Below are 53,136 nucleotides of genomic sequence, written 5' to 3'. Positions count from 1 at the left end.
GACGGATCTGCTTGGTCACTGTGCCACCTTCGTTCGCGACTGCGGGGCTTGCCCGGCCACGGAACCTCCTCGACGCAACGCTTCACCGCACCGCCCCAGGCTGGTCCGGCCGCTGTCGTTCCTCTTCTGAGAGCCTACGTCTAAGGGAGCCCTAACCATCCCCGGAGGTCCGCCGACTGGGAACGGATCTGGATGCAAAATGCCCGCCTTTGCGGGGTTACGCACCGCCCGCCGTAATTCAGATCACCACCCGGTCGCGCCGACGACCCCGGTCGCGCGGGCCGGGGTCGTCCGTCGATCAGTCGGCGGGGTTGGGCGCGGGCTCGGGCGGTGGGCCGCCGAGCCGGCGCCGCAGCGAGGTCGTGGCCAGCGTGAGGGCCAGCACCACCAGCAGCGTGGAGACCGCGATCAGGATGACAGCGGTCCGCTCAACCGAGGTCAACCCGCCGTCTCCGGTCGTGGCACCGGCGGGCAGTACGCCCTGCGAGCCGGTCGGCGCGGGTGGGGAGACCACCGGCGTGGCCAGTGCGGCTGCCGCGGTGATCCGGAAGCTCATCTGCACCCGCCGGGTCGGGCCGCTGCGTGGATCGAGTTGCCCGATCACGGCACCGGACAGTGGCGCTTCCCGCTGAGCCTGCGGCGTCGCCTCCACCGGCAGCTGCACCTCGGCGGTCGTGCCCGCCAGCACCAGGCCGGCGTCGCAGCGGGTACGCGTGGGGTCGACCGCCACGCAGCCGAGCGGTGGGGTCGGCACTGTCACCCCGGCCGGCAGGACGACGTCGACCCGGCCGGCGGCGTCCACCGCGCCGGTGTTGCCCAGCCGGAGTGTGAGGGTGCTGGGGCCGCCGCTGATGTCGAAGGCCACCTCGTCGGCGGCGAGCGCGATCCCGGGCACCGGCGGGCCCGCTGGGAAGAGCACCGCGAAGCCCTGGTCGTCGGTCGCCTCCCCTTCCGTTCCCGGCGCGTCCGCGATGACCTGGACCGAGCCGCTGAGCGGCATCTGCTTCCACGCCGTGCCAGCGACCCGCAGCCGCAGCACGGTGCTGAACCGGGCGCCCGCTTCGGCGGTCCAGGCACCGCACCGGTACGTCCCACCACCGGCGGCGGCGCAGCCCTTCGTGCCGGCGTCGGTCAGCCCGGCGGGCAGCGTGTACGAGAGTCGGATCTGTTCCGTGGTGGTGCCGGTGTTGTGCACGGTGACCTGGAGGGTGGCGGCCGTGCTCGGCGTGTTCCAGTACGCCTCGGTGAGGATGACGTCGCCGGTGGTGACCTGCACGCCCAGCGGGCTCTGCGGCGGCGGCGCCGAACCCGGGGCGGGCGGGCGGACCGTCGGCCCCGGCGGTGTCGGCGGGGCGGGGGGCGCCGTCGGTGGCACCGGGGGAGCCGGGCTGGGCGGTCGGGTGGTGGCGCCCGGCGCGGGCGCGACGGTGGTCGGTGCCGGCGGGACCTCCGGGGCGGTGGTCACCGGCGCCGGTGGTGTCGTCTCCGGTGGTGGCGCGGAGGTTTCCGGCGCCGGTCCGGTCGGCTCCGGTTCACCGCCCGGGTCCTCGGTCGGGGTGGGCTCCTCCGCCGGTGTGGTCGGGGGCTCCTCGCCTCCCGGCTCGTTGACCGGCTCGGCCGAGGTCGCGACCGGCTCCGCGTCCGGTGCGGCCGCGCTGGCCCAGGCCGGCCCCACGGCGAGCGCCGTGAGCAGGCCGAGCGCGAGCGCGGTCGCCAGCAGGGGCGTGGAACGTCGCCCCTCCGCCCGGTTACCGGGCGATGCCTTCACGCGGGACATCAATCCTCCGGTGACATGGGTGGGTGTCCAGTATTCGGTAACAGTTGCCCCGGGGCACTAGTCTCATGCGAAACAAATTCGTAACGTGTTTGGGACGACCCGTCCGGGCGGACGGTAGGCTGCCGACTGTGAACGGATACCTGGGCTCGTACGCGACGCTCGGGCTCCTGCTGCTCGCCAGCGTTCTCTTCTTCGTTACGGCGTTCTCGGCCAACCGGGTGTTACGCCCGGCGCGTCCGGCCGACCCGCCGGGCAAGCGGGCCAGCTACGAGTGCGGGCTCGACCCGGTCGGCGCCGACTGGGCGCAGATGCAGATCCGCTACTACGTGTACGCCTACCTCTACGTGCTGTTCGCGGTCGAGGCGGTGTTCCTCTTCCCCTGGGCGGTGGTCTTCGACCGGCCCGGCTTCGGTCTGGTGACGGTGGTGGAGATGGCGGTGTTCGTGGCCGTGCTCGCGCTCGGCATCCTCTACGCCTGGCGTAGGAACATCCTCCGCTGGACCTGAGCGCCACTGCTTCCGGCGATCGTGTCGGTCCCTCGGACCGTTCGCTGTCGGTTACGGCGACGACCGGTCAGGCGAGGCCCCGGCGGGTGGCGGTGGGCGGGCGGTCGCCTCGGATCGAGGCCACCATGTCCAGCACCCGGCGGGTCGGGCCGACCTGGTGGGCCCGGAAGACCCGGGCACCCAACCAGGCCGAGACGGCCGTCGCGGAGAGCGTCCCCTCCAGCCGTTCGGCTACCGGCAGTCCCAGCGTCTCCCCGATGAAGTCCTTGTTGGAGAGCGCCACCAGCACCGGCCAGCCGGTAGCGGTCAGCTCGTCCAGCCGGCGGGTGATCTCCAGCGATTGCCGGGTGTTCTTACCGAAGTCATGCGCCGGATCGATGAGGATGCCGTCCGGGCGTACCCCCGCCGCCACCGCGCGCTCGGCGAGCCCGGTGACCGTCGCGACCACGTCGGCGACCACGTCGGTGAAGGCGGCGCGGTGCGGCCTGGTCCGCGGCGTCAGCCCGCCGGCGTGCGAACAGACCAGGCCGGCACCGGTCTGTGCGGCGACCCGGACCAACGCCGGGTCGGCGCCCGACCAGGTGTCGTTGAGGAGGTCGGCGCCGGCCGCCACGGCCTCCGTCGCCACCTCGGCCCGCCAGGTGTCGATGGAGATCACCACGTCCGGAAACGCGGCTCGGACAGCGGCGATGGTGTCCACCGTGCGCCGGATCTCCTCGGCGACGTCCACGTCCGCGCCGGGGCCGGCCTTGACGCCGCCGATGTCGATGATGGCCGCGCCCTCGTCCACCGCCCGCTCCACCGCGCGCAGAGCGCTGTCGGCGGCGTAGGTGGCCCCGCGGTCGAAGAACGAGTCCGGCGTGCGGTTGATGATCGCCATCACCACCAGCTCGCCGGGGGCGAACGTGTGCCCACCCAGCCGAAGCGCCCCGGCCATGCCCGCCTCCTGCAAGTTCACGCCGCCGCCGCCGCGTCGGCCGGTCCCGACGCTAGCCGGTCGCCCGTCCACCATCCCGGGCGGGCGTCGGCACCGATCGCGATCGAGGCGGGTGGCGGGGTCGCTCCCGGCCGGCTGCCATGCCACGATCAGTACATGGGTCAGCTTCTGCTCCTCCTGGTCGTGGCGTTGACAGTCGCAGCGGTGATATTCGGTGTGACGGTGCTGGTCAGCGGGCGTGATCCCGGCCTGGTGCCGGCCGAGCCGGATTCGCAGGCCGTGGCGTTGCCGGGCACCCGCCCGTTGCGTGAATCCGACGTGGGGGCGGTCCGTTTCGACACCGGGTTGCGCGGGTACCGGATGGACCAGGTCGATAAGGCGTTGCGCCGTGCCGCCTACGACATCGGTTACAAGTCCGAGCTGATCGGCGTACTGGAGTCGGAGGTCATCGCCTTGCGTGAGGGGCGCACCGACGACGCGGACGTGCTGCGGCAGGCCCGCGAGCAGTCCGCCAGCAAGGTGACTCCCGCGGACGCGACCGAGCCGGGCGAGGCAGTCGAGCCGGGCGGAGACGCGCCGCTGACCGGCGAGGCGGGCTCGGCCCCGGTCGGTTCGACGACTCCCGGCCCGTTGCCCGCCGCCAGCTCGTCCCCGACGGATTCCGACGGGGTGGCGCCTGCCGCCGCGCCCGCCGACGACGAGTCGGCCGATCGTGAGCAGACCGCCGGCACCGACCAGCATGACGCGGTGGTTCGGTCGGAGTCGGCGTGACCGAGCCGGAGGGCGCTGACGATCTTCGCGAGGCGGCCCGACCCGGTGCCGGTGAGGTGACCGCCACGGTGATCGTCGAAGCCCCGGCGGAGCGGGTGTTCGCCGCGCTGCTCGCCTGGGAACGTCAGTCCGACTGGATCCCGTTCACCCGCGTCCGGGTGGTCGAGGGCGACGGCCGCGAGGGCAGCCGGATCGAGGCGGTGACAGCGCTCGGCCGGGCGACGCTGCGCGACGAGATGCTGGTGGTCCGGGTCGACGAGCCGTACGAGATCGGCGTCGTGCACCACGGCCAGCTGCTGCGCGGCCCGGGGGTGCTGCGCTGCACCCAGCTGGACCGGGACCGCACCCAGGTCGTCTGGCACGAGTGGTTCCACCTGCCGGGCGGTCGGGCCGGTCGACTGGCGTGGCCGGTGCTCTGGCCCGGCTCCAAGCTCGGCCTCACCCAGGCGCTGAAGAGGTTTGCCCGTCTGGTCGAGCAGGGCCGGCTGCCCTGACCGGGGAGCCCGGTGCCGGCTGCCAGCCCGGTGCGCGGAAGAGATGCCCGACCCGGTGCCGCCAGGTCACCGCGGCCCGCAGGTCCCGGGCGATCGAGGCGTACTCGTGGAAGGCCACCCGGACCGGGTTGTAGCTGCCGACGTTCTTGGTCAGGCCGTACACGCAACGTTCCCCTTCCGGCGCGAACGACCCGAAGAGCCGGTCCCAGACGATCAGGATGCCGCCGAAGTTGCGGTCCAGGTAGCTGCCCTGCGACGCGTGGTGCACCCGGTGGTGCGACGGGGTGTTGAACACCGCCTCGTACCAGCGCGGCATCTTCTCGATCCGCTCGGTGTGGATCCAGAACTGGTAGAGCAGGTTGACCGAGCCGCAGAACGCGACAACGGCCGGATGGACGCCGGCCAGGATCAGCGGGATGTAGAACACCCAACTGGTCAGGCCGGTCCACGGTTGGCGCAGCGCGGTGGAGAGGTTGAACCGCTGCGACGAGTGGTGCACCACGTGCGAGGCCCAGAGGATGCGGATCACGTGGTGGCCGCGGTGCGACCAGTAGTAGCAGAAGTCCTGCGCGAGCAGGATCAGCGGCCAGGTCCACCAGAGCTCGGCGACCCGCAGCGGGGTGAGCGCGTAGAGCAGCGCGTACGCGGCGGCGATCGGCACCTTCCAGAGCAGGTCGGCGAAGATGCTGCCCAGCCCCATCGTCAGGCTGGTCGCGGTGTCGGCGCCGCCGTAGCCGACCTCGTCGTCGTCGCGGTGCAGCAGGTAGGAGATTCGCTCCAACACGATGAGAAGCACGAAGGCCGGGATCGACCAGGCGATGACGTCCGGGAACTCCTTCACCGCGCGGCCTCCGCTCGCCGTCACCGGTCGGGGCGCACCATCGGGTGACCTCGACCTACCGGTCGGTAACAAGCACCATAGGCAGCCGGGCGGCCGGTGGCAATGGGGTGTCGGACGGATGCCCTAGCGTGTACCAGGTGACTGACCTGGTGATCGGCGCCGACGGGCTGGCTCGCTGCGCCTGGGGGTCGAGCACCCCCGACTACGCCGTCTACCACGACACCGAGTGGGGGCGACCGCTGCGCGGAGACGACGCGCTCTACGAGCGGATGACGCTGGAGGCGTTCCAGTCCGGGTTGTCCTGGCTGACCATCCTGCGCAAGCGTCCGGCGTTCCGACTGGCCTTCGACGAGTTCCACATCCCGACCGTCGTCCGCTACGACGACGCCGACGTCACCCGGCTGCTGGCCGACGCCGGCATCGTCCGCAACCGGGCCAAGATCGAGGCGGCGATCGCCAACGCCCGCGCCGCACTGGAGCTGCCGGAGGGCCTGTCCGCGCTGCTCTGGTCCTTCGCGCCGGAGCCCCGGCCGACTCGCCCCGCCTCGTTCGCCGAGCTGGCGCCGATCACCCCGGAGTCGACGGCGATGGCCAAGGCACTCAAGAAGCGCGGCTTCCGGTTCGTCGGCCCGACCACCGCGTACGCGCTGATGCAAGCAACCGGGATGGTCGACGATCACATCGTCGGCTGTCACGTCACCGTCCCACCGGGGGCGTGATGAGATGGCAGGCATGACGACCGAGACCGCGCACCGGGCCGGTGCGGCCGGCAACGCCGACGGGATGGGCACCTGGGCCGTGCTGCTGCCCGCCGAACGGTACGAGGCCGAGCGGCTCGTGCACCACGACACGCTGGAGCTGACCGGGCTGACCGACGTCGCCCGGCCAGGGCCGGGCGACCAGGTGGCAGTGCTGGTCGACGCGCCGCCCCGGCTGGTGGCCCTCGGCCGGGTCACCGAGCCGGGACGACGACACCGCGAGGACCCGGACGACCCGCAGTCCCCGGTCGAGCCGGGCACGCTCGTCGTCGCGTACACCCGGCGGGCCTTCGACGAGCCGGTGCCGGCCGACCTGTTGACGCTCGACGGGCCGGTGACCGCCGTGGAGCCGGCGGCCTTCCGGGCGCTGGCCGACCAGCTCGGCCCGCCCCCGGCGCGCCGAACCTGGCTGGTCAGCCTCGACCTGCCGATCGAGGCCGACACGCCGGCCGAGGCGGTGCGGCTCTTCTGGTCCTACGTGCAGGAGCTGGGCCCGCGTGAGCTGCCCGCCTTCGTCTCGCCGGCCGGCGACGAGCTGGCCATGCAGGCGTTCGTGCTGGGCGAGCAGGCCAACCAGGACCCGGAAGAGGACGATTAGAACAGCTTGTCCACCCGTCCCCGCCAGTCGGCGAGGACCGGGCCCGGGTCGGTGTCCAGCACCCGTTCCAGCAGCGTGGCGTAGACGTCCCGGAAGTCCGTGGTGTATTTCAGGTCGCCGTCGTCGAGGTCGGTGAGGCTCGGCGGTGCGCCGTGCCAGCCGCCCCGGACGCCCGCGCCGAGCAGCAGCACATCCGAGGCGGTGCCGTGGTCGGTGCCGTCGGAGGCGTTGGCGCGTACCCGACGGCCGAACTCGGAGTAGACCGCCACCACCACCTTCCGGCCCGCCTCGGTGCGACTCATCCGGTCGGCGAACCCGGTCAACGCCCGGTCCAGCTGACCCAGCAGCACCGTCTGCAACTGCTTCTCGTCGGCGTGCGTGTCGAAGCCGCCCAGCGACACCGAGAAGACCCGGGTGGACACTCCCGCCTCGACGCACTGCGCGACCAGGTCCAGTTGGGCGTCCAGCGGAGTCTTCGCCCCGCCGGTGGCGGTCGCCGGAGCCTGCTCGCCGTCCGGGTCTGCCATGTCCGGGTTGTCGGAGTCGCGTACCTGGCGGATCATCTCGTCCACCGATCGCAGGTCGGCGAAGCAGGCGGCGGCCCGGGCTCGCGCGGCGGACTCACCCGGCTCGGCGGCTTCGAACGCGGTCAGCGTCTGCGCCGACAGCCCCTTGGCGGCCTTCCGGTCGGTCACCGGTACGGCCGCCCCGGCGCTCTGCGCCCCGGCCAGCAGCGGCGGCAGCGCCGGCTCGAAGGAGACCGCCAGCCGGGGATCGCCACCGGCGCCGTCCAGCCACCGCCCGAGCCAGCCGGTGTTGCCGGGCCGGTCCGGTTGCGCCGTGTGCCAGATGTCCATCGAACGGAAGTGGCTGCGGTCCGGCTTCGGGTAGCCGACCCCACGCACGATCGCCAGCCCACCGCCGGACCAGCGCTGGTGCAGACCGGCCAGCGCCGGGTTGAGGCCGAAGTCGTCGTCCAACCGCCGCACCTCCCCGTCCGGGTACGCCAGCTCCGGGCGAGCCGCCCGGTAGGCCGGGTCGCCGTACGGAATGACCGTGTTGAGGCCGTCATTGCCGCCGTAGAGGGTCACCAGCACCAGCGTGCGGGACTGCGGGTCCCGGTCTCCGCTGGTGTCCAGCAGGTCCCGCAGGCTGTACGCGCCGGCCCCGGCGGCCAACGCGCCAGCGCCGACCACCCCACTGGTCAGCAGGAACCTGCGTCGGGTCACTGTGTCCATGTCGACTCCTCCGCTCAGCTGACTGTGTATTCGGGGCTGACCAGGCCGGCGGCCAGCAACCTGCGGGGCTCACCGGCCAGCGGGGTGAGGGCGGCGCGGGTGCGCGCGCCCCAGCCGTCGACCACGAGCAGTCGGGCCAGCGCGTCCGGTCGCCCGGCGGTGGGCGCGGCGGTCAGCCGGGCCAGCACCGCTGGAGCCGTGGCGGCGGCGAGCACCCCCGCCGTCCGCAGCCGGGCCTGTAACGACGAGGTGGTCAGCCAGGCGGACCCGGCCGGCCAACCGCCCACGCTGGGTGGACGCAACGGCACCTGGTCGAGCGCGTTCAGACCGGCCAGCAGTTGTCTGCGTTGCTGCTCGGGCAGCGCGGACGGTCGGATACCGAGTTGCCGCAGCGCACCGACCAACCACTCCACCGGCTGCTTCGCCAGCGTGCCCCGGGTCTGCGCGAAGGCCGGTGCGGAGAAGAGCGCGCGGAGGGTCGCGATGGTGTCCGCGCCGGCCAGGCCGTCCGGGGCCGGGGTCTCGGTGCCGGCATAGCGGAACCAGAGCCGACCGGCCACGAAGGTCGCCGCCGCCGGTTGGGCGGCCAGCAGGCCGGCGTACGTCTCGGCGTCGAACCGGCCGCTCTGCCCGAGGATGCTCTTCTCGCCACTGTCGTGCCGGCGGGCCTCGAAGCGGGCCGCACCGGTACGCCTGTCGACCACCCAGCCGGTCAGGGCCCGCGCGCCGGCCTTCACGTCGGCCTCGCTGTAGGCGCCGATGCCGAGGGTGAACAGCTCCATCAGCTCGCGGGCCAGGTTCTCGTTCGGCGCTTTGCGGGTGTTCTTCTGCCCGTCCAGCCAGACGATCAGGGCGGGGTCGCGCACCATCGCGGCGACCAGCGGGCCCAGCGGCCCACGACCGTGCCGGCGCAGCGTCTCCAACTGGCCCACCATCAGGCGCGCCGACTTGACCTTCTGGGCGCTGGTCGCCCAGTGCCCGTGCCAGAAGAAGACCAACTTCTCGGTCAGCCCGTCCTCGGCGGTCACCATCCGGTCCAGCCACCACTCGGTGACCTGCTGGAGTTGCCTGCGGCGCTCCGCGTTGGCCTGCTGCCGTTGCTCGCGGGTGGAGTCCTTGGTCAGCCCGGCGTACGGGTCGGGGGGCAGCGTCGGAACCGGCGTGGCCGCCGCACCCCGGTCCGTCGCGGGCGGGGTGAGCAGCCGGTCCAGGGTCGCCGCCGTCCCGGCCCGCTCGGCCGCGTCCACCTCGTCGGCGGTCGGCCCGAAGGTGGCCCGGCGCAGCAGGTGCGCCACCGCTTCACGATCGCTCATACCGGCCGACGCTAGGCGGCCCGTGTTCGAGGACGGTAAGGGCGGCGTCCGGATCGCGTTCAGCGTCCCTCGAAGACCGGTTTCTGCTTGCCGACGAAGGCGAGGGTGGCCGCCCGGTGGTCGGCGGTGGCGCCGCAGATCGCCTGGGCCTGCGCCTCGGCGGCGAGGGCGTCGGCGAGGGTGCCGGCGTCGGCGATGGAGAGCTGTCGCTTGATCGCCCCGTACGCGACGGTCGGGCCGGCGGCGAGGCGGGCGGCCAGCTCCTGGGCGACGGGCAGGACCTGCTCGTCGTCGTCCGTCAACCGGTTGAGCAGGCCCAATCGGCAGGCCTCCTCGGCGCGGACCGGCTCGGCCAGCATCAGCAGCTCCACCGCCTTGGCGTGCCCGACCAGTCGCGGCAACGTCCAGGAGGCGCCGGTGTCGGCGGCGAGACCGACCTTGGCGAAGGCCATCAGGAAACTGGTGGTCGGACCGCCGATGCGGATGTCGGCCAGGAACGCCAACGACGCGCCCGCCCCGGCGGCCATCCCGCGGACCGCGGCGATCACCGGCTTGGGCAGGTTGGCGAGCCGGGCGGCGATCGGGTTGTAGTGCGCCCGCACGGTGCCCAGCGGATCATTGCCGGAGTGTTCCAGGGTGGCCACGTGCTCGCGCAGGTCCTGCCCGGCGCTGAACGACCCGCCGGCCCCGGCCAGGACCACCGCGCGGCAGGACCGGTCGGTCTCCAGCTCCGCGAGGGCGTCGCGCAGCGCCTCCTTGAGCGCCACGTCGAGCGCGTTCATCGCCTTCGGCCGGTTCAGCGTGAGGGTGACGACGGCGTCGGTCCGGTCGACCAGCAGCGGCTCGGTCACGTGTCTAACGACCCTTCTGTCGGACGATGCGGTTGCCGGCGTCGAGGCACTGTTCGACGTACCGGTCGGCGGCCGGACGCAGGCGGGCCGCGTGCCGGTCGAAGAAACTGGCCGCGGCGGTGCCGGGCCACCGCTCGGGCAGCAGCGCCGGGGGCAACTGCGGATCCTGGAAGAGGAACGTACGCCAGGCGTGCACGAGGCGGAACCGCGTCGCGTACGCCTCCTCGTCGCTGCTGCGCACGGTGACCGCGGCGAGCAGCGGGCGCTGGTCCGCGACGAACCGCTCGTAGGCGCGGCCGATCTCGGCCAGGTTCCAGGCGCGTCGGACCACGCCCATCGCGCCGGGGGTGCCGGAGAAGTGCGAGGCGGTGAACCGCTCGAACCGGATGCCGGTCTCGGCGAGGAGCAGGTCGACATCCTCGGCGGGGCGGGTGGCGACCCAGGTCTGCTCGTCGAGCGTCCCGTAGCCGAGGAAGCTCAGGTTGGCGGCGAGCCGCTGGCGGTCCCGCCGGGAGCCCGGGGCCTCCAACACCAGCAGATCGAACCGGCCGTCCCAGGTGACCCGGCCGGTCCGGTAGATCCGGGCAGCTGCCTCGTCGAGTCGGCGGGCAGCTTTCGGTGTGATCGAATATCCGGGTCCGGAGACCAACCGGAGAGGCTCGAGCCAGCCTTGGCGCACCATCCGGGAGACGGCGGTGCGAACTGCTGGCGGTGCGATACCCAGCGGCGCCAGTAGCTTGACCAGGGCAGCAACCGGTGCCCGGCCACCCCTCGGACGGAGGTGGTCGCCGTACAGGTCGAAGAGTGCCGACCGTGCCTGCATGACCGCACATTGTGACAGGCCTTCTCAAGATAAGCTAGATGCTGTTACATCAATGCTGCTCCGGTTTGGGTCCGGCGGTGTTCATCAGGGAAAATCGTTGTTGACACCCCCGCGACCGTTGCGGGTGGTCGTGACGAAGTGGCTGTGGGGCAACCCACCGACCCTGGTGTAGGTCTGAGGGGAGACAACATGGCGGCGATGAAGCCGCGGACGGGCGACGGTCCGCTGGAAGTCACCAAGGAGGGGCGGGGCATCGTCATGCGGGTCCCGCTGGAGGGCGGTGGCCGGCTCGTCGTCGAGATGACTCCCGACGAGGCCAACGCGCTCGGTGACGCACTGAAGGCAGCGGCCGGCTGAGTAAGGAGTGCTCCGGGCGGCTCAGGCCGCCCGGAACGTTCTTCAGGCCCTGAGCCACCGGAACCACCGGTGGCTCAGGGCCTTCAACGCTGCGGGCAGGCGGGTTGGCCGCCGACCCGCGACACTTTCCTGGAGGTGCGGTTCCGCGTGCTCGCCATTCGTCTGATCGCCGAGCCCGACCGGCTCGACGTCCTCGTTCTGCCCGTCCGCTCCGCCGATTCGACGGCGGAAGGTGACACCTCGGCCGAGCCGGTACCGACCGCCGTGGCGGGCCCGGACGGCACGGCTGACGAGGCGACAGCGCTGGTGTCAGCGGCCCGGCTGACCGGCCGAGCCGGCGAGATCCACACCCAGCTGCGCCCCGGGCGTACCCCCGGCCGGCTGCTACTGCTCGGCATCGGCGACGGCGACGAGGCGGCCTGGCGGGCGGCCGGCGCGGCCCTGGCCCGCTCAGCCTCAGCTGAGACGCATATCACCATCGCGCTGCCGGCCGAGGTGACAGCGGCCGCGGTTCGCGGGTTGACCGAGGGGCTGCTGCTCGCCCCGTACCGCTTCCGGCTCACCGAGGCCGGCGACCGACCGGCGCTCACCGGCGTCGACCTGCTGCTCGACGACCCCACCGGGTACGAGGACACCGTCGCCACGGCCCGAACCACGGCCGCGATGACGCATCTCGCCCGGGACCTGACCAACACCCCCTCCTCGGTGAAGACCCCGCAGTGGTTCGCCGACCAGGTGGCCACCGCCGCAGCCGACCTTCCGGACCTGCGGCTGCGGGTCCGTGGCCCGGCCGAGCTGACCACCGAGGGCTTCGGCGGGATCCTCGCCGTGGGCGGTGGCTCCGCCAGCGGACCTCGGCTGGTCGAGCTGGACTGGCACCCCGCCAACGCGCGCACCCACGTGGTGCTGATCGGCAAGGGCATCACCTTCGACACCGGCGGCATCTCGATCAAGCCGGTGGCGTCGATGAAGCTGATGCGCAAGGACATGGCCGGAGCGGCTGCGGTCGTCGCCGCCACCGTGGGCGCCGCCGCGCTGCGGCTGCCGGTCCGCATCACCACGTTGACCCCGCTGGCCGAGAACATGGTCAGCGGCTCGGCGTTCCGCCCCGGCGACGTGATCCGGCACTACGGCGGTACGACCAGCGAGACGACCAACTCCGACGCCGAGGGTCGTCTGGTCCTCGCCGACGCGCTGGCGTACGCGGTGCAGCAGCTCAAGCCGGACCTGCTGCTCGACCTGGCCACGCTCACCGGCGCGAACTCGGTGGCGCTGGGCAAGCGCACCGCCGCCCTGTACAGCGAGAACGACGAACTGGCCGCCAGCGTGCTGGCGGCGGCCGAGGCGGCCGGCGAGTCGGCGTGGCGGATGCCGCTGCACACCGACTACGTCGAGTACCTCGGCAGCGAGATCGCCGACCTCTACAGCGCGCCCACGCAGGGTGCCGGCTCGGTGCTGGCCGCGCTCTACCTGCGCGAGTTCACCGGTGACCTACGAGACCGCTGGCTGCACCTGGACATGTCCGCCCCGTCCTGGGCCGACGGAGACCAGGCCGAGGTCAGCCGCGGCGCCACCGGTTGGGGCGTCCGCTCGCTGCTGCGCTGGCTCGCCGACGTCAACTAGGGAGTGGGTCAGAGCCTCGGCTTGATCGGGGCTCTGACCCGTCCTGGGCTCGAATCAGCACTTCACCGCGGCGAGCAGCCCGTGCCCGACCGGAAGCAGCGCGGGGATCCAGTGCTCCGACTCCCGGACCGCTTTGATCGTTTCGCGAACCGTCACCGTCTCCGCGTCCCGGGCGGACGGGTCTCCGATCCGGCCGCTGGCCAGCACACCGTTGAGCGCCAGCACGCCCCCCGGGCGCAACAGCCGCAGCGCCGCCTCCACGCAGGCGTGGAAGCCGGTCGCCTCCGCGTCCACGAAGACCAGGTCGTACGCACCGTCGGCGAGCCTGGGCAGCACGTCGAGCGCCCGACCGGTGATGATCCGGGTACGCCCGGCCGCGAAACCCGCCTCGGCGAAGATCCGCCGGGCGATCCGCTGGTGCTCCACCTCCACGTCGATGGTGGTGAGCACGCCGTCGACGCGCATGCCGCGCAGCAACCAGACACCGCTGACCCCGGTGCCGGTGCCGATCTCCACCACCGCACGGGCGTTGCCGGCGGCGGCCAGCAGCCGCAGCGCCGCCCCCGCGCCGGGCGTGACCGCGTCGAGGCCGACCTCCCGGGCCAGGCTGCGGGCGGTACGCAGAACGAGATCCTCGGTGACGTACGACTCGGCGAAATGCTGGGCCTGTGTCGTCGAACTGCCGGAACCGGCGACCGTGGCGATGGGGCACCTCCGGGGGCGGTGCGTGGTGCGGGGGCGGGTTGGCACTGTGAGCGTAGAGGCGACAGTCGTGGGGCGCGCAGCCGCGCCTCCGCCGGGAGCGATCACCGGGGGCAACCGCTGACTGCGCCGCGTCCATCCGTGCAATCCTGGAGGCGGTATCCCGTCAGCCGCGACCAGACTGGCCCGTGGCCGGGCGACGCGGCACGGGATCCGGGGACGGACTGGGAGGCACCGACGTGACCGACGGCTGGGACTGGCGCCGGGGCGGTGAGACTCCGGCTCCGGCGCGACCGCCCGGGGCAGGAGCCCCGTCGGTGGGGCCGCCGACCATGCCGGGGGCTGACCGCCCGCCCCTCGCCCCGCCAGGCAGCGGGCCGGCACCGGGCTGGCCGGCGTCTTCCGGCGGCCCGACACCGGCCTGGCCGGCGTCTTCCGGCGGACCGACACCGGCCTGGCCGGCGTCGGCTTCGGGCGGGCCAGGCTCTGCCGATGCGTCGGCCTGGTGGTCGGACGCGCTTGCCGACCCCTGGCGCGACCCGGCGGCCCCGACCGCTGTGGTGGTGCCCGGGGTGGTGGCTCTCGGCGCCGAGCCGGAGCCGGTCACCGACCCTGATGCGCCGGGCCGGCCGACACTGCGCCACCTGTTGCTCATTCCCGTGATCACCGCGCTGCTGGCCGGCACCCTCGGCGGTGCGTTGGGCTACGCGTTCGCGGTGCGCGGCGGCGCTGGTGCGGCGGTCCTCGGCGGTGCGCCCGCAGAGGTGCCAGCGTTGGCGCAGCGCAAACCGGAGTCGCTGGCCGGGGTCGCCGAACGGGTCCTGCCCAGCGTGGTCACCGTACGGGTGAGCAGCCTCGGCGGGACCAGTGAGGGCTCGGGTTTCATCGCCACCACCGACGGCCATGTGATCACCAACGACCATGTGGTGGCCGGCGGCACCGGCAAGGCCTCGGTGGTCTTCAACGACGGCAGCACCGCACCGGCGACCATCGTCGGCCAGGACGCGGAGTCGGACATCGCAGTGATCAAGGTGAGTCGTCCCGGGTTGCGACCCGTGGAGTTCGGCGACTCCGACGCGCTGGCGGTCGGCGACCCCGTGCTCGCCATCGGCTCGCCGTTGTCGCTGGCCAACACGGTCACCGCAGGCATCGTGAGTGCGCTGGACCGGACGATGCAGGCCGGCGAGCCGGGCGGCCCGGTGCGTTACTACGCGGCCATCCAGACCGACGCCGCCGTCAACCACGGCAACTCGGGCGGCCCACTCGTCGACGGCGCGGGCCGGGTGGTCGGAGTGAACTCCACAATCAAGTCACTGGTCGCCGAGGGGCAGGAGGCCGGCAACATCGGGCTCGCCTTCGCCATTCCGATCAACCAGGCCAAGCGGGTGACCCAGGACATCATCGGCACCGGCAAGGCCCGGCGTACGGTGATCGGCGCGCGGGCGGACGGCCCGACCGGGGTCGTCGGGGGCGGCCTGCGGCTGGCCGAGGTGGAGCCGTCCGGCCCTGCGGACGGCGCCGGACTGAAGGTCGGTGACGTGATCCTCAAGATCAACGGGCGGCCGATGACCGAGCCGACGGATCTGACCGCGCTGGTCCGCAAGTTCGCGCCGGGTTCGATCGTGACCGTCGAGTATCGGCGGGGCTCCGCCCGGCAGAACACCTCGGTAACTCTCGCCGCGGACGCGAAGTGACTCGGCGCGGAAGCGAAGTGAACAGCGGCGCACCCCTTGCCCGAAAGCCGTCCGTCGTGCGTAGTCTTGCTGCTGACGCCGAGAGGAGGCCCGCGGGATGCTCGACAACCTGAACTGGTGGGAGATCGGTGCGCTGCTGCTCCTGGCGCTGTTGATCTTCGGTGACCGGCTTCCCGCCGTGATCACCGACGGCCTGCGGTTGGTGCGAAACCTGCGCAACATGGCCCGCAACGCCACCGGTGACCTGAGCCGTGAGCTGGGCACCGACATTCAGTTGGAAGACCTGCACCCGAAGGCGTTCATCCGTAAGCACCTCCTCAGCGAGGAGGACGAGGCGGCGATCCGCAAGCCGTTGCAGGGCGTCTACGACAACCTGCGCGCGGACGTCAGCGGCGTGCACAACGACCTGAAGGACGTGGCCAACGCCGCCGACCTGCGGTCGAACGGCAATTCGCCCGCCAGCACGGCCACCAGCACTTCCTCGGCCCCGGCCCCTCGGGCCAGCTACGACGACGCCACCTGACCGACCCGCCCCCCCCGGGGCCCGCGCTTTGCCTTGATCAACTCGATTTTCAGGAAGTCGGCCCGTCAAACGGCGCGGGATGCCCCGACTTCCAGAAACCCGAGTGGACCATGGCGGCCAGCGCTCGGCCAGCACCTGGCTGGATCACCCACCGACGCGAATCAGCCCGCCGGCCGACAGTGGCCGACGGGCTGACGGTGTTCCGGGTGGTCAGCGACCGGCGGGCTTGAGACCGAGCGGCTTGCCGAGCAGTGATTCGCGGCGCAGGGCGAGCCGGTCGGCGACCGTGCCGAGCGCCTGAGCGGCCGGGGACTCCGGCTCGGCCAGCACGATCGGGTTGCCGGCGTCGCCGGCCTCGCGGACCCGGGTGTCCAGTGGGATCTGACCGAGCAGCGGCACCTGCGCGCCGATGGTCCGGCTCAGCGACTGGGCCACCGCCTCACCACCGCCGGCGCCGAAGATCTCCATCCGGGAGCCGTCCGGCAGCTCCAGCCAGGACATGTTCTCGATGACGCCGACCACCCGCTGGTGGGTCTGCAGGGCGATCGCCCCGGCCCGCTCCGCGACCTCGGCGGCGGCGGTCTGCGGGGTGGTGACGATCAGGATCTCCGAGTTGGGCAGCAACTGGGCCAGCGAGATGGCCACGTCACCGGTGCCCGGCGGCAGGTCGAGCAGGAGCACGTCCAGGTCGCCCCAGTAGACGTCGGCCAGGAACTGCTGCAACGCCCGGTGCAGCATCGGGCCGCGCCACACGACTGCGGCGTTGCCGGACGTGAACATGCCGATCGAGATCACCTTCACGCCGTGCGACTGCGGCGGCATGATCATGTCTTCGACCCGGGTGGGCCGCGCCTCGGTGCCGAGCATCCGAGGCACCGAGTGGCCGTAGATGTCGGCGTCGACGACCCCGACGGAGAGCCCACGGGCGGCGAGCGCCGCCGCCAGGTTGACGGTGACGCTGGACTTGCCGACGCCACCCTTGCCGCTGGCCACCGCGTACACGCGGGTGCGCGAGCCGGGCTGGGCGAACGGGATGACGGGCTCCTCGGTGGCGCCGCCGCCGCGCAGCTGCGACTGCAACGACTGCCGCTGCTCGGGGGTCATCACCCCGAAGTCGATCTCAACACCGGTGACTCCGGGCACCGAGGCGACGGCGGCGGTGATGTCCGTACGCAGCTTGTCCTTCAGCGGGCAGCCGGCGACGGTGAGCAGCAGCTCGACGCGGACCACACCGCTGGCACCGATCGTGGCGGAGCGGACCATGCCCAGCTCGGTGATGGGCCGGCGGATCTCCGGGTCGTTGACGGTGGCCAGGGCGGCCTGGATCGCGTCCTCGACGGTGCTCACGGGTGCTGACATGCCCGCAATGCTACGTCGCGGGGCATCCGTTGCCGCCGCTGCCCAGGGCGGTGTGAGCCAATCGATGACCCGTCGGTCAGCCCTCGGACCGGCGCGGGCCGGTGCCGTCCGGCCGGGCGTTGCGGGTGAAGTCGCCGTCCAGGTCGTCGCGGGGTTCTTCCAGGCCGACGCCGTCGGTCGGCCGCTGGCCACGTCGCTCCTGCCGGTTGTCCTTCTCCTGCTGGCGGCGCTCCAGCCGCTGCCGGCGTTGCCCCACCTCGTCCAGTTCCTCGGCCAGCCGGGTCAGCTCGGAGCGGAGGAAGTCGCGGGTGGCGACCTCGCCGAGCGCGATCCGCAGGGCCGCGATCTCCCGGGCCAGGTACTCGGTGTCCGCCTTCTGCGCGGTGGCTCGCCGCCGGTCCTCCTCCAAGGCCACCCGGTCCCGGTCGGCCTGCCGGTTCTGGGCCAGCAGGATCAGCGGGGCCGCGTAGCTGGCCTGCAACGACAGCACCAGGGTCAGGAACGTGAAGGTGTACGGGTCGAAGCGCAGGTTCGCCGGGGCAAGGGTGTTCCAGACGAACCAGATCGCGATCACCACAGTCATGACGACGATGAAGTTCGCGGTGCCCATGCCGCGGGCGATGCCCTCGGACCACCTGCCGAACGCCTCCGCGTCGAACCGGGGCAGCTTGATGCCCCGGGGCTCGCGCGGCTGGTCGAGGCGCTCCGTCCGACGCTGGTCAGCCATCCGTGCCGTCCAGCGCGGGGTCGGTGGTGCCCGGGGCGACGAGGGCGTCGCGGTCCCGCCAGTCCCGGGGCAGCGAGTGGTCCAGCACGTCGTCCACCGTCACGGCACCGACCAGCCGGTTGTTGCGGTCGATCACCGGCATGGCGACCAGGTCGTAGGTGGCCATCCGGCGGGTGATCTCCGGCAGCGGCGTGGTGGGGCGCAGCGGGTCGATGTCGTTGACCACCACCTTGCCCAGCAGGTCGGCCGGGGGTTCGCGCAGCAGCGCCTGGAAGTGCACCATGCCCAGGTACCGGCCGGTCGGCGTGTTCTGCGGTGCCCGGGTCACGAAGACCTGCGCGGCCACGGCGGGGGAGAGCTGTGGCTCCCGGATCCGGGCCAGCGCCTCGGCGACTGTGGCGTCCGGCGGCAGGATGACCGGCTCGGAGGTCATCACACTGCCCGCCGTGCCGGGGGTGTACTTGAGCAGTTGGCGTACCGGGTCGGCCTCGTCCGGCTCCATCAGGTCCAGCAGCACGTCCTGCTCGGGTGGGGGCAGTTCGTTGAGCAGGTCCGCGGCGTCGTCCGGGTCCATCTCCTCCAGGACGTCGGCGGCCCGCTCCCGGTCGAGGGCGGCGAGGATCTCCACCTGGTCGTGCTCCGGCAGCTCGCTGAGCACGTCGGCCAGTCGTTCGTCGTCCAGCGCGGCGGCGACCTCGTTGCGTCGCGCGTCGGGCAGATCCTGCAACGCGTTCGCCAGGTCGGCGGGGCGCATGTCCTCCAGGACGGCGAGCAGGTTCGCCGTACCCCGGTTGTCGGCGATGCCGCTGAGCCCGCGCACCCGGTCCCACTCGACCTGGTGCAGGTGGCCGCGGCGGCTGAGCCGGCCGGTCTGCTCGCGGACGGCGACACGGGTCAGCGACCACTCGCCACCCCGGGTGCACTCCATCGCGACGTCCACGACGGCGCCGGGCTGGCCGCCGGGGTCGAGTTGCACCCGCCGGTCGAGCAGTTCCTGGAGCACCAGCAGCTCGTTCGGACGCTTCTCGAACCGGCGCAGGTTGAGGGTGCCGGAGCCGAGCACGACGGCGTCCGCGTCGATGGAGGTGATCCGGTTGATGGACAGGAAGATCCGACGACGCATCGGCATCTCGGCGACGAGGCCCACCACCTCCGGCGGACGCTTCGTCGCCCGCAGCCGTGCCACGGCGTCACGAACCCGGCCCACCTGATCGCCGTTCGGGTCGAAGACGGCGACTCCGGCGAGACGGGCGATGTAGACCCGGGTCGGCGTACTCACGGGCACCAGCCTAAGCGCCTAGTGTTTATCAACATGTCGACCTTGGCCTACGAGATCGTGGACGTCTTCACCGATCGCCCCTTCGCCGGTAACCCGCTGGCTGTGGTGTTCGGTGCGGAGGCGCTGGCCACCGAGCAGATGCAGGCGCTCGCGTTGGAGTTCAACCTGTCCGAGACGGTGTTCGTGCTGCCGCCGACCCAGGTCGGCGTCACCTACCGGGCCAGGATCTTCACCCCGGTGGAGGAGTTGCCGTTCGCCGGGCACCCCAGTGTCGGCGCGGCGGTCACCGCCTGCCGGCGGGGCATGTTCGGTGTGGGGCAGGTCACCCAGGAGTGCCGGGCCGGTGTGCTGCCGATCGAGGTGACCGCGTCCGGGGCGACGCTGACCGGTGGCGCCCCGACGCTCGGGCCGGAGCTGGACCCGGAGCCGTTGCTGGAGATCGCCGGCCTGGTCGCCGAGGACCACATTGGGCCCGCCCCACGGGTCGCCGGCTGCGGGCTGGAGTTCCCGTTTCTGCCGGTACGGCCGGAGTCGGTGGCCCGCGCGCAGGTGAATGCCGCGGCGGCGCAGCGGTACGGGGTTTCGCACGTCAGCGTCTTCTCCTGGGACGCGGCCGCGCAAACCGCGCACGCCCGGGTCTTCGTGCCGGGAATCGGCGTTCCGGAGGACCCGGCGACCGGTTCGGCGGCCCTCGGCCTCGGTGTCTGGCTGGTCGCGAGCGGTCTGCTGCCCGGTGAGGGTCGGTCCGAGTACGCCGTCAGTCAGGGCGTGGAGATGAACCGTCCGTCCGCGTTGGCCTGCACGGTCACCGCGGCGAACGGGGCGGCGGTCGGCGCGACCGTCGCCGGCCAGGTGGTGCCGGTGGCCCGCGGCGAGATCGCCGTGCCGCCGTTCGTGGGCTGAGCGGAGGCGCCGATGCGGGAGGATGCGGGTGTGACGGACGAGACCGCCCCCGGGGGCACCCCACTGGTCGACGAGGCGATGAAGAAGGCCGCCGTGGCCTGGGTCAGCGTTGCGGGTGGGCCGGCGCTTGCGCTCTGGTGCGCCCCGCTGGAGGGCGCGCTGCTGGTGGTCAGTGGGCCGGGCGAGCAGGCCGCACCGGGTCTGGCCGACGCGACGGAGGCCCAGGTCACCCTGCGCGGCGACCACGGCGGCCGGATCGTCACCTGGCCGGCCCGAGTGAGCCGGTTGCAGCCGGGCACCGAGGCGTGGGACGTCACCGCGCCGCTGGTGGCGGCGAAGCGCCTCAACGCGCCCGGTCCGACCGCTGACCTGGTGGCCCGGTGGGCCGCCGACGGATGCGCGGTGAACCGCCTCGCCCCGGCCGGTACGCCGCTGGCCGGAGCGGAGTTGCCGGCCGACGCGCAGGCCGAGCCGCCCCGGGCGAGTCCGGCGGTCCGGGCCACCCGCAAGCCGTTCCGCCTGCACCGGGTCCGCCGCCGCTGATTGGTCGATCAGCCCGTCCGACCGCCGACGCCCGCGACCGCGGCGTCGGCGTCGACGAGGGCGAGCACCTCGCCCAGGGTGCCGAGGGCGGGGCCGCACCAGTCCCGGTCGGCGTTGAAGACCATGTGCGTGGCCAGATCCGGTGCGGCGAGCCGGACGGCGGTCATCCCGGCCCGCTCGGCGCCGGTCAACTCCTGGCTGCCGCCGTCACCGACGTAGAGGCAGTCGCTTGGCGCGAGCCCGAGCCGCTGGCAGGCCGTCAGGTAGAGCGTCGGATCCGGCTTGCACCGCCCGACCTGCACCGAGAAGACCCGTACGTCGAGCAGGGGGGCGACCGCGAGCTGCGGCAGGAAGGCCGGCAGTTCGTGCGTACAGTCGCTGATCACGCCGGTGCGCAGGCCGCGCTGACGCAGAGCGGCCAGCACCGGCACCGCGTCGGACCGCAGCCAGGTGTCGGCGCGGACCGCCCGGTGCCGGGACGCCACCGCTGCCCGTACCGCATGGTCGCTGGGGTGTACGCCGGCCTGGGCGCACACCCAGCGCAGTGTCGCCTCCGCGTCGCCGAGCCGGCCGCTGGCCCGCTCGTAGTAGGTGCGGTTCAGCACCTCGGTCAGGACCTCGGTGGGACATCCGAGCAGCTCGGCGGTGCCGACGTGCGCGACACCGCGTTGTACCGAACGGGTCAGGGTGCCGAAGAAGTCGAACAGCACCGCCTGGTAGCTGGGCATGGGAGAGCGCCTCCGGGCGGTCGAGGGTCGCCGGCGCGGAACCGCGTGATCGTAACGGAGTGATGACCCTCCGTGCTGACCGTCATACGTGTGAGGATTACGTCCCGTGCCCCCACCTTCACCCCGACCGTCCCTGGATCCGCTGACCACCGGCGCGGTCGGGCTGGCAGTGGTCGCCGTGTCGTCGTCCGCGCCGCTGATCGCGTACGCCGCCGCTCCGGCGCTGGCCATCGCGTTCTGGCGCAACCTGCTCGCGGTGGCCGTCCTGAGCCCCTTCGCGCTGGTCCGACGCCGCGCCGAGTTCCGCAGGCTGACAGTGGGCGCGGGCCGGCGGGAGGGCCTGTTCTGCGTTCTGTCCGGGGTCGCCCTCGCCGGGCACTTCGCGACCTGGGTGCCGAGCGCCCAGCTCACCTCGGTCGCCACGTCCACCGCCCTGGTCGCCACCCAGCCGGTCTGGCAGGGGCTGATCGCCCGCGCCCAGGGGCGTCCGCTGCCCCGGGTGGTGTGGACCGGCATCGCGGTGGCGGTCGGCGGCGCGGCGGTCGCCACCGGGGTGGACGTCGGGGTCTCCGGCCGGGCCGTCCTCGGTGACGTGCTGGCGCTGATCGGCGCCCTGTTCGCCGCCGTCTACACCGCCTTCGGGGAACGGGCCCGGGTCAGCATCAGCACCACCACCTACACCACCATCTGCTACGGGATCTGCTCGCTGATCCTGCTGGCCCTGTGCCTGGTCGGCGGCGTGCGGCTGACCGGCTTCGACGGGCGTACCTGGCTGGCCATCCTGGCCCTGGTGGCCGGCGCCCAACTGCTCGGGCACTCGATGTTCAACTACGCCCTGCAGAAGATCCCGGCGACAACTGTGAGCGTGCTGATCCTGCTGGAGGCACCCGGCGCGGCAGTGCTCGGCTGGGCCTGGCTGGGGCAGGTGCCCCGCCCGTACGCGCTGCTCGGCATGGCGATGCTGCTGGCCGGCGTGGCGGTGGTGGTGCTGGGCGGCGCCCGCGCCGGCCGCCGTGCGGCCGAACCCACAGCCCTGCCCGCCGACCCGACGCCACTGTCCTGACGGAGATTCACAGGTACGCGGCGAAGTGGTCCGCCACCAGGTCGGTCAGTCCGTCGCCGTCCAGGCTGCCGTCGACCCGGATCACGCGGACCTTCAGTCGCTCGGCCTGCACGATCGCATCCGCCGCCACCAACTCGTCGCGTTCCCACCGGTGACGGTTCGCAAGAACCGGGTCGCTCGCCCCGGCTACCGCAGCGCTGGCCCGGGGCAGTCGGGTGATCTGGTGGGCGCGGAACCCGGGGGTGGGCACCAGCACCACCATCTGCCGTACCGACTCCACCAGCGGCGCGACCAGTTCCGCTCGCAGTCCCCAACCCTCGGCCACCACCCGCCGTCCGCAGACCAGTGCGCTGAGGTCGTCGAGCACCCATTCGAAGCGACGGGGGAAGCCGGCCAGTGTCTCGGCCGCCATCCGCGCCGGATCGGTGTGCACCCAGGCGGCGTCCGGGTCGGGGTCAGCCGGCGGGTCACCACGTCGGACGCGGTCGGCCACGCGTCGGTCGTCGTGGCCGCGAGCGTCGTGCCGGTCGTAGAGGTACGCGGTCAGCCCGTGCCGCAGCGCCAGGTTGACGGCGACAGTGGACTTACCGGCCCACTGTCCGCCACCGATCCACAGGGCCCGTCGCGCGGTGGCTGTCGCATCGAAATCCATGGACTTACCCTGACCGCCGACCGGGCCAAGATCAAGTCTTGTTATCGCGGGTCGAGGATGATGAAGTGAAGGTGGAAGGCACCTCCCGCACCTCGACGCCCCCTGGTGGTCGGCGCGGAGTCGCCGAGAGCGGCGAGCAGCCTGCCCGGTTCCCCGTCGGCGAGGAACACAACATCAACGCTGGTTCCCTCCGCGGAGGGCCCGCCCGGCGTCTGTCCGGGTGAGGAGGGCGATCCGTTGACGACTGAGGACCGTACCCGGGACGGCTTCGCCGACTTCGTCCGGGCCGAGACCGCCGGGCTGACCCGGCTCGCGTACCTGCTGACCGGTGACCGGCATCATGCCGAGGACCTGGTCCAGGTGGCACTCGCTCGGGTCGCGGTGCGGTGGGAGCGGATCGTCGACCCGCGCGCCTACCTGCGCCGGGTGCTCTGCACGCAGGCGGCCAGTTGGTGGCGCTGGCGGCGGGCCCGCCCACCGGAGCGGCTGGACGGGGCGTTGCCGGAACGACCCGGACCGGGTGACGACACCGATCTGCGGCTGGTGCTGTCGGCGGCGCTGGCCCGGTTGACCGCGCGGCAGCGCGCGGTCCTCGTGCTGCGCTACTACGAGGACCGCACCGAGACGGAGACGGCGCAACTCCTCGGCTGCCGGGTCGGCACCGTGAAGAGTCAGACCCGCCACGCCCTCAATCGACTCCGTGTCCTCGCCCCCGAGTTGGCCGAACTCGTCGGCCGTGACCCGCAGGAGGTGGCCCGGTGACCACTCGGCTCTCCGAAGCGCTGCGTCGCCTCGCGGACGACGTGCCGCCCGCGCGCGTACCGGAGGGGCTCTTCGACGCGGCGCGGACCCGGCACCGTCGTCGCCGGGCCGTCGTCGCCGGCGCGCTCGCCGTCCTGGTCCTGCTCCTGGGCACTGGGTACGCGCTGCATCCAGTCGCACTGCCGCTGCCCGCCAGCCCTCGGCACGACGCCCCGGGCCTGCCCACCCGGCTCGTCGACCCGCCGCTGCGGACCGCCTCGGTGGGGGCGTCGGCGCCGGGTGCCGCCGCGATGCTCTTCGGCGGTCCCGCCGTGCGCACCAACTGGCTCGAGACCCGGATGGCTGTGGTGGCCGCCGACGAAGACCGATACCGCGTGCTGAACGGCGATCCGGCCGTCGCGGGTTTTGAAGCGATGCTCTCCCCGGACGGCCGGTATGTCTGGATGGGCGCGTCGCTGCTCGATCTGACGTCCGGAAGGACCACCACGGACCGCCCGGACGGCTATCCACTCGCCTTCGCGCCCAACGGGAAACGCCTGGTGTACGCCGACGACGACACCACGTTCACGTCCCCGAACACCTACTCCACCCCGTACGTGGGGGTCTACGACCGGGATCGCGGAACCGACGTGCTGCGGGTGCGGGTCGGCACCACCTGGGTTCCGCCAGGGCGCACTGCCGCGCTGTCGCCGGACGGCGGCGACCTCGCCCTTCAGCTCCGCGACGAGGTCTGGTTGGCCCGGGTGGACGACGCGGGCGCGGATCGGGTGGCCGAGCCGTACCGGAGGCTGCCGTTGGCGGGCGGGCGGCTCGCCGGGGCCGGGTCCTGGCTGCCGGACGGCCGTTCGGTTGCTGTCCTCGGCCGGTCCACCTGTACCGACTGCCCGGTTCCGTCCTACCGACGCACCTGGACGCTGGTCCCCCGGTCCACAGTAGACGGCACCCCGCTGGCCGGCGCGGCGTTCCCGCCGCTGCGCTCCCGCTCGTTCGTGCAACTGCTCGGCTGGCGCTCGGCGGACGAGGCGGTCGCGTTGGTCGGCGTACCGGGCCCGGCGGCGGTGGACAGCCCGGAGGAGCACGACGTCGCCTGGGGGCCCTATCACGAGGTCGGCACGGAGGCGGTGGAACTCGTGGTGCTACGTCGGGGGGCGACCGCGCCGGAGGTGCTCTTCCGGACGCCGGAGGGCATCACCGACCTGTCGGTCGCCGCCGACCTCGCGATCGACGGGGCGGTACGCGAATCCGGCCGCCCCCACTACGGGCCACCGCCGTTCTGGGCGCTCGCTGTGGGGTTCATCCTGGCGGTGCTGGTCGCGCTGCCTGTGCTGTCCTGGCTGCGACGCCGGCGCGCTCGACGGTCAGACCGACTCCTCCGCGGCGGCTAACCTCCGTGCACCTCGATGACCCGGGTCGTCGGGGCGGCCTCGCCGAGGGCGGCACGCAGGGCCGCCCGGTCCGGGTCGGCGAGGAACGACTCGTAGCCGGCCCGTCCGGCGAACCGGATCACGTGCACCTCGGTCCGCCCGTCGGTGCCGTGCAGTCGCCGTTCCAACCGGCCGCCGTGCCGTTCCAGCAGGGCCAGCACGGCGTCCTCGTAGCGCTGCCCGGCGGCCTCCGCCCCGACGGCGAACTCGACGATCGCGACGAGTGTCAGCTCATCGGCCCGGTCAGTCATCGAGACCGACCGCCTTGACGCTCGCCGCCCACAGCCGGGCGGCGAGCTGCGGATCGGCTGCCTTCCGGAGCGGTCGACGCGGGCGTCGGTCGACGTAGTACCCCCCGTTGATCAGCCGGGAACGCTCCTGTCCGGCCAACCACACCAGGGTCTCGGCGCCCTTCTCCGGGCTGCGGAACGGCATGAGGCGCATGCCGACCGCGACGATCCTGCTGTCGTTGGCAAACCGGGTACGGACCACCCCGGGGTGGAAGCTGTACGCGGTCGTGTCCGGCCAGCGCCGGGCCGCCTCGGCGGTGAACAAGATGTTCGCCTGTTTGCTGGTGCCGTACGCGCCCAGCGGCCAGTAACTGTTCAGTGGCTTGTTCAGGTCGTCCGGGTCCAGGGCGCCGAAGCGGTGCGCGCCGGAGGCGGTCACCACGACCCGGCCCACCCGGTCGGCCAGCAGGTTGGTCAGCAGAAACGGGGCCAGGTGGTTGGCCTGGATCGACATCTCGAAGCCGTCGACGGTTTTCAGTGGTTGCAGCGCGATCGCGCCGGCGTTGTTGGCGAGCACGTCGATCCGGTCGTACGCCGCCCGGAGCTGCTCGGCCAGTCGGCGTACGTCGTCGAGGATCGCGAAGTCGGCCCGGAACAGCTCCGGACGTTCGCCGGAGGTCTCCCGTACCCGTTCGGCCGCGGCCTGCAGGCGGGCCGGGTCCCGCCCGACCAGCACCACCTGGTCGCCCCGGCAGGCCAGGTACACGGCAGCGGCGAGCCCGATGCCGGAGCTGGCCCCGGTCACCACCACCAGTCGGCGCCCAGTGAGATCTTCCACAGGTCCATTCACCCCGGTCATGGCGCGAGGTTACCGTGGCGTCACAACGCCCTTTGGGATCGTTAAGGTCCCGGATCTGTCGTCAGGTGGCGTCGGCATGCCCGCCGGACGCTGGAAGGAGCGCATCCATGGCCGCAGTCGGTCGCCCCCGCAGGTCCTGCCTCGCCGTGCCGGGTTCCAGCGTGAAGATGCTCGGCAAGGCCCAGGGCCTCCCGGCCGACCAGGTCTTCCTCGACCTGGAGGACGCCGTCGCCCCACTGGCCAAGCCGGACGCGCGCAAGAACATCGTGGCCGTCCTCAACGAGGGCGACTGGGCCGGCAAGACCCGGGTGGTCCGGGTCAACGACCTGACCACCCCGTGGACCTACCGGGACGTCATCGAGGTCGTCGAGGGCGCCGGCGCCAACCTGGACTGCATCATGCTGCCGAAGGTGCAGACCGCCGCCCAGGTGCAGTGGCTGGACCTGACGCTCACCCAGATCGAGAAGACGATCGGCCTGGAGGTCGGCCGGATCGGCATCGAGGCGCAGATCGAGAACGCCGCCGGTCTGGTCAACGTGGACGCGATCGCCGCCGCCTCGCCGCGCGTGGAGACCATCATCTTCGGCCCGGCCGACTTCATGGCGTCGATCAACATGAAGTCGATGGTGGTCGGCGGCCTGATCCCGGACTACCCGGGCGACCCGTACCACTACATCCTCATGCGGATCCTGATGGCCGCGCGGATGCACGACAAGCAGGCCATCGACGGCCCGTTCCTGCAGATCCGCGACGTCGACGCGTTCCGCGAGGTGGCCAAGCGCTCGGCCGCGCTGGGCTTCGACGGCAAGTGGGTGCTGCACCCGGGCCAGATCGACGCCGCCAACGAGGTCTACCAGCCGGCACAGGCCGACTACGACCACGCCGAGTTGATCCTCGACGCGTACGAGCACTACACCTCGGAGGCCGGCGGCCGGCTCGGCGCCGTGATGCTCGGCGACGAGATGATCGACGAAGCGTCCCGCAAGATGGCGCTGGTGGTCGCCGCGAAGGGCCGGGCCGCCGGGATGAGCCGTACCTCGTCGTTCACCCCACCGGAGCAGTGACCGGCCGGGCCGGGACGACCGCCGCCGGCTGTCGAACCGGCCCGACAGTCGCCGGTACGCCGGCCCGACCGCTGGTCAGTAGCTGCTGCTGTCGTTGTTCGTCACGATCGCGTAGACGATCGCGGCAACGTAGAAGAGGATCACCAACACCAGGAACCCGGTGAGGATCCAGCCGACGATGATGGCTGCCTTCGCCATCCCCGCACCGCCCTCGCCGCTCTGCCGGATCTGCTTCTGCGCGACGTGCCCGAGGATCGCGCCGATCGGCGCGGTGATGCAGGACGTGAAACCGATCAGGGCCAGCACGAACGCCGCGATGGCCATCCCGTTGGTCTTCGGCGGCTGCGGGTAGCCGTAGCCGGGGTACTGCGGCGGGTAACCGGGCGCGTATCCGGGCATCGGCTGGGTCGCCGGCTGCTTCGCGCCGGCGTACGGGTCGACCGGGGCGTACGGGTCCGGGGCGTACGGGCTGGTCGCGTACGGGCTGGGGGCGTACGGGTCGACCGGGCCAGCTTGCGTGGGCACCGGCTGACCGGCCACCAGGGTCGGATCCGGTGCGGGGCTCGACGGCTGGGCCGACCACGTGGGGTCGCTCCAGTTGCCGGGCGGCGGGGGATTGGTCATACGAACTCTCCGTCAGGTTGGGGTGCGCAGACAGGGTAGCCAGCGCTGCCCAAACCCGACGCCCCCGCTTCCGGGTGCCGCGTTGCTCGGGCCGGTCGTAACGGGCAGGATCCCTGCCATGGCATACGACGCGCGCGCCGCGGACCGCTCCGGCAGTCGACCCCGACGGGACGTCAGCCGCCCGGGTGCGGCCCGGCGCGCCCGGACGGCCCCCCCGGCGAACAACCCCGGCCCCGACGAGCCGGTCGCGCTCACCGACCCGGTCACCATGCGCCTCGACGGGCGGGTCGCCCTGGTCACCGGGGCGGGCAGCCCGGACGGCATCGGGTACGCCACCGCCCGCCGACTCGTCGACCTGGGCGCGCGGGTGGCCATCGTCTCCACCACCCGACGCATCCACGAGCGGGCGACCGAGCTGGGAGTGACCGGTTTCGTCGCCGACCTGACCGACGAGTCCGAGGTCGGGGCGTTGGCCGATGCCGTCGCCGAGCAGTTGGGCGACGTCGAGGTGCTGGTCAACAACGCCGGCCTGGCCAGTCGCGCCAGCCAGGGGGTGCTGCGGCCGGTAGCGCAGCTGACCTACGACGAGTGGCGCGGCGAGATCGACCGCAACCTCTCCACAGCGTTCCTGTGCAGCCGGGCGTTCATCGGGGGGATGGCCGAGCGGGGTTGGGGTCGGATCGTCAACCTGGCGGCCACGGCCGGCCCGGTCAACGCCCTGCCCACCGAGGCCGCGTACGCCGCGGCCAAGGCCGGGGTCGTCGGGCTGACCCGGGCCCTGGCCATGGAGATGATCGCCGACGGGGTGACCGTCAACGCGGTGGCGCCCGGCACCATCTACACCGCGGCGTCCACCATGGCCGAGATCAAGCAGGGGCTGGGCACCCCGGTGGGGCGGCCGGGCACGCCGGACGAGGTCGCCGCGGCGATCAGCTTCCTCTGCTCGCCGGCCGCCTCGTACATCACCGGGCAGATGCTCGTGGTGGACGGCGGCAACAGCGTCCGCGAGGCCCGCTTCCGCTGACCGCGACGGGCCACACCGGCCGTTCGTCAGTAGCTGCCACTGTCGCCGGAGTTGCTGAAGGCCACCAGCGCCAGCCAGCCACAGCAGGCCAGCACTGTGAGCCCGGTAAAGACGTAGCCCAGGATCAGCCCCCAGGTCGCGAGCTGGTCGCCCTCCTCGCCGCTGGTACGGATCTGCCGCTTGGCCACGTGACCGAGGACGGCGCCGGCCGGCGGAAAGACGAAGGCGAACACCAGCGACAGGATCGCCAGCACGTTCGTGCCCCGACCCGGCCCGGCCGGCGGTGGGCCGTACTGGCCGTAGGGGCCCTGCGGGGGGTACGGCGGTTGCTGACTCCAGTGCGCCGACTGCTGTGGCCCCTGGTGGCCGTACGGCGACGGCTCGCCCTCCGGCGGTCCGTACGGTGAGCGTTCCGCTGGCAGCTCGTACGCCGGCTGGTCCGGCTGCGGCGCGTACGGTGACTGGCCGGCCGGCGGTGGCGCGTACGGCGACTGGTCCTTCGGTGGCTCGTAGGGTGACGGCGGCGGCTCGTCCTCGGGCGGTCCCGACGGCGGTGGGTAGCTCACAGCTGTCCTCCTCCTGCCGGTGCCGGAAAAGTCCCTCTTGCCGGACGCTACCCGCAGCGGTGAACCTTTTCACAGCGGTTGTGTGGACTGGTCACCTTGGCCTCCTCGACCCGAGGGGCCGATACTGACCCAGCGTTCAGTTACCCATGAGTAGTGCGCGGATCCCCGGAGGCTGAGATGGCCCGACTCGCCCAGACGCCCGGCCTGACCGATGTGCAACAGTCGATCCTGGAGACCGTTCGGGACTTCGCCGACAAGGAGATCATCCCGCACGCGCAGCGGCTGGAGCACGCCGACGAGTACCCCACCGACATCCTCGACGGCATGCGCGAGATGGGGCTGTTCGGCCTCACCATCGACGAGGAGTACGGCGGCCTCGGCGAATCACTGCTCACCTACGCGCTGGTGGTGGAGCAGTTGTCCCGCGGCTGGATGTCGATCTCCGGCATCGTCAACACCCACTTCATCGTGGCGTACCTGATCTCCCAGCACGGCTCCGCCGAGCAGAAGGCCCGGCTGCTGCCGAAGATGGCCACGGGCGAGGTGCGGGGAGCGTTCTCCATGTCCGAGCCCGAGACCGGCTCCGACGTCTCGGCGATCAAGTCCCGGGCCGTCCGCGACGGCAACCAGTACGTGCTCAACGGGCAGAAGATGTGGCTCACCAACGGGGCCTACTCCTCGGTGGTGGCCACCCTGGTCAAGACCGACACCGGCGCCGAGTCCGTCTACGGCAACATGAGCACGTTCCTGCTGGAGAAGGAGCCGGGCTTCGGCGAGACCGCCCCCGGCCTCACCATCCCCGGCAAGATCGAAAAGATGGGTTACAAGGGCGTCGAGACCACCGAGATGGTGCTCGACGGCGTCACGGTGCCCGACTCCGCGATCCTCGGCGGCGCCGACCAGGTGGGTCGCGGCTTCTACCAGATGATGGACGGCATCGAGGTGGGCCGGGTCAACGTGGCCGCCCGCGCCTGCGGCATCTCCATCCGCGCCTTCGAGCTGGCGGTGAGCTACGCCCAGCAGCGCAAGACCTTCGGCCAGCCTCTCGCCAAGCACCAGGCGATCGCCTTCAAGCTCGCCGAGATGGGCACGAAGATCGAGGCCGCGCACGCCCTCATGGTCAACGCCGCCCGGCTCAAGGACGCCGGCCAGCGCAACGACGTGGAGGCCGGGATGGCCAAGCTGCTCGCCTCGGAGTACTGCGCCGAGGTCGTCCAGGAGGCGTTCCGCATCCACGGCGGCTACGGCTACTCCAAGGAGTACGAGATCGAGCGGCTGATGCGGGAGGCCCCGTTCCTGCTCATCGGCGAGGGCACCTCAGAGATCCAGAAGACCATCATCTCCCGAGGCCTCCTCAAGGAATACAAGCTCTGAACCGCGCCTGCTGATCGGTTGCCCGTTGCCTGGCCCGGCCGGGTTCTCCGCATCGTGGCTCGCGAGCGTGATGACTGTGCGGCATCAATATGACCCAGAGGCATCACGCTCTCCGCCGCATCTGTCCGCGTCGACGAACGCGCCGTCGCTTGTGCTCGCCGACTCTCTGGACAAGTGTTCCGGTCGGAACCGATACTCCTCGATCGCGGCGATCAGCCGGTCCTCCGGCACCGCCGTGTCCCTGCCACCGACCACCGGGGCGGGCCGCAGCGATCGCCACACCGCGGGCCGCAGCCGTACGCCGTTCAGCCGACCGTCGCGCCGGTGCGGGATGACCCGGTCGATGTTCGTCCAGGCCAGGACGGTGCGATCGTGCCGGATCGCGCTGGCGGTCAGCGCGAGCTGACCGGTGAACCGCGCCGACGCGTAGGCCGTGCGACCGAGCCATGCCGCGACTCCGATGGCGAGCACCGGCCGGACGATGTCGACCCAGAGACCCCGCTCGGGCAGGCTTGCCACCAGGGCCGCCCCGAGCACGGTCAGCATGACCCAGTCGGCCGCCAGATCGACCCAACCAGCGAGAGACCGGCGGGCCACGAGGCCGGGCTCGACAGTGTCCAGGCCGACGATCCGCTTTCGCCAGTGCAACTGGCCGTTGCGTGCCGGCCACCAGCGGCGGGCCAGCAGGCGGACGCCGATGCTCAGCCAGACAGCCAGGCTCACCGCGGAGGAGTCGACCCGGGGCACCTGGAGCAACCCGCCCGCAAGCACCACCGCGGCCAGCGCCGCGACCGTCAAGGCCAGGAACCGGCGAGGCCAGAGCCCGTCGCTGACCGAGGGCACGCGGCTCAGCCGAGACGAAGGCAGCACCGCAGCGTCAGCGAAGGCGGGTCAGGTTGGCGGCGGCGCGTTCGACGATGAGACAGCGGTCTTCGACGTAGTCCATGCCGGCCTCCTCGGCGATCCGCCGCGCCTCGGCCGAGACGATGCCCAGTTGCAGCCAGACCGCGGGAGCGCCGATCGCCGCCGCGTCCCGCACCACCTGCACCGCGTCGGCAGCCGGTCGGAACACGTCCACCAGGTCGACGGGGTGCGGAATGTCGGCGAGGGTCTTGTAGGCCCGTTCCCCGAACAGTTCGTCGACAGTCGGGTTGACCGGGATGATGCGCCAGCCGTACTGCTGCATCTGCAACGGCACGCCGTGCGCGGCCTTGAACGGGTCGCGGGACGCACCCACGACGGCGATCACGGCGGAGTCGGCGAGGATCTGCTGAGCGGTACGCACCCGCCGACTGTAGCTCCGATCAGAGCAACGTCAGCTGCTCGGCTGACGGTGGTGGCGACTCGGGCAGGCTGCGGTTGTCGCCCCGCTCCCCGCGGTGCAGCCCGTGTCGCCGGGCGGCGATCCGCACCCGTGCGGTCAACTCCCGCTGGTACGCCTGCGGCGCGTACGCGCCGGCCCGGTAGAGCTCGCGGTAGCGGGGCACGAGGTGTGGGTGCTCCCGCGCGAGCCAGTGCGCGTACCACTCCCGGGCGCCGGGACGCAGGTGCAGGGGCAGGGCGGTCACGCTGGTCGCGCCGGCGGCGGCGATCGCCGAGACGGTGGCCTCGATCGACTCGTCGCTGTCGCTGAGGCCGGGCAGGATCGGGGCCATCAGCACGCCGACGGAGAAGCCGGCGTCGGCGAGCGCCCGGACGGCGTCGAGCCGCCGGTGTGGGCGCGGTGTGCCCGGCTCGACGGTGCGCCAGAGATGCTCGTCGACGAACCCCACGGAGAAGGAGATGCCCACCGTGGTCACCTCGGTGGCCTGGCGTAGCAGCGGCAGGTCACGCAGGATCAGCGTGCCCTTGGTGAGGATCGAGAACGGGTTGGCGAAGTCTCGTAGGGCGCCGATGATCTGCGGCATCAGCCGGTAACGACCCTCGGCGCGCTGATAGCAGTCCACGTTGGTGCCCATCGCCACGTGCGCGCCCCGCCAGCGCGGTGCGGCCAGCTCCCGCCGGACCAGCTCGCCGGCGTTGACCTTGACGATCACCTTCTGGTCGAAGTCGGCACCGGCATCAAGATCGAGATAGGTGTGAGTATTTCTCGCGTAACAGTAGACGCAGGCATGAGAGCAGCCCCGGTACGGGTTGATCGTCCACTCGAACGGAACGCGGGACTGCCCGGGCACCCGGTTGAGGATGGACTTGGCCTGCACCTCGTAGAAGGTCATCCCGGCGAACTCGGGGGTGTCGAAGGTGCGGACGACGGCGCCGGGCAGCGCCAGCGGCAGGGGTGGCGTCGCTGGCGCTGCCCGCTCGGGGTCTCCCTCGACCGGGGGAGCGGTGAGGTTGTCCCAGCGCATGGGCACTATTCGAACACGTGTACGAGGCAAGCGCAAGTGACCCGCCGTACACCGGTGGGCGTCCGCGTGGTCGGAGAGGGGAGGATGGGAGCCATGGAGACGTCGACCTTCGTCTACGACGGGGACTGCGCGTTCTGCACGAGCTGTGCGGAGTTCATCGAGCGCCGCATCCCCACCGCCGCACGCGTGGTGCCCTGGCAGTTCGCCGACCTGGACGCGCTCGGCCTCACCGTGGCCGAGTGCGAGGAGGCCGTGCAGTGGGTCGGCGCGGACGGCTCACGCGCGGCCGGTCCGGACGCCATCGCGAAGCTGCTCGCCGCGAGTGGTCCGCTCTGGCGGGTCGCCGGCGCCGGCCTGCGGATTCCTCCGGTACGCGTCGCGGCCTGGCCGTTGTACCGCTGGGTGGCGCGCAACCGGCACCGGCTTCCCGGCGGCACGGCGGCCTGCTCCCTGCCGCAGGAGGCCCGGGAGCGGCTTTACGGGCCAGCCGGTCGCCCGACCACCGGCGCCTGATCGTCGCGTGCCGGCCCCGCGCCGGCGGTAACCGGGCCCGGGTCGGTCGGCACCGGGTCGACGTCGGCCGGGCGCGGCGCCGAGGCATCTGTCGTGGCCGCCTCGGGAGAGTCGCGGCCGGCGAGCCGGCGCGCCCAGACCAGCGGACGCACCCGTTCCAGCGGCAGGAAGCTGGTCATCGCGGCCAGGTGCGGCGCGAACGAGATCGTGATGGTCGCGATGGTGACCGCGTGGAACGAGTAGAAGAAGCCGACCATGGCGAGTCGCCAGCGGGGTGGCAGGAAGAAGACCACCGGGCTCAGCAGTTCGAACGCCACGATGCCGAACTGGGCGACGATCAGCAGGTACGGCACCTGGGCGATGAGGTCGGCCAGGTCGGTGCCGCGCCGGATGATCGCGCGGGCCAGGACCGAGCCGGTCAGCCAGTCCAGGCCGCCGAACCGCAGCTTGGCGAAGGCGGCCAGGAAGTACGTGCAGATCACCGCGATCTGGGTGACGCGTAGGGCCCAGCCGCCGGCCTCGGTGCGGGTGGTGTCGCCGTGTCGGGCGCGGCCGGCGGTGGGCAGCACGGCCAGTGCGACGAGCAGCCCGAACCGGTCGTGGTCGACCTTCCCGTAGCTCATCGCGATGATCATCCACTCCAGGTACAGCGCGCACACCGCCCAGCCGAGCAGGCGGGGCGCTCGTCCGGTGGCGGCGAGGAGGGCGAGCAGCAGCAACGCCCAGAAGATCACCGTCACCAGCGTCTCGGTTGGCGTCGGCAGTGGGAGCAGGCGGCCGATCAGGAGTGGTTGGTACAGGTCGCCGGGCACGCTGACCCGGGTGCGTACCCAGGGGGTGAAGATCACCAGGTCGGCGGCGACGAACAGGTAGATCAGGGTGCGGAAGGCGGCCACCCGGCCCCGGGGTACGGCCTCGGTCAGCCAGCGGTTCATCGGGCGGCCTGCCAGCTCACGACGGTCTGGTCGGTGTGCTCGCCGGTCGGTCGGCCGGCGCGGATGCCGTGCCAGCGGATGACGATGCGGACCTCGACCAGCGCGGGGGCGTCCGGGTGGCGTTCGGCGTACGCGTCGGCGACCTCGGTGAGCAGCGTCGGGTCGGCGGCGTATCGGGCCTGCTGGCCCTCGATCTCGGCGCGGCGGATGCCTGTCGCGTTCTGGTCGAGGTCGATCACCGCACCGGAGCTGTTCACCCCCTCGACGCGGGTGTCAGGGGCGGGTGCGTTCGGCGGGTTGGAGGTGGAGTACATCCGGAACGGGCCGAACGGGAAATCGTCGTCGCTGCCCCAGAAGGTGCCGACGACGAGCAGGACGAGGCCGAGTGCGGTCGCGCCCAGCCGGGTCACGCGCCCTCGGGTGGTCAGATTCTCCATCGGGTCGTGACGATACGGGATGTACCGACGGCCTCGGGTCCCTCCGACGGCCAGTTCGGCCCGACCAGCCAGGTGATCATGGGTGGAGTCTGCGGGGTACGACGAAGGCCGGGCCCGCACCGGGCCCGGCCTCGCGTGTCGTCGTGGGGACGACTCAGTGGTTGTGCTCGGCCAGCTGCTTGCGGACGTCGTCCATGTCCAGCGCCTCGACCTGCTCGATCAGGTTCTCCAGCGCGGACTCGGGGAGGGCGCCCGGCTGGGCGAAGACGATGACGCCGTCGCGGATCGCCATGATCGTCGGGATCGAGCGAATGTCGAACTTGGCGCCCAGCTCCTGCTGAGCCTCCGTGTCGACCTTGCCGAAGACGATGTTCTGGTGCTTCTCCGAGGAGCGCTCGTAGACCGGGGCGAACCGCTTGCACGGACCACACCAGTCGGCCCAGAAGTCGACCAGGACGATGCCGTCGTTGCCGGTCACCTCGTCGAAGTTCGTCGAGGTCAGCTCAACGGTTGCCATTGCACTCTCCGATCACCGCGGTTTATCTACGTCCCGTAGAACCAGGGCTGACCGTATCGAATTCCCGGGGGGTGGGTCACGAAACGTGCCCGGGGCTGCCGGGGGGTGCCGACGGTCATCGACAAGCATCTGTTCACACCCGACCTGCGGAACGCAAGTGCATGACGCACTTGCGTGACCTGCGGTGATGGGAGCGTTTCCAGGGAGATCCACGCGATTGAGCACTACGAATCGGTAACTTGGGCCTTGACAAGGAGGTATCCGGCCTGCGGAGATCGCTGATCAACCTCCGCCTCATCACTCACAGTAGTGTTACAAAAAGATAAATGTGACCGCGACCTCTGTTGAAGCTACGCACCCGTAGGGCAGAATTCCTCACATCAGAGCGTGGGCGGCGGGTGCCGGGGAGGGCCCCGCCGCTCATTGCGTCTCCCCCCAGGCGAGTGACCGGTGTGACATTTCCGCCGCCGTCGCGCCCCGCCGGTTGCCTTAACCATCGGTAAGGCATGCTGTGCCGAACTCCATCGCCGCCCGTCGAAGGGACCAGCATGCAGTTCGGTCGCTACTACGAGGAGTTCGAGGTCGGCGCGGTCTACCGGCACTGGCCGGGCAAGACCGTCACCGAGTACGACGACCACCTCTTCTGCCTGCTCACCATGAACCACCACCCGCTGCACATGGACGCGCACTACGCCGCGACGGCCAGCCAGTTCAAGCGCAACGTCGTGGTCGGCAACTACATCTACTCGCTGCTGCTCGGCATGTCGGTGCCCGATGTGAGTGGCAAGGCGATCGCCAACCTGGAGGTCGAGTCGCTGCGGCACGTCGCGCCGACCTTCCACGGCGACACGATCTACGGCGAGACCACGGTGCTGGACAAGCGAGAGTCCGGCTCGAAGCCCGACCGGGGTGTGGTGTCGGTGGAGACCCGCGGCTACAACCAGGACGGCACGATGGTCTGCGTCTTCCGGCGCAAGGTCATGGTCCCCAAGCGGGAGTACGCGGCCGCCGCGGTGCCCGACGGCGTGGATCCGGAGCGGCCCAGCTTCCCCGAGCCGCGCTGACGAGTCACGGCGGGCTCGACCGTCGACGAACACCGGGTTCCTTCCCCAGCGCGGGTCTGCTGGGGAAGGGGTCCGGTGCCCGTCGCGGGGCATATGCTGACGCCGGAGGTTCCGATGAGCCACTCCGTCGCGGGAGAGCCGCCCTCTGCCGGCCGCCGAGCCGCACCCTTGACCACCGCTGTCTACTCCGCCGTCGAGTGGGATCTGCTCACCAGCCTGCCCGGTCGGGTCCTCGTGGCCGCCGCGGCACCGGGGCCTGGCCGGACGGAGCGTGGAGTGATGGCCGGCCTGGCCGGTCTGGATGCCGTGGCCGCAGGCCGAGCCTCCGACAGCGACCTGGTCCGCGCGGTGGTCGCCACGATCTACGCCCGCCACGACGGCACCCCACAACCCGCCGAGCGGCTCACCGACCTGGTGGACCTGCTGGCCGCCTGCCGGGCGGCGAGCCGGGTCCTCCGGCGGCGGGCCGACCCCGCCGACTCGGCCGCGTACCGCCAGTGGGTGCAGTCTGTCGCGGCCCGGGTCTGTCGTGCGGTGCCCGGCACCGGCACGCGCCGGGTGGACCCAGCGGCCAGCCCGGCGGACCGGCGCTTCCTGGACCGGCTCGGTGCCGCCCTCGACCTGGGCTGACCGGCAGGTCGGCGTGGCCGACGCCGACGTGGTCCGTACCCTCTGATGACCGTGACCGACGACCAGCTTGAGGTGGGCGTGGGCCCCTGGCCGGGGGACCCGCCGGACGACAGCCGCTACGACCCGCAGCTGCTCGCGGAGGGGGACCGGCGCAACGTCGTCGACCGCTACCGCTACTGGCGGCACGAGGCGATAGTCGCCGACCTGGACCGGCACCGGCACGGCTTCCACGTCGCGATCGAGAACTGGCAGCACGACTTCAACATCGGCACCGTGGTGCGTAACGCCAACGCGTTCAACGCCGCCGAGGTGCACATCGTCGGACGGCGACGGTGGAACCGGCGCGGCGCGATGGTGACCGACAGGTACCAGCACGTACGGCACCACGAGACGATCGAGGAGTTCGTCGCCTGGGCGGCCGAGCGGGAACTGCCGGTGTTCGGCATCGACAACCTGCCCGGGTCGCGTCCGCTGGAGACCGGCACCCTGCCGCGGGACTGCGTGCTGCTGTTCGGCCAGGAGGGCCCCGGCCTCTCCGCGCCGGCCCGTGCCGCCTGCCACCAGCTCTACTCCATCGCCCAGTACGGCTCGACGAGGTCGATCAACGCGGGCGTGGCCAGCGGAATCGCCATGCACGCCTGGATCCGCGCGCACGCCGGTACGCCGCCGGACTGACCCACGTACGGTGCCGAATCGGACGTTCCGGCTTGACGTGCCGGCGGTACGGGGAGACGGTGGGGATGTGAGTGTCGCGGTGAGTTGTCCGAGATGCGGGGGCCCGGTACGGGCGCCGGATCTGATGAACACCGACTCGAGATGTGCGCGCTGCGGCCCGGTGCCGCCGTTGCACGTGCCCGAGCACATCGGAGCGGACATCGTGGCCAGCGTGGTGGAACGGATCACCGCGACCGGCGATCCACCGGTGACACCGCTGTGGTGCCCGTGGCCGCTGCCGCCCGGTTGGACACTCACCGGCGTGGCGTACGCCGGGGACGACCGCACGGGTGTGCGGGCGACAGTGGTGGCGTGCGCGGGCCCCGCGCCCCTTGGTGGTGGTCCGGCCGATCTGGTCTTCGTGGCCGAGGAACCCGGTGTCGGCCTGGGCACCCGGCTTGCCGGTCTGACCGGGCCGGATCCGGGACCGGAGTTGATGGACGCGTTGACCGACCCGGGGCCGGGTCACCCTGACCACGTCGGACAGGCGAAGATCAAGGTCGGCGGGCACCCCACTCCACTGTGGTTGGTGAATTCTCCAACGGATCGAAGCGCGTACGCCGGCGAAGCTCGGGGAATGTGGCTCCATGCGATAGCCTGGCCGGCGAGTGCGGGTCACCTGCTCGCGGAAGACGTCGTGCTACACGACCTGACCGAGTGGACTCCGCCCGAGCTCGTGTACGGCGCACCGTCCCCGTATCTACCCGGTAGAGCTTGACAACTCTTCCGGATTGACGGAGAACGGACGCAGATATTCACTGTACGACACCACACTGATACTCTGGGTGCCGCTGCGGTAATGGGACCCGGCGCCGCGCGAGAGGATGGCCCGCCATGGTCAAGAAGGTCCTCACCTGGGCCGGAATCGCATTCTTGATCTTCTTCGTCGCCTACCGACCAAACTCGGCGGCGGACGTGTTCAAGTCGCTCGGCGGCGGGATCATGGATATCGCCCAGGGGTTTGGCGACTTCTTCACCAGCCTCGTCGCCTAGCCGCCGATGGGCAGCCCCTCCGGTCCACCCTTCGACCCGGACGACCCCGACCGGGAACGTCGCGAGCGCGACACCGAGCCGATCCCGCGGATCGGGCCTGATGACGGCCCGGGCTACGGGGCCGGTCCCAGCCTGTCCGACGGTCCGTCCCTTTCGGACGACGTCGGCTATGGCGACGGGCCCGGCTACGCCGGCCAGGGTCGTTCCGGTCGGGGGTGGATCCGTGATCCGGAGGCCAGCTACCAGCCGCCGCAGATCTCCGAGGACGAGCTGGCCGGGTTGCGTGCCGACGCGACCGGCTCGACCCCTCGGCGGGTGCTGCCGCTGGAAGACGAGCCCAGTTCGCTGGTGGCTCGCTACCTCTTCCCCACCGAGCGCTACCGGGGCGAGTGGAAGCGACACTGGATCCACCTCAGCAACCCGCTGTTGATCGGCGTCGCGGCGACCTTCGTGCTCGGCTATCTCTCCGGCTTCCTCGCCGGTCAGGACGTCGGCGCGTTGACCACCATTGCCGTGCTGCTGTGGTTCGCGGTGATGGGCTGGGTGGCGTGGAAGGTCGCCGACTGGTGGTATGACCGGTTCATCCTGACCAACAAGCGGGTCATGGTGGTCAACGGGATCGTCACCCGCAAGGTGGCGATGATGCCGCTGGTCCGGGTCACCGACATGAAGTACGAGCAGACCCCGACCGGTCGAGCGCTCAACTACGGCACCTTCGTGCTGGAGTCCGCCGGCCAGGAGCAGGCGCTTCGCGAGGTCAAGAACCTGCCCAACCCGAACGAGCTCTACCTGCGCGTCGTCGAGGAGATGTACGAGCCGCAGGCCGTCGAGGCGCGGCTCGGCAAGGAAGCCGACGAGGCCAAGGCCGACGACGGGGCGTGAAGGTTTTCGACCGAACATCGGAGCAAGTGCGCACCTTTCGTCATGGACCAGACCGCCCCTGACGTGGCACTCTGCCAGGACGGCAGGGGTGTGGAGGTGGGCGGTGGCGAGCAAGGACTCGTTGGAGGAGCAGTTCCGCGAGTTCGTCGCGGCCCGCTCCGCCGCGCTCCTGCGTACCGCTTATCTGCTCACCGGCGACTGGGCCACGGCCGAGGACCTGCTCCAGACGGCGCTGACCAAGACCTACCTGGCGTGGAAGCGGCTCGGCGGGATCGAGGCGGTCGAGCCGTACGCCCGGCGTGTGATGGTCAACACGTCGACCAGTTGGTGGCGGCGGCGCTGGCACGGCGAACGCCCGACCGAGGTGCTGCCCGAGCGGGCCGGTGTCGACGAGATCGAGCAGCAACTTGACCGTGACCTGCTCTGGCGGCATCTCCGGGAGTTGCCCAACCGGCAGCGGGCAGTGCTGGTGCTGCGCTACTACGAGGACATGTCGGAGGCGCAGACCGCCGCGATGCTGGACATTTCACCGGGCACGGTGAAGAGCCAGTCGTCCCGGGCGCTCGCCACGCTGCGTCGGCGACTGGGCGCGGACGCACCGGAGCTGGCAGCTGCCGCCGGCATCGCCGGCCGGACTGGCGCTGCCGACAGTGCCGCGGGCGCTATCGGTGCCGGCGGCCGGACGGCGGGCTCGGGTTCCCGGACCGGGATCCCGGCCACCGGTGCCGCTGCCTCACCCCGTCCCGGACGGGCGGCTGGCCGGCCCGTGCCCCGCCCTACCGCTCCGCGCCCCGCAGTGCCGCGTGGGATCGATCCGCAGGTGGTCCTGCCCACCGCCCCGGCGGCCGTGCCCGTCGGCACGGGCTCCGGGGAACAGCAGTGAGTCAGTTCCCCGGCCGACGCGACAACCTGACGGACGGCCCGCAGCGTTCATACCAGGTGCGGCCTGACGAGTTGGAAGGTGCGGTGCGGGAGACACTCTCGCACCAGGTCGCCCTTGCCCGCCCGCTGAGCGTCGACCCGGCCGGCCAGGCCATCCGTCGCGCGAACCGGATCCGGCGTCGACGCACCGCCGCCGGCCTCGCCCTCGCGGCGGTCACCACCGTGCTGCTCAGCGCCGGCATGGCCCAGCTCGGTGCCGAGACCAGGCGGGACGGCTCACCCATCGTCGTGATCGGCGACCCCGACCCGACCAGTCGACCGTTCCCGACGGCCAGCATTCCCGGCCCCGACCCCTCGCCCACGGCGTCGACCTCGCTCATCGTCAGCGAGACGCTGGTCAGCGCCGACGGGCGGCGGCTGGTGTTGTCCGACGTCGGGCCGGCCGAACGCGTCCAGCCGCTGCCCAGCGGAGGCGGTTGGCTGGTGGTGGGCGCGCCGAGCACCGCCGGGCGCTCTCTGTCGGTGGTGCAGGACGACGGCCTGGTGCAGGTGCTGCTGGCCGGTGCCGGCGCGATCGTCCTGGCCCCGGACAGCCGCCAGGTCGCCTGGCGCGACGGAGACGATCTCCTGATGGCGGGTGTGGTCGGCACCCAACTCATCGGGTCGGTGCGCACCCCGGTGCCGGCGGCGGCGGAGCCCGTCCGGTTCGTCGGTGACAGCGTGCTGGTCCGACTCGACCCGGCCAGCGCCGGTCACACACTCTGGCGGCCCGGGGCGGGGCCGCTGCCCGACGCCCTCGACCGGTTGAGCCTCAACGTCTACGGGCGGCTGCCCGACGGGCGGCTCGTCGGGCAGGTCAGCACGGCCGATCCGGGCCGGACCTGCCTTGCCATCCTCACCCCGACACGTCACCTGGACCCGGTACGCACGGGCTGCGGTCCGGACCTGAGCCAGGACGGCGTCGGCGGGGTTTCGCCGGACGGGCGGTGGCTGCTGGTCAACGAGGACAACGGCTCGGCCGGTCGGTCCCTGCTGGTCGACCTGCGGCGGCTCGGGCCGGGTGCGACAGCCGTTGCGGCCGGGCCGCCGATGACCGGGGCGATCGTCTGGAGCGACGAGGCCCAGGCCTCCTACCTCGACGGCGACGGCGAGCTGGTCCGGGTCGACGTCGGTCAGGTGCGGGCGGGAAAGCCCGCCGGCCCCGCTGCGGTGCCCGGCGTGCCAGCCGGGGAGCGGCCGATCCTGGTGCAGGGCTTCTGACCCCAGGTGGCCCATGTGAGCCGGGCTCACCGTTTCCTCGGTAACGTCGGGCGGTGACCTCGCGTACCGGCCCCGCCCCCCGGATCGACCTGCACGCCCATTCGACGGCCAGCGACGGCACGCTGACCCCGGCCGAGCTGGTCGGCGCGGCCTCCGCCGCCGGGCTGGACGTGCTGGCGATCACCGACCACGACACCACGGCCGGCTGGGCGCCGGCAGTGGCCGCGCTGCCACCCGGTCTGCGTCTGATCCGGGGTGCGGAGTTGTCGTGTCGCTGGTCCGGTCCGCAGCCCGCGGTGCCGCTGCACCTGCTCGCGTACCTGTTCGACCCGGACCACGCGGAGCTGGTGGCCGAGCTGGCGCGGGTCCGGGCCGCCCGGGAAGAGCGTGGCGAACGGATCGTCGGCCTCCTGCGGGCCGACGGCATCGACGTGAACTGGCCGGACATCCTGGTCGGCGCGGGTGGCGGCACGGTGGGACGTCCGCACATCGCGCAGGCACTCATCCGCGCCGGCCTGGTCGGCAGCGTCCGGGAGGCGTTCGGCCCGGACTGGCTGGGCGAGCGGTACCGGCTGCCCAAGGAGGACATCGACGTGTTCCGGGCCGTTCGGCTGGTCCGGGCGGCCGGAGGCGTGCCGGTCTTCGCCCACCCGCGAGCCACCCGACGCGGCCGGGTGGTGCCCGACGAGCTGATCGCCGAGCTGGCCGCCGCCGGGCTCGCCGGGCTCGAAGCCGACCACGAGGACCACAGCCCGGCCGAGCGGGACCACGTGCGGGCGCTCGCCGCCGAGCTCGGTCTGCTCGTCACCGGCTCCTCGGATTTTCACGGCACCCACAAGACCGTCCAACTCGGCGCGTTCAGCACCAGCGTCGAGGCGTACGAGCGGATCGTCGCCGAGGGGGTGACCGAGGTCGCTTGGGGCTGATCCGGGTATTTCGCCCATCGCGGCGCGGCTAGGTTGATCGCGTGGATCTGAAGCTGTTCGGCGAGGTTTTCGTGACTCTGCTGGTGATCACCGACCCGCCGGGCATGATGCCGATCTTCCTGGCGCTGACCGGCCCCCTGCCCGCCCGCGACCGTAACCGGGCAGCCTGGCAGGCCGTCGCGTTGGCGCTCGGCGTCATCGTGATCTTCGCGGTGGCGGGGCAGACCCTGCTCGACTACCTGCACGTGGACCTGCCGGCGTTGCAGGCAGCCGGTGGGCTGCTGCTCGTGCTCGTCGCCCTTGAGCTGCTGACCGGCAAGGCCGACGACCCGAGCCAGCAGGTCACCTCCAACATCGCCCTGGTGCCGCTGGGCACGCCGTTGCTGGCCGGCCCGGGTGCCATCGTGGCCACCATGCTCTTCGTCCAGCAGGCCGACGGGCTGGGAGAGTTCAGCGCCATCGCCGTGGCGATCCTCGCCGTGATGGTCGCCGTCTGGATCGTCCTGCGCTTCTCCGGCGGCATCGTGAAGATCCTCCGGCCGGGCGGGATCGAGGTGCTGACCCGGATCGCCGGCCTGCTGCTGGCCGCGATCGCCGTGCAGCTCATCGCCGACGCGGTGGCCGCCTTCGTCACGCAGTACGTGAACATGGCCTGACGGCACACGCGCGATGTCGGAGATGGATGGCAGGATCTCAGAGGTGCGACGATCCTCATCAGCGGGCCGGCCGGCCGCCGGCGGCCGGGCCCCGCGGCAGCGCGCCGGCGACGCCGAGCAGCTCGGCTTCGAGGGCATGCCCGAGCGGCTGTTCGTCTGCACCCCGAGCAAGCTCGGCGCGTACGCGGACTGCCCGCGTCGCTACCGCTACTCCTACGTCGACCGGCCCGCCCCACCCAAGGGCCCGCCGTGGGCGCACAACTCGCTCGGCGCCAGCGTGCACACCGCCCTGAAGAACTGGTATGCGCTGCCCGCCGACCGAAGGCGTCCCGAGGCGCTGGCCACACTGCTCAAGGGCACCTGGGTCCGCGAGGGCTACCGCGACGACGAGCAGGAGCGGGCCGCCTACCGGCGGGCGCTGGGGTGGCTGGAGTCGTACGTCGACACGCTGGAGCCGGATTCCGACCCGCTCGGCGTGGAGCGGGTGGTGGCGGTCAAGACCGCGGTGCTGGCGTTCAACGGTCGTACCGACCGGATCGACTCGCGGCCCGGCCCGGACGGGCCGGAGCTGGTCATCGTGGACTACAAGACCGGCCGCACCGGGCTGGACACCGACGACGCCAGGGGCTCGCAGGCGCTCGCGCTCTACGCGTACGCCGCCGAGCGGGTGTTTCGTCGGCCGTGCCGCCGGGTGGAGCTGCACCACCTGCCGACCGGCACTGTCGCCGGCCACGACCACACAGTCGAGTCGCTGGCCCGACAACTGACCCGCGCCGAAGAGACGGCCCGCGACATCATGGCCGCCGAGCGGGCAGTCGCCGACGGCGCCGACGCGGACGAGGCTTTCCCGGTGGCACCCGGCCCGCGCTGTGGCTGGTGCGACTTCCGGCGGCACTGCCCGACGGGCGCACAGGTCCCGGGCAAGGAGCCGTGGGCGGCCGTGGACCGGCCGGCCGACGGCTGATCTCCTGCCGAGGGTGGGGTCAGCCGGCCAGCGAGGCGGCAGCGTGCCGCGCGGCCCGCTCCTTGGCCGCCTGAATCAACGGCCCCTCCAGGTAGCGACGGGGGACGGCGGCGAACGCGAGCCGCAGCGCGCGCAGGGACAGGTCCGCCGACAGCGCGGTGGTCGGTAGACCGGGACCTCCGTACATCCGGCGAGCCCACGCCGGCAGCAGCGCGAACGCGGTGCTGGCGATCCCCAGGTACGCCCAGCGTGGCGGGCCCAGCGTGAGCCCCAACCGGACCGGCAGGCTGAGCTTCCACGGCAGCGGCGGGGCGGTGAGGAACAACGCCGTCTCGGCGGCCTCCCGGGTCATCCGCAACTGTGGCCGTACGGCCTCGTAGTAGTCAGCGACCTCGGCGGCGGTCCCCGGGACGGTGGCCGGGTCCAGGCCGACCAGGGCTGCGGCGCGGCGCTGCTCGGTGTAGTAGCCGTCCACCTCGTCGTCGCTCAGCGGCAGCCCGGCGCGTCGGGCCGTGCTCAGGAACGACTCGACCTCGGTAACGTGCACCCAGCGCAGCAGGTCCGGTTCGTCGATCCGGAACTGTTCACCGGTGAGCGTGTCGGTGGCCCGCAGGCGGTCGTGCAGGCGGCGCAGCCGGGCCCCGGCGGCCTCCGCCTCGGCGGTGGTCCCGTAGACGGTGGTCGCCACGTAGGTGGCGGTGCGGAGCAGTCGACCCCAGGCGTCGGTGCGGTAGTTGCTGTTCTGCGCGACCCCGGCCATGGCCCGGGGGTGCAACGCCTGGAGGTAGAGCGAGCGCAGGCCGGCGACGATCAGGATCGGCTCCTCGTGCACCTTCCACGTGACCGAACCCGGACCGAAAAGGCCGAGGTCATCGGAGTCCACCGCACAAGAGTGCCACGATCGGGCCCACCTCGCCGCTCACGTGCCGCCGGTGCCGACGGTCAGACGTCGGCGGAGCGGCGGGCCCGGCAGCCCGGGCAGAGGCCCCAGAAGGTCACTTCGGCCTCGTCGACCTCGAACCCGTGCGCGCTGTTCGGCTCCAGGCACGGTGCGCTGCCCACCGCGCAGTCGATGTCGGCGATCTCGCCGCAGCCTCGGCAGACCACGTGGTGGTGGTTGTCGCCCACCCGCGCCTCATAGCGGGCGGGACTGCCCGCCGGCTCGATCCGGCGGGACAGCCCGGCCCGGGACAGCGCGCCCAGTACGTCGTAGACCGCCTGGGTGGAGACCGAGTCGAGGCGTTCGCGCACCCGCCGGGTGATCTCGTCGACCTCCAGGTGGCCGCCGTCGGCCAGCACGTCCAGCACCGCGAGGCGGGGGCGCGTGACACGCAGACCCCTCGACCGCAGCAGCTCCTCGGCACCGGACATTGGCCAATGACAACACGCTCGACCCGCATCGACAACCGTCGCCCGCTCCGGGTGGCCACCGACACAGCCGGGCAAGATCGAGAGTACGGCCCGAGCGAATGAACCCGATCGACGCGGCGCGCGTGTCATCCGTCGAGAGCCTGGGGACGATCGGCGGACCATAGGCTGAACACCCCTGACCATGATCCACCTGGAGGGTTCGATGTTCGAGGAGATCCTGGGTCTACCGGTGCACGTCCTGGTAATCCACGCGGTCGTCGTGTTCGTACCGCTGCTGGCGGTGCTGGCCATCGCGTACGTGGGGCTACCGCGGTGGCGGCACCGGCTGGACTGGGCCCTGGGCCTCCTCGCCGTGGCCGCGCCGGTGACCGCCTACGTCGCGGTCAAGTCGGGTGAGGCACTCACCGACGCGCTGGTGGCCCGGGGCTTCCAGGGGCCGATCCTCGATCAGATCTTCGAGCACTCCCGCTACGGGGACATCCTGTTACGCGTCGTGGTGCCGCTCGGGATCGTGGCCATCCTGCTGCTCGTGGCGACGAGTGGGCACCCCCGGGTGCCGCGCCTGCCCGCGCTGGTCATCCCGGTGTTGGCGGTAGCGGCAGTGGGGCTTTCCATCGCCGCCCTGATCTACGTCTACCTGACCGGCCACTCCGGCGCCGAGACGGTGTGGGGCACCACCCTCTGAGCTGCTGGCCGCCTTCCGGGGGTGGACATCAGAAGATGACCCGCGAGCAGAGCAGACAGAGCAGTACCAGCAGCACCACGCCGGCCGCCGCCCCGAAGCCGTAGGTGACCCGCTGCGATCGCTGCTCGGCCGCGTCCAGGTCGGCCATGTCCTGCGGTGGCAGCCGTCGCGGCGGCGCCGGCTGCAGGTGTACGGGTGGACGCCAACCTGCCGGCGGCGGCACGCTCGGTGGCGGACCGGAGTATCCGCTGCCAGGTCCTCCCGTCGGCGCCGGTGCGGTTGGTGCGGGCGGCGGCGGGCCTGCGTTCCCGCTGGTAGTGCCTCCCGCCGACGCCGGTGCGGGCGGCGGCGGGTCTGCGTTCCCGCTGGCAGGGTGGCCCGTCGATGCTGGGCTGGCCTGCTCGTTCTGCTGTGGGTTGGTGGGCCCGACCGGTGGTGTGGTGGCGGGCGCGGCGGGAGGTTGGTCGGCCACCGCGTCGTCACCGGTGTCGGGCCGTCGCCAGTAGTCGTCCGGGTCGCTGCCACCGCTGGGGGTCGTCACGCCGTCCGACGCTACCAACGCCACCGGCGGCCCGGTCGCTTCTGGCCGGCGCGCCCACTGTCGGCGGTCCGGCCGGCGTGCCCACTGTCGGCGGTCTGGCGGCGCGCCCACTGTCGGCGGTCCGGCCGGCTCCGGCCGGCGTGCCCACCGCCGATGGCCCGGTCCACCGCCGTCGGCTGAGCTAGTCTTGCCGCTCGTGAGCACCGAGGACCCTGGCACGCACGGCGCACCGCGAGACGATGACCGCGCCGTCGACCTGAGCGAAGACTTCGTGGTGCTGCCCGAGCAGACCACCGACGACACCGACCGTGGTTGGGGTGAGCGGTCGGGCGGCAACGACGACTGGCTGCTCGCCGAACGCCCCCCGCACTGGGAATGACCCCCGCAGGCTCGGCCAGACCCTGACGATCTCCATCCGCCAGCCGACCTGCTCTGGGCGGTGGCCGGTGCTCGACCGGGGGCCGGTGCCTGTCCTGCGGCGCTCGCCCGACCGACTTGGTCGCCTACCGGGTCGGGTCGTCCGCCACCGATGGCGCGTCGGAGGGCACGGCGGTAGGAGGGCATCCGGTCGGGGTGTGCAGGACCGCGGCGGCCAGGCCGAGCAGCGCGGCGACCAGGCCGGCCCGGAGCAGGGTGCGCCCGCCGGGCAGAGTGAGCTGGCGCAGCGGGCGCAACGCCCGCGCGGAATCCGAATCGACCATCGCCTCTGCCGCCTCCCGTCCCCGAGCGCCGCAGTGGCACCCATGCAGGGAGGCTAGGCAGTTCCCGCCGCCTCGGCCGACCCACGGCCGACGCCTGTGGACAACCGCCCGGCCTGTGGAAAACGCGCATCCGTCGGCGCGATCTGCTACGAGAACCGCTTTGATCGACTCGGGATCAGGGAAAGCGGGCGGTCAGAGCGACGGGGACAGGCCGGCTTGCGGGAACCCGAGTGGATCGAGGCCCGACCCGTAATGGGGTCGGGCCTTCGGCGATCAGGACGTGGAGCTGGCAGTCGCCGCCTTGCCGCCGCCCGATGCACCCGAGGACGACCCCGAGGAGGACGACGACCCCGAGGACCCCGAGGACGAGGACGACCCGGACGAGGACGAGGACCCCGAAGAGGACGACGAGCTGTCAGCGGAGGACGACTCGGACTTCGCCGGCTTGGTGGTCGTGCCGCCGGCGGTCGTCTCGGAACCGGACGCCCGGGAGTCGGTGCGGTAGAAGCCCGAACCCTTGAAGACGATGCCGACCGAGTTGAAGACCTTGCGCAGCCGCCCCTGACACGCCGGGCACTCGGTAAGCGGCTCGTCAGAGAAGGACTGCACCGCCTCGAGCTGCTCACCGCACGTGGTGCAGGCGTACTGGTACGTGGGCACGTTCTCCTCCGGATCTGGGCTCAGCCAGTTGGCACTCGACGTATTCGAGTGCCAATGGTGCGTCATTCGCCCCGGGTTCGTCCAGCAGACGTGTGGGGCGCGACACCGTGCGCCGCACCCGGGCCGCCGTCAAGCGTACGCACCCCGTCGGCGGGAGTGACGACCGCGCGCACCCGACGGTCGTGGGGCTCCGCCGGCAGCGCCTCGACCAGCTCACCGTCGTGCAGCGGCACCATCGTCAGGGTCGCCGCGGGTACCCGGGCGAGGGCGCGGTCGTACGACCCGCCACCGCGCCCGAGCCGCCGACCGTGGTGGTCGACCGCGAGAGCCGGAACGACCACGAGTTCCGCGTGCGCCACGGCGGCCACCCCGAGACGGGCACCGACCGGTTCTCGGATACCCCGTCCCGCAGCGATCACGGCATCGGGCCCGTTATACGCCGCCCAGTCCAGATCCAGGTCACCGAGGAGCACCGGCAGTAGCAACTCGGCGTCCGCCGGCAGCGCCGCCCGCAGCACCTCGGGCAGGTCGGGCCCGCCCGGTTCGGAGCCGACCGGCACGTACGCCGTCATCCGGTGTGGGCGCAGTCGGCGTACCAGGGCGACCAGCTCGGCCTGCACGCGCCCGGCGGCGGCTGCCCGGGTCGTGTCGGGTAGCGACCGGCGGCGGGCGAGCAGCTCGACGCGGGTGTTCCGCTTCGCCACGCGGGTCACTTCCGCTTCATCAGAAAATTCCGGCACGCAACACTCCTGACGCAACGCCTCTCCCACGGTTGCACTGTGTCAGCATCGCAAGCAACGGAGGCGGAACTTCCGGGGGGACGAGTGACGCTACGCGGGCGGTTGACGGCAGCCTTCCTCGTGGTGGTGCTCGGGCCCGTCCTGCTCGGCGCGCTCTTCGTCGCCTCCACCGTCGCGGCGGTGGACCGCAGCCGCTCCACCGAGCGCCTGGCGGTGGCTGCCTCCACGGTTCGCACCTCGGTCGACGCGCTCTGCCAGCAGCTACGCGCCACCGCCGACGCGGTGGCGCTCACCGCCGAGCCGGCCGTCGCCGCCGCGCAACTGGTCGGCCGGGGTCTGGCCGCCGCGGTGCTGGTCAGCGACGTGGCCGGCCAGGTCACCTACCTGTCGCCCGGTGCTCCGTCGACCCCGTGGCAGGACTGCGGCGGCTCGGCCGAGGGCACGGACGGGGGCTCGAACCCCGGCTCGGCCGGCCCGGTCCGTGCGTTGGCCGCCCAGGTCGACCTGCACGATCGCGCCGGCACCCGGCTGGGCACTGTGACCGCCGCGCAACTGGTCGACCCGGCCTTCGTGGCCCGACTGGCGGCGGTGACCGGGGTGGCGGTAACCCTCCTCGACAGTGGGGCGAGCGCCGCGCGGGTCACCCACACGACCGAGTCCCGTGACGTCCGCGACGCGGTGCTGGCCGCCGCCGTCGGCGTACGGGGCGAGCAGGTCACCGAGACCAAGGAGGGCCGGTACGTGCGCAGGCTCGGGCCCTCCGATGCGCAGCCGCTGCCACTGGTGCTCTCCGTGCCCAGTGAACGGCCACCGGGGTTGCACGCCACGCTGCTCGGGGTGGTCGTGCTGGCCGGGCTGCTCGCGGTGCTGGCCGCCTGGCGGCTGGCCCGGGTGACCACCCGGCCACTGGCGGAGCTGGCCGGTGCCGTCGACCGGGTGGCCCAGGGCGACCTGACCGCCCGGGTGCCGGTGCGCAGTCGCGACGAGTTGGGTCGGCTGGCCGCCGCGTTCAACCGGATGACCCGGGAGACCGGCTCCTACGTCGCGGCGTTGACCAGCAACCGGGACCAGCTGCGCGGGCACCTCGCGGTGCTCGGCGACACACTGGCCAGCACCCACGACCTGCAACGCATCCTGCGGGTGATCCTGCGCAGTGCCATCGGGGCGACCGGCGCGCGTGCCGGTGCCGTGCTGCTGGTGGAGACCGGCGGGGTGCTCGTCGCCCAGTGCACGGAGGGGTTGGACGGGCGCTGGCCGGCGGAGGAGGCGGACGGGACGCAGACGCTCCGGGTGCCGGTGGGCGTCGGCGTGGTCGGTGAGGTCGCCGCCACCGGGGAACCGCAACGGGGCAGGGCGGAGCAGACCGAGACGCCAACGGGTGAGCCGCGCTGTCGCACCTACGTCGCGGTTCCGTTCGCCGCCCCGCCCGGCGGTGCCACGGCCACCCTCGGCGGATTCTCGGGGCCGGTAGACGAGGCGGGCGCGGCGGCCGCCCTCGGCGTGCTGGCCCTCTACGACCGGCTGGGCGCCGACGAGTTCGACGACGACGACCTGGCCACCCTGCGCACCTTCGCCGGCCACGCGGCCGTGGCGGTGGACAACGTCCGGGTGCACGAGGAGGCGCAGCGGCTCTCCCTCACCGACCCGCTCACCGGGTTGTGGAACTACCGCTACCTGCGCGAGTCGATCCGGCGGGAGGTGGAACGGGCCAGCCGCTTCGGGCGGATGCTCAGCGTCCTCGCGTTGGACCTGGACCGGTTCAAGGACGTCAACGACACCTACGGGCACGCCGCGGGGGACACCGTCCTGGCCGAGTTCGCCCGCCGGGTGCGCGGGGAGATCCGGGAGGTCGACCTGGCCTTCCGCCAGGGTGGTGAGGAGTTCGTGCTGCTGCTGCCGGAGACCGACGCGCGGGGCGCGGCGATCGTGGCCGAGCGGCTCGGCGCGGCGGTGCGCGACACGCCCATCGCCGTCGAGGCGTACGCCGGGCCGGTCCTGGTGACCGTGTCGGTGGGCATCGCCGTCTTCCCGGACCACGGCAGCACCGGGCGGGAGGTGCTGGAGGCCGCCGACGACGCCCTCTATGCGGCCAAGGCGGCGGGCCGTGACACGTACCGGGTCGCCGAGGTTCGCTCGGATCTGCCGACCCGGGAAATTCCCGTGCTCGCGTGCGCGGTGAGCCCAACCGACGGGCTGCCGCGCGCCGGCCAGCCGGTGCAGGCCAGCCGGGAGCCGGGCGGGCCCGCCCGGTCCGACCCGGCGGTGTGCGTACCGGAATCATCGCTGGCGGGCCCGGCGCACGCCCGACCGGATTCGGTCGACGACACGCCGGACGTCGCGACGGACGCGGCGCGGGCCGGCCCGGACGCGGCGCGGCCGGGGCCGGGTGGCGGCGCGTCTTCTGGGCCACACCCGCCGCGGCAGAGCCGTGGCCGATAGTCTCGCGGCATGTCGGAGCACTCAGCGAACCCCTCATCGACGGTCGCCGCAAACGGCCGTCCCCTGGCGGTCAAGGCCGTCATCCCGGCCGCCGGACTGGCCACCCGGTTCCTGCCGGCCACCAAGGCGGTGCCCAAGGAACTGCTGCCGGTGGTGGATCGGCCGGTGTTGCAGTACATCGTCGAGGAGGCCACGCAGGCTGGCATCGGTGACGTGTTGCTGATCACCGGTCGGGGTAAGACGTCGATGGTGGACCACTTCGACCGTCGCCCGGACCTGGAGACCAGGTTGGAGGAGAAGGGCGACTCCGAGCGGCTGGCCGCCGTACGTCGGCCCAGCGAGCTGGCCGAGATCTACACAGTGCGGCAGCCCGAGCAGCTCGGGCTCGGCCACGCCATCGGGTACGCCGAGTCGCACGTCGGCGACGACGCCTTCGCGGTGCTGCTCGGCGACGAGTTCGTCAAGCCGTCGGAGCCGCTGCTGCCGGCGATGCTGGAGTTGCAGGCCCGCACCGGCGGTGTGGTGCTCGCCTTCTTCGAGGTCGACCCGTCCGAGACCAAGCGGTACGGGATCGCCTCCGTCGAACCGGCCGAGTCGGAGCTGACCGACATCGGCGAGGTCGTCAAGGTGACCGGGATGGTGGAGAAGCCGCAGCCGGAGGACGCCCCGAGCAACCTGGCGGTGCTCGGCCGCTACGTGTTGCCGGGCAAGATCTTCGACGCGATCCGGCGGACCAAGCCGGGCAGCGGCGGCGAGATCCAGCTGACCGACGCGATGGAGCTGCTGCGTACCGAGGGCACCCCGGTGCACGCGATCGTCTACCGGGGCACCCGCTACGACACCGGCATGCCGCTGGGATACCTCCAGACGGTGGTGCAGATCGCCGCCGAGCGCGAGGACCTGGGCGCCGAGTTCCGGTCCTGGCTGGCCGACTTCGTCAAGGCCGACGCGGCAGGCGGATCTGGTACATGACAGCGACGGCCGACGCCGAGGCGGCCGCGAACGAGTTGACGCCGCTCGCCGACTACCTGGGCAGCGTGCTGCGCAGGTTGCGCGCGCTGCCGCCACTCGACCTCGACCTCACCCAGGCGCACGGCAACGTCCTCGCCGAGGACGTCGTCGCGCCGCACGCCTTTCCGGCCTTCGACCAGGCGGCCGTGGACGGCTACGCCGCGCGCTGGGAGGACATCTCCGGAGGGGGGAGGGGGCCGAGCTACGTCCCGGCCCCCTCCGGCACGCCCGGCGGTCGCACCATCCGGCTCAACGTGGTCGGCGATCTCGGCGCCGCGAG

At 72.2% G+C, this 53,136-nt stretch carries 64 protein-coding genes and 1 pseudogene (2 of these 65 only partly in view); 35 read left to right on the top strand and 30 right to left on the bottom strand.

What is annotated here, in order from left to right; genetic code table 11:
* Positions 1-19: the 5' portion of a 2-oxoacid:acceptor oxidoreductase subunit alpha gene (locus ACFYPG_RS08345; RefSeq protein ID WP_196920913.1), read on the bottom strand. 1,829 nt of this gene lie to the left of the window's left edge; the window shows 19 of its 1,848 coding nt (coding positions 1-19); its start codon is at positions 17-19; its stop codon lies off the left edge, out of view.
* A 279-nt stretch (positions 20-298) separates the two neighbouring features.
* Entirely contained in the window at positions 299-1,777 is a 1,479-nt protein-coding gene (locus tag ACFYPG_RS08340; RefSeq protein WP_387351099.1) for a hypothetical protein, read from the bottom strand.
* A 128-nt stretch (positions 1,778-1,905) separates the two neighbouring features.
* On the opposite strand from ACFYPG_RS08340, the gene ndhC reads away from it, so the two are divergent.
* The gene (gene ndhC / locus ACFYPG_RS08335) at positions 1,906-2,283 is read left to right on the top strand and encodes an NADH-quinone oxidoreductase subunit A (protein WP_091394827.1); all 378 of its coding nucleotides are present in this window, start codon (positions 1,906-1,908) and stop codon (positions 2,281-2,283) included.
* A 67-nt stretch (positions 2,284-2,350) separates the two neighbouring features.
* Here ndhC and folP read toward each other — a convergent pair whose 3' ends face one another.
* Positions 2,351-3,220, bottom strand: coding sequence for a dihydropteroate synthase (folP, locus tag ACFYPG_RS08330; RefSeq protein ID WP_355005085.1), 870 nt, complete (start codon positions 3,218-3,220; stop codon positions 2,351-2,353).
* 156 nt (positions 3,221-3,376) lie between these two features.
* On the opposite strand from folP, the gene ACFYPG_RS08325 reads away from it, so the two are divergent.
* Together ACFYPG_RS08325 and ACFYPG_RS08320 are read left to right on the top strand one after the other, a co-directional pair.
* Entirely contained in the window at positions 3,377-3,991 is a 615-nt protein-coding gene (locus tag ACFYPG_RS08325) for a DivIVA domain-containing protein (protein WP_355005086.1), read from the top strand.
* A complete protein-coding gene (locus ACFYPG_RS08320) occupies positions 3,988-4,485 on the top strand; it encodes an SRPBCC family protein (protein ID WP_355005087.1) in 498 nt (165 codons plus the stop codon). Before ACFYPG_RS08325 ends, ACFYPG_RS08320 begins: the two co-directional genes overlap by 4 nt.
* On the opposite strand, the gene ACFYPG_RS08315 is transcribed toward ACFYPG_RS08320, so the two are convergent.
* Entirely contained in the window at positions 4,430-5,350 is a 921-nt protein-coding gene (locus ACFYPG_RS08315) for a sterol desaturase family protein (RefSeq protein ID WP_355005088.1), read from the bottom strand. The two genes, ACFYPG_RS08320 and ACFYPG_RS08315, sit on opposite strands and share 56 nt — an antisense overlap.
* A 113-nt stretch (positions 5,351-5,463) precedes the next feature.
* Between ACFYPG_RS08315 and ACFYPG_RS08310 the strand changes: the two genes are divergently transcribed.
* Together ACFYPG_RS08310 and ACFYPG_RS08305 are read left to right on the top strand one after the other, a co-directional pair.
* On the top strand, positions 5,464-6,045 hold the full coding sequence (locus ACFYPG_RS08310) for a DNA-3-methyladenine glycosylase I (RefSeq protein ID WP_387351097.1): 582 nt from the start codon (positions 5,464-5,466) through the stop codon (positions 6,043-6,045).
* Between the two features lie 13 nt (positions 6,046-6,058).
* On the top strand, positions 6,059-6,682 hold the full coding sequence (locus ACFYPG_RS08305; protein ID WP_387351096.1) for a hypothetical protein: 624 nt from the start codon (positions 6,059-6,061) through the stop codon (positions 6,680-6,682).
* Here ACFYPG_RS08305 and ACFYPG_RS08300 read toward each other — a convergent pair.
* From ACFYPG_RS08300 to ACFYPG_RS08285, 4 genes are read right to left on the bottom strand one after another with little or no spacing between them, the layout of a single operon-like run.
* The gene (locus ACFYPG_RS08300) at positions 6,679-7,920 is read right to left on the bottom strand and encodes a DUF1501 domain-containing protein (RefSeq protein WP_355005091.1); all 1,242 of its coding nucleotides are present in this window, start codon (positions 7,918-7,920) and stop codon (positions 6,679-6,681) included. The two genes, ACFYPG_RS08305 and ACFYPG_RS08300, sit on opposite strands and share 4 nt — an antisense overlap.
* Positions 7,921-7,934: 14 nt before the next feature.
* Positions 7,935-9,233: a DUF1800 family protein gene (locus ACFYPG_RS08295; protein WP_387351095.1), complete on the bottom strand. Its 1,299-nt coding sequence runs from the start codon at positions 9,231-9,233 to the stop codon at positions 7,935-7,937.
* 59 nt (positions 9,234-9,292) lie between these two features.
* Entirely contained in the window at positions 9,293-10,084 is a 792-nt protein-coding gene (locus ACFYPG_RS08290; protein ID WP_387351094.1) for an enoyl-CoA hydratase-related protein, read from the bottom strand.
* A gap of 4 nt (positions 10,085-10,088) precedes the next feature.
* Positions 10,089-10,907, bottom strand: a complete 819-nt coding sequence (locus ACFYPG_RS08285; RefSeq protein ID WP_091394799.1) for a PaaX family transcriptional regulator C-terminal domain-containing protein — start codon at positions 10,905-10,907, stop codon at positions 10,089-10,091.
* A gap of 189 nt (positions 10,908-11,096) precedes the next feature.
* Here ACFYPG_RS08285 and ACFYPG_RS08280 point away from each other — a divergent pair, with 189 nt between their 5' ends.
* Positions 11,097-11,264 carry a DUF3117 domain-containing protein gene (locus ACFYPG_RS08280; RefSeq protein ID WP_007455245.1) on the top strand — a complete coding sequence of 56 codons (168 nt, stop codon included), beginning with the start codon at positions 11,097-11,099 and terminating at the stop codon, positions 11,262-11,264.
* A 147-nt stretch (positions 11,265-11,411) separates the two neighbouring features.
* The gene (locus ACFYPG_RS08275) at positions 11,412-12,887 is read left to right on the top strand and encodes a leucyl aminopeptidase family protein (protein ID WP_387351831.1); all 1,476 of its coding nucleotides are present in this window, start codon (positions 11,412-11,414) and stop codon (positions 12,885-12,887) included.
* A gap of 54 nt (positions 12,888-12,941) precedes the next feature.
* Here ACFYPG_RS08275 and ACFYPG_RS08270 read toward each other — a convergent pair whose 3' ends face one another.
* A complete protein-coding gene (locus ACFYPG_RS08270; protein ID WP_238683858.1) occupies positions 12,942-13,511 on the bottom strand; it encodes an O-methyltransferase in 570 nt (189 codons plus the stop codon).
* A 317-nt stretch (positions 13,512-13,828) separates the two neighbouring features.
* Between ACFYPG_RS08270 and ACFYPG_RS08265 the strand changes: the two genes are divergently transcribed.
* Positions 13,829-15,283 (top strand): trypsin-like peptidase domain-containing protein, encoded by a 1,455-nt coding sequence (locus tag ACFYPG_RS08265; RefSeq protein WP_387351092.1) that lies wholly within the window; start codon positions 13,829-13,831, stop codon positions 15,281-15,283.
* A gap of 97 nt (positions 15,284-15,380) precedes the next feature.
* Positions 15,381-15,806 carry a preprotein translocase subunit TatB gene (locus ACFYPG_RS08260; RefSeq protein ID WP_355005095.1) on the top strand — a complete coding sequence of 142 codons (426 nt, stop codon included), beginning with the start codon at positions 15,381-15,383 and terminating at the stop codon, positions 15,804-15,806.
* 210 nt (positions 15,807-16,016) lie between these two features.
* On the opposite strand, the gene ACFYPG_RS08255 is transcribed toward ACFYPG_RS08260, so the two are convergent.
* The 3 genes from ACFYPG_RS08255 to ACFYPG_RS08245 form a co-directional block, all read right to left on the bottom strand.
* The gene (locus tag ACFYPG_RS08255; protein ID WP_357195513.1) at positions 16,017-17,165 is read right to left on the bottom strand and encodes an Mrp/NBP35 family ATP-binding protein; all 1,149 of its coding nucleotides are present in this window, start codon (positions 17,163-17,165) and stop codon (positions 16,017-16,019) included.
* 76 nt (positions 17,166-17,241) lie between these two features.
* Entirely contained in the window at positions 17,242-17,892 is a 651-nt protein-coding gene (locus ACFYPG_RS08250) for a DUF1003 domain-containing protein (protein WP_355005097.1), read from the bottom strand.
* Positions 17,885-19,171, bottom strand: coding sequence for a magnesium transporter MgtE N-terminal domain-containing protein (locus ACFYPG_RS08245; protein WP_355005098.1), 1,287 nt, complete (start codon positions 19,169-19,171; stop codon positions 17,885-17,887). The genes ACFYPG_RS08250 and ACFYPG_RS08245 overlap by 8 nt, the downstream gene beginning before the upstream one ends.
* Before the next feature lie 33 nt (positions 19,172-19,204).
* On the opposite strand from ACFYPG_RS08245, the gene ACFYPG_RS08240 reads away from it, so the two are divergent.
* Both ACFYPG_RS08240 and ACFYPG_RS08235 read left to right on the top strand, forming a co-directional pair.
* The gene (locus ACFYPG_RS08240; protein ID WP_355005099.1) at positions 19,205-20,074 is read left to right on the top strand and encodes a PhzF family phenazine biosynthesis protein; all 870 of its coding nucleotides are present in this window, start codon (positions 19,205-19,207) and stop codon (positions 20,072-20,074) included.
* A gap of 12 nt (positions 20,075-20,086) precedes the next feature.
* Positions 20,087-20,617: a hypothetical protein gene (locus tag ACFYPG_RS08235; RefSeq protein WP_355005100.1), complete on the top strand. Its 531-nt coding sequence runs from the start codon at positions 20,087-20,089 to the stop codon at positions 20,615-20,617.
* An 8-nt stretch (positions 20,618-20,625) separates the two neighbouring features.
* On the opposite strand, the gene ACFYPG_RS08230 is transcribed toward ACFYPG_RS08235, so the two are convergent.
* Positions 20,626-21,345, bottom strand: a complete 720-nt coding sequence (locus ACFYPG_RS08230; RefSeq protein WP_355005101.1) for an HAD family hydrolase — start codon at positions 21,343-21,345, stop codon at positions 20,626-20,628.
* A 106-nt stretch (positions 21,346-21,451) separates the two neighbouring features.
* On the opposite strand from ACFYPG_RS08230, the gene ACFYPG_RS08225 reads away from it, so the two are divergent.
* Complete coding sequence (locus ACFYPG_RS08225) at positions 21,452-22,408, top strand: DMT family transporter (protein WP_355005102.1); 957 nt, start codon at positions 21,452-21,454, stop codon at positions 22,406-22,408.
* Between the two features lie 7 nt (positions 22,409-22,415).
* Here ACFYPG_RS08225 and ACFYPG_RS08220 read toward each other — a convergent pair whose 3' ends face one another.
* Positions 22,416-23,060 carry a hypothetical protein gene (locus ACFYPG_RS08220; protein WP_387351087.1) on the bottom strand — a complete coding sequence of 215 codons (645 nt, stop codon included), beginning with the start codon at positions 23,058-23,060 and terminating at the stop codon, positions 22,416-22,418.
* Positions 23,061-23,297: 237 nt separating this feature from the next.
* On the opposite strand from ACFYPG_RS08220, the gene ACFYPG_RS08215 reads away from it, so the two are divergent.
* Both ACFYPG_RS08215 and ACFYPG_RS08210 read left to right on the top strand, forming a co-directional pair.
* Positions 23,298-23,822 (top strand): SigE family RNA polymerase sigma factor, encoded by a 525-nt coding sequence (locus ACFYPG_RS08215; protein ID WP_355005104.1) that lies wholly within the window; start codon positions 23,298-23,300, stop codon positions 23,820-23,822.
* Positions 23,819-25,207, top strand: a complete 1,389-nt coding sequence (locus ACFYPG_RS08210) for a hypothetical protein (protein WP_387351085.1) — start codon at positions 23,819-23,821, stop codon at positions 25,205-25,207. The genes ACFYPG_RS08215 and ACFYPG_RS08210 overlap by 4 nt, the downstream gene beginning before the upstream one ends.
* On the opposite strand, the gene ACFYPG_RS08205 is transcribed toward ACFYPG_RS08210, so the two are convergent.
* Together ACFYPG_RS08205 and ACFYPG_RS08200 are read right to left on the bottom strand one after the other, a co-directional pair.
* Positions 25,204-25,497: a hypothetical protein gene (locus ACFYPG_RS08205; RefSeq protein ID WP_387351084.1), complete on the bottom strand. Its 294-nt coding sequence runs from the start codon at positions 25,495-25,497 to the stop codon at positions 25,204-25,206. The two genes, ACFYPG_RS08210 and ACFYPG_RS08205, sit on opposite strands and share 4 nt — an antisense overlap.
* Positions 25,490-26,314 (bottom strand): SDR family NAD(P)-dependent oxidoreductase, encoded by an 825-nt coding sequence (locus ACFYPG_RS08200; protein WP_387351830.1) that lies wholly within the window; start codon positions 26,312-26,314, stop codon positions 25,490-25,492. The genes ACFYPG_RS08205 and ACFYPG_RS08200 overlap by 8 nt, the downstream gene beginning before the upstream one ends.
* A 128-nt stretch (positions 26,315-26,442) precedes the next feature.
* On the opposite strand from ACFYPG_RS08200, the gene ACFYPG_RS08195 reads away from it, so the two are divergent.
* Positions 26,443-27,399, top strand: coding sequence for a CoA ester lyase (locus ACFYPG_RS08195; protein WP_355005107.1), 957 nt, complete (start codon positions 26,443-26,445; stop codon positions 27,397-27,399).
* Between the two features lie 75 nt (positions 27,400-27,474).
* Here the strand turns inward: ACFYPG_RS08195 and ACFYPG_RS08190 are convergent, their stop codons facing one another.
* Positions 27,475-28,023 (bottom strand): DUF4190 domain-containing protein, encoded by a 549-nt coding sequence (locus ACFYPG_RS08190; protein WP_387351082.1) that lies wholly within the window; start codon positions 28,021-28,023, stop codon positions 27,475-27,477.
* 118 nt (positions 28,024-28,141) lie between these two features.
* Here ACFYPG_RS08190 and ACFYPG_RS08185 point away from each other — a divergent pair, with 118 nt between their 5' ends.
* Positions 28,142-29,047, top strand: a complete 906-nt coding sequence (locus ACFYPG_RS08185) for an SDR family NAD(P)-dependent oxidoreductase (RefSeq protein ID WP_355005109.1) — start codon at positions 28,142-28,144, stop codon at positions 29,045-29,047.
* A gap of 26 nt (positions 29,048-29,073) precedes the next feature.
* On the opposite strand, the gene ACFYPG_RS08180 is transcribed toward ACFYPG_RS08185, so the two are convergent.
* Entirely contained in the window at positions 29,074-29,613 is a 540-nt protein-coding gene (locus tag ACFYPG_RS08180; protein WP_357195478.1) for a DUF4190 domain-containing protein, read from the bottom strand.
* 177 nt (positions 29,614-29,790) lie between these two features.
* Here ACFYPG_RS08180 and ACFYPG_RS08175 point away from each other — a divergent pair, with 177 nt between their 5' ends.
* Positions 29,791-30,987: an acyl-CoA dehydrogenase family protein gene (locus ACFYPG_RS08175; RefSeq protein ID WP_387351828.1), complete on the top strand. Its 1,197-nt coding sequence runs from the start codon at positions 29,791-29,793 to the stop codon at positions 30,985-30,987.
* 84 nt (positions 30,988-31,071) lie between these two features.
* On the opposite strand, the gene ACFYPG_RS08170 is transcribed toward ACFYPG_RS08175, so the two are convergent.
* The 3 genes from ACFYPG_RS08170 to ACFYPG_RS08160 are packed head-to-tail and all read right to left on the bottom strand — an operon-like array spanning position 31,072 to position 33,335.
* Positions 31,072-31,830 (bottom strand): hypothetical protein, encoded by a 759-nt coding sequence (locus ACFYPG_RS08170; RefSeq protein ID WP_387351080.1) that lies wholly within the window; start codon positions 31,828-31,830, stop codon positions 31,072-31,074.
* 34 nt (positions 31,831-31,864) lie between these two features.
* Positions 31,865-32,272: a CoA-binding protein gene (locus tag ACFYPG_RS08165; protein ID WP_387351078.1), complete on the bottom strand. Its 408-nt coding sequence runs from the start codon at positions 32,270-32,272 to the stop codon at positions 31,865-31,867.
* A gap of 19 nt (positions 32,273-32,291) precedes the next feature.
* Positions 32,292-33,335 (bottom strand): Rv2578c family radical SAM protein, encoded by a 1,044-nt coding sequence (locus ACFYPG_RS08160; protein WP_387351077.1) that lies wholly within the window; start codon positions 33,333-33,335, stop codon positions 32,292-32,294.
* Positions 33,336-33,428: 93 nt separating this feature from the next.
* Here ACFYPG_RS08160 and ACFYPG_RS08155 point away from each other — a divergent pair, with 93 nt between their 5' ends.
* A complete protein-coding gene (locus ACFYPG_RS08155) occupies positions 33,429-33,848 on the top strand; it encodes a thiol-disulfide oxidoreductase DCC family protein (RefSeq protein ID WP_109819716.1) in 420 nt (139 codons plus the stop codon).
* Here the strand turns inward: ACFYPG_RS08155 and ACFYPG_RS08150 are convergent.
* The 3 genes from ACFYPG_RS08150 to trxA all read right to left on the bottom strand — a co-directional run bounded on the left by ACFYPG_RS08150 (position 33,812) and on the right by trxA (position 35,737).
* Entirely contained in the window at positions 33,812-34,783 is a 972-nt protein-coding gene (locus tag ACFYPG_RS08150; RefSeq protein WP_355005112.1) for an HTTM domain-containing protein, read from the bottom strand. The two genes, ACFYPG_RS08155 and ACFYPG_RS08150, sit on opposite strands and share 37 nt — an antisense overlap.
* Positions 34,780-35,220 carry a hypothetical protein gene (locus ACFYPG_RS08145; RefSeq protein ID WP_355005113.1) on the bottom strand — a complete coding sequence of 147 codons (441 nt, stop codon included), beginning with the start codon at positions 35,218-35,220 and terminating at the stop codon, positions 34,780-34,782. The genes ACFYPG_RS08150 and ACFYPG_RS08145 overlap by 4 nt, the downstream gene beginning before the upstream one ends.
* 154 nt (positions 35,221-35,374) lie before the next feature.
* Positions 35,375-35,737, bottom strand: a complete 363-nt coding sequence (gene trxA / locus ACFYPG_RS08140) for a thioredoxin (RefSeq protein WP_007455291.1) — start codon at positions 35,735-35,737, stop codon at positions 35,375-35,377.
* 548 nt (positions 35,738-36,285) lie between these two features.
* Between trxA and ACFYPG_RS08135 the strand changes: the two genes are divergently transcribed.
* The 11 genes from ACFYPG_RS08135 (at position 36,286) to ACFYPG_RS08085 (ending at position 44,708) form a co-directional block, all read left to right on the top strand.
* A complete protein-coding gene (locus ACFYPG_RS08135; protein ID WP_030486570.1) occupies positions 36,286-36,801 on the top strand; it encodes a MaoC family dehydratase in 516 nt (171 codons plus the stop codon).
* A gap of 93 nt (positions 36,802-36,894) precedes the next feature.
* The gene (locus ACFYPG_RS08130; RefSeq protein ID WP_355005114.1) at positions 36,895-37,431 is read left to right on the top strand and encodes a hypothetical protein; all 537 of its coding nucleotides are present in this window, start codon (positions 36,895-36,897) and stop codon (positions 37,429-37,431) included.
* Positions 37,432-37,482: 51 nt separating this feature from the next.
* Complete coding sequence (locus ACFYPG_RS08125) at positions 37,483-38,106, top strand: RNA methyltransferase (RefSeq protein ID WP_355005115.1); 624 nt, start codon at positions 37,483-37,485, stop codon at positions 38,104-38,106.
* A gap of 10 nt (positions 38,107-38,116) precedes the next feature.
* Positions 38,117-38,863: a DUF6758 family protein gene (locus ACFYPG_RS08120; RefSeq protein ID WP_387351074.1), complete on the top strand. Its 747-nt coding sequence runs from the start codon at positions 38,117-38,119 to the stop codon at positions 38,861-38,863.
* A 116-nt stretch (positions 38,864-38,979) separates the two neighbouring features.
* Positions 38,980-39,138 (top strand): hypothetical protein, encoded by a 159-nt coding sequence (locus ACFYPG_RS08115; RefSeq protein ID WP_007455302.1) that lies wholly within the window; start codon positions 38,980-38,982, stop codon positions 39,136-39,138.
* 6 nt (positions 39,139-39,144) lie between these two features.
* Positions 39,145-40,020: a PH domain-containing protein gene (locus tag ACFYPG_RS08110; RefSeq protein ID WP_355005117.1), complete on the top strand. Its 876-nt coding sequence runs from the start codon at positions 39,145-39,147 to the stop codon at positions 40,018-40,020.
* 103 nt (positions 40,021-40,123) lie between these two features.
* Positions 40,124-40,903 (top strand): SigE family RNA polymerase sigma factor, encoded by a 780-nt coding sequence (locus ACFYPG_RS08105; RefSeq protein ID WP_387351071.1) that lies wholly within the window; start codon positions 40,124-40,126, stop codon positions 40,901-40,903.
* Entirely contained in the window at positions 40,900-42,162 is a 1,263-nt protein-coding gene (locus ACFYPG_RS08100) for a hypothetical protein (RefSeq protein ID WP_387351069.1), read from the top strand. Before ACFYPG_RS08105 ends, ACFYPG_RS08100 begins: the two co-directional genes overlap by 4 nt.
* A gap of 53 nt (positions 42,163-42,215) precedes the next feature.
* A complete protein-coding gene (locus ACFYPG_RS08095) occupies positions 42,216-43,088 on the top strand; it encodes a PHP domain-containing protein (RefSeq protein ID WP_387351067.1) in 873 nt (290 codons plus the stop codon).
* 41 nt (positions 43,089-43,129) lie between these two features.
* Positions 43,130-43,744 carry a MarC family protein gene (locus tag ACFYPG_RS08090; protein WP_091394729.1) on the top strand — a complete coding sequence of 205 codons (615 nt, stop codon included), beginning with the start codon at positions 43,130-43,132 and terminating at the stop codon, positions 43,742-43,744.
* Between the two features lie 22 nt (positions 43,745-43,766).
* On the top strand, positions 43,767-44,708 hold the full coding sequence (locus ACFYPG_RS08085) for a RecB family exonuclease (protein WP_387351066.1): 942 nt from the start codon (positions 43,767-43,769) through the stop codon (positions 44,706-44,708).
* Positions 44,709-44,727: 19 nt separating this feature from the next.
* On the opposite strand, the gene ACFYPG_RS08080 is transcribed toward ACFYPG_RS08085, so the two are convergent.
* Positions 44,728-45,591 (bottom strand): oxygenase MpaB family protein, encoded by an 864-nt coding sequence (locus ACFYPG_RS08080; protein ID WP_387351064.1) that lies wholly within the window; start codon positions 45,589-45,591, stop codon positions 44,728-44,730.
* A gap of 59 nt (positions 45,592-45,650) precedes the next feature.
* Complete coding sequence (locus ACFYPG_RS08075; protein ID WP_238671193.1) at positions 45,651-46,079, bottom strand: Fur family transcriptional regulator; 429 nt, start codon at positions 46,077-46,079, stop codon at positions 45,651-45,653.
* A gap of 202 nt (positions 46,080-46,281) precedes the next feature.
* Between ACFYPG_RS08075 and ACFYPG_RS08070 the strand changes: the two genes are divergently transcribed.
* Positions 46,282-46,764: a DUF2231 domain-containing protein gene (locus ACFYPG_RS08070; RefSeq protein WP_387351826.1), complete on the top strand. Its 483-nt coding sequence runs from the start codon at positions 46,282-46,284 to the stop codon at positions 46,762-46,764.
* Positions 46,765-46,792: 28 nt separating this feature from the next.
* Here the strand turns inward: ACFYPG_RS08070 and ACFYPG_RS08065 are convergent, their stop codons facing one another.
* Positions 46,793-47,305 (bottom strand): hypothetical protein, encoded by a 513-nt coding sequence (locus tag ACFYPG_RS08065; protein ID WP_387351062.1) that lies wholly within the window; start codon positions 47,303-47,305, stop codon positions 46,793-46,795.
* Between the two features lie 196 nt (positions 47,306-47,501).
* Here ACFYPG_RS08065 and ACFYPG_RS08060 point away from each other — a divergent pair, with 196 nt between their 5' ends.
* Entirely contained in the window at positions 47,502-47,684 is a 183-nt protein-coding gene (locus ACFYPG_RS08060) for a hypothetical protein (RefSeq protein WP_355005124.1), read from the top strand.
* A 124-nt stretch (positions 47,685-47,808) separates the two neighbouring features.
* Here the strand turns inward: ACFYPG_RS08060 and ACFYPG_RS08055 are convergent, their stop codons facing one another.
* Positions 47,809-48,006 carry a hypothetical protein gene (locus ACFYPG_RS08055; RefSeq protein WP_387351060.1) on the bottom strand — a complete coding sequence of 66 codons (198 nt, stop codon included), beginning with the start codon at positions 48,004-48,006 and terminating at the stop codon, positions 47,809-47,811.
* 280 nt (positions 48,007-48,286) lie between these two features.
* Between ACFYPG_RS08055 and ACFYPG_RS08050 the strand changes: the two genes are divergently transcribed.
* Positions 48,287-48,511 carry a hypothetical protein gene (locus tag ACFYPG_RS08050; RefSeq protein ID WP_387351877.1) on the top strand — a complete coding sequence of 75 codons (225 nt, stop codon included), beginning with the start codon at positions 48,287-48,289 and terminating at the stop codon, positions 48,509-48,511.
* A gap of 14 nt (positions 48,512-48,525) precedes the next feature.
* Here ACFYPG_RS08050 and ACFYPG_RS08045 read toward each other — a convergent pair.
* Both ACFYPG_RS08045 and ACFYPG_RS08040 read right to left on the bottom strand, forming a co-directional pair.
* Positions 48,526-48,732 (bottom strand): annotated as a pseudogene (locus ACFYPG_RS08045) (FmdB family zinc ribbon protein); the annotation flags it as partial.
* Entirely contained in the window at positions 48,729-49,406 is a 678-nt protein-coding gene (locus tag ACFYPG_RS08040) for a 5-formyltetrahydrofolate cyclo-ligase (RefSeq protein ID WP_387351058.1), read from the bottom strand. The pseudogene ACFYPG_RS08045 and the gene ACFYPG_RS08040, both read right to left, overlap by 4 nt.
* Positions 49,407-49,490: 84 nt before the next feature.
* On the opposite strand from ACFYPG_RS08040, the gene ACFYPG_RS08035 reads away from it, so the two are divergent.
* The 3 genes in view from ACFYPG_RS08035 to glp are tightly spaced (at most 9 nt apart) and all read left to right on the top strand, a layout consistent with a single transcriptional unit that may run on beyond the window.
* Entirely contained in the window at positions 49,491-51,845 is a 2,355-nt protein-coding gene (locus ACFYPG_RS08035; protein ID WP_387351056.1) for a diguanylate cyclase, read from the top strand.
* A gap of 9 nt (positions 51,846-51,854) precedes the next feature.
* Positions 51,855-52,817 (top strand): UTP--glucose-1-phosphate uridylyltransferase, encoded by a 963-nt coding sequence (locus ACFYPG_RS08030; RefSeq protein WP_355005128.1) that lies wholly within the window; start codon positions 51,855-51,857, stop codon positions 52,815-52,817.
* On the top strand, positions 52,814-53,136 hold the 5' end (the start) of the coding sequence (gene glp / locus ACFYPG_RS08025) for a gephyrin-like molybdotransferase Glp (RefSeq protein WP_387351054.1). The gene runs 991 nt beyond the window's last position; only the first 323 of its 1,314 coding nucleotides appear in the window; the start codon lies at positions 52,814-52,816; its stop codon lies off the right edge, out of view. Before ACFYPG_RS08030 ends, glp begins: the two co-directional genes overlap by 4 nt.

The organism is Micromonospora sp. NPDC005553 (genome assembly GCF_042871765.1).
Classification (GTDB): domain Bacteria; phylum Actinomycetota; class Actinomycetes; order Mycobacteriales; family Micromonosporaceae; genus Micromonospora.
Note: the sequence above shows the minus strand (reverse complement) of the source record. Positions and strands in the feature narration are given on the sequence as shown.

What these genes read in the sequence shown, in the direction of transcription:
- ACFYPG_RS08340 (WP_387351099.1), bottom strand. Translation starts at nt 1,777, where the DNA reads ATGTCCCGCGTGAAGGCATCGCCCGGTAACCGGGCGGAGGGGCGACGT.
- folP (WP_355005085.1), bottom strand. Translation starts at nt 3,220, where the DNA reads ATGGCCGGGGCGCTTCGGCTGGGTGGGCACACGTTCGCCCCCGGCGAG.
- ACFYPG_RS08325 (WP_355005086.1), top strand. Translation starts at nt 3,377, where the DNA reads ATGGGTCAGCTTCTGCTCCTCCTGGTCGTGGCGTTGACAGTCGCAGCG.
- ACFYPG_RS08305 (WP_387351096.1), top strand. Translation starts at nt 6,059, where the DNA reads ATGACGACCGAGACCGCGCACCGGGCCGGTGCGGCCGGCAACGCCGAC.
- ACFYPG_RS08300 (WP_355005091.1), bottom strand. Translation starts at nt 7,920, where the DNA reads ATGGACACAGTGACCCGACGCAGGTTCCTGCTGACCAGTGGGGTGGTC.
- ACFYPG_RS08295 (WP_387351095.1), bottom strand. Translation starts at nt 9,233, where the DNA reads ATGAGCGATCGTGAAGCGGTGGCGCACCTGCTGCGCCGGGCCACCTTC.
- ACFYPG_RS08285 (WP_091394799.1), bottom strand. Translation starts at nt 10,907, where the DNA reads ATGCAGGCACGGTCGGCACTCTTCGACCTGTACGGCGACCACCTCCGT.
- ACFYPG_RS08280 (WP_007455245.1), top strand. Translation starts at nt 11,097, where the DNA reads ATGGCGGCGATGAAGCCGCGGACGGGCGACGGTCCGCTGGAAGTCACC.
- ACFYPG_RS08260 (WP_355005095.1), top strand. Translation starts at nt 15,381, where the DNA reads ATGCTCGACAACCTGAACTGGTGGGAGATCGGTGCGCTGCTGCTCCTG.
- ACFYPG_RS08255 (WP_357195513.1), bottom strand. Translation starts at nt 17,165, where the DNA reads ATGTCAGCACCCGTGAGCACCGTCGAGGACGCGATCCAGGCCGCCCTG.
- ACFYPG_RS08250 (WP_355005097.1), bottom strand. Translation starts at nt 17,892, where the DNA reads ATGGCTGACCAGCGTCGGACGGAGCGCCTCGACCAGCCGCGCGAGCCC.
- ACFYPG_RS08240 (WP_355005099.1), top strand. Translation starts at nt 19,205, where the DNA reads ATGTCGACCTTGGCCTACGAGATCGTGGACGTCTTCACCGATCGCCCC.
- ACFYPG_RS08235 (WP_355005100.1), top strand. Translation starts at nt 20,087, where the DNA reads ATGCGGGAGGATGCGGGTGTGACGGACGAGACCGCCCCCGGGGGCACC.
- ACFYPG_RS08230 (WP_355005101.1), bottom strand. Translation starts at nt 21,345, where the DNA reads ATGCCCAGCTACCAGGCGGTGCTGTTCGACTTCTTCGGCACCCTGACC.
- ACFYPG_RS08220 (WP_387351087.1), bottom strand. Translation starts at nt 23,060, where the DNA reads ATGGATTTCGATGCGACAGCCACCGCGCGACGGGCCCTGTGGATCGGT.
- ACFYPG_RS08205 (WP_387351084.1), bottom strand. Translation starts at nt 25,497, where the DNA reads ATGACTGACCGGGCCGATGAGCTGACACTCGTCGCGATCGTCGAGTTC.
- ACFYPG_RS08195 (WP_355005107.1), top strand. Translation starts at nt 26,443, where the DNA reads ATGGCCGCAGTCGGTCGCCCCCGCAGGTCCTGCCTCGCCGTGCCGGGT.
- ACFYPG_RS08190 (WP_387351082.1), bottom strand. Translation starts at nt 28,023, where the DNA reads ATGACCAATCCCCCGCCGCCCGGCAACTGGAGCGACCCCACGTGGTCG.
- ACFYPG_RS08185 (WP_355005109.1), top strand. Translation starts at nt 28,142, where the DNA reads ATGGCATACGACGCGCGCGCCGCGGACCGCTCCGGCAGTCGACCCCGA.
- ACFYPG_RS08175 (WP_387351828.1), top strand. Translation starts at nt 29,791, where the DNA reads ATGGCCCGACTCGCCCAGACGCCCGGCCTGACCGATGTGCAACAGTCG.
- ACFYPG_RS08160 (WP_387351077.1), bottom strand. Translation starts at nt 33,335, where the DNA reads ATGCGCTGGGACAACCTCACCGCTCCCCCGGTCGAGGGAGACCCCGAG.
- ACFYPG_RS08155 (WP_109819716.1), top strand. Translation starts at nt 33,429, where the DNA reads ATGGAGACGTCGACCTTCGTCTACGACGGGGACTGCGCGTTCTGCACG.
- ACFYPG_RS08150 (WP_355005112.1), bottom strand. Translation starts at nt 34,783, where the DNA reads ATGAACCGCTGGCTGACCGAGGCCGTACCCCGGGGCCGGGTGGCCGCC.
- ACFYPG_RS08145 (WP_355005113.1), bottom strand. Translation starts at nt 35,220, where the DNA reads ATGGAGAATCTGACCACCCGAGGGCGCGTGACCCGGCTGGGCGCGACC.
- trxA (WP_007455291.1), bottom strand. Translation starts at nt 35,737, where the DNA reads ATGGCAACCGTTGAGCTGACCTCGACGAACTTCGACGAGGTGACCGGC.
- ACFYPG_RS08135 (WP_030486570.1), top strand. Translation starts at nt 36,286, where the DNA reads ATGCAGTTCGGTCGCTACTACGAGGAGTTCGAGGTCGGCGCGGTCTAC.
- ACFYPG_RS08130 (WP_355005114.1), top strand. Translation starts at nt 36,895, where the DNA reads ATGCTGACGCCGGAGGTTCCGATGAGCCACTCCGTCGCGGGAGAGCCG.
- ACFYPG_RS08115 (WP_007455302.1), top strand. Translation starts at nt 38,980, where the DNA reads ATGGTCAAGAAGGTCCTCACCTGGGCCGGAATCGCATTCTTGATCTTC.
- ACFYPG_RS08110 (WP_355005117.1), top strand. Translation starts at nt 39,145, where the DNA reads ATGGGCAGCCCCTCCGGTCCACCCTTCGACCCGGACGACCCCGACCGG.
- ACFYPG_RS08085 (WP_387351066.1), top strand. Translation starts at nt 43,767, where the DNA reads ATGGATGGCAGGATCTCAGAGGTGCGACGATCCTCATCAGCGGGCCGG.
- ACFYPG_RS08075 (WP_238671193.1), bottom strand. Translation starts at nt 46,079, where the DNA reads ATGTCCGGTGCCGAGGAGCTGCTGCGGTCGAGGGGTCTGCGTGTCACG.
- ACFYPG_RS08070 (WP_387351826.1), top strand. Translation starts at nt 46,282, where the DNA reads ATGTTCGAGGAGATCCTGGGTCTACCGGTGCACGTCCTGGTAATCCAC.
- ACFYPG_RS08055 (WP_387351060.1), bottom strand. Translation starts at nt 48,006, where the DNA reads ATGGTCGATTCGGATTCCGCGCGGGCGTTGCGCCCGCTGCGCCAGCTC.
- ACFYPG_RS08030 (WP_355005128.1), top strand. Translation starts at nt 51,855, where the DNA reads ATGTCGGAGCACTCAGCGAACCCCTCATCGACGGTCGCCGCAAACGGC.